At 40.8% G+C, this 57,647-nt stretch carries 50 protein-coding genes, 3 pseudogenes and 1 other annotated feature; of the genes and pseudogenes, 14 read left to right on the top strand and 39 right to left on the bottom strand.

From position 1 onward, the window contains the following. Positions 1-343 precede the first annotated feature (343 nt). The gene (locus ACFX4L_RS15045) at positions 344-1,408 is read right to left on the bottom strand and encodes an ABC transporter ATP-binding protein (protein ID WP_377405550.1); all 1,065 of its coding nucleotides are present in this window, start codon (positions 1,406-1,408) and stop codon (positions 344-346) included. A gap of 15 nt (positions 1,409-1,423) precedes the next feature. Next, positions 1,424-1,815 (bottom strand): annotated as a pseudogene (locus ACFX4L_RS15050) (ABC transporter permease); the annotation flags it as partial. Between the two features lie 55 nt (positions 1,816-1,870). On the opposite strand from ACFX4L_RS15050, the gene ACFX4L_RS15055 reads away from it, so the two are divergent. After that, a complete protein-coding gene (locus ACFX4L_RS15055; RefSeq protein ID WP_377384431.1) occupies positions 1,871-2,479 on the top strand; it encodes a MurR/RpiR family transcriptional regulator in 609 nt (202 codons plus the stop codon). A 275-nt stretch (positions 2,480-2,754) separates the two neighbouring features. On the opposite strand, the gene ACFX4L_RS15060 is transcribed toward ACFX4L_RS15055, so the two are convergent. The 10 genes from ACFX4L_RS15060 to ACFX4L_RS15105 form a co-directional block, all read right to left on the bottom strand. Next, a complete protein-coding gene (locus tag ACFX4L_RS15060; RefSeq protein ID WP_377384433.1) occupies positions 2,755-3,204 on the bottom strand; it encodes a YfmQ family protein in 450 nt (149 codons plus the stop codon). Between the two features lie 527 nt (positions 3,205-3,731). After that, the gene (locus ACFX4L_RS15065) at positions 3,732-3,926 is read right to left on the bottom strand and encodes a hypothetical protein (protein WP_061464872.1); all 195 of its coding nucleotides are present in this window, start codon (positions 3,924-3,926) and stop codon (positions 3,732-3,734) included. Positions 3,927-4,564: 638 nt separating this feature from the next. Next, positions 4,565-5,995: a MocR-like pyridoxine biosynthesis transcription factor PdxR gene (gene pdxR, locus ACFX4L_RS15070; protein WP_377384435.1), complete on the bottom strand. Its 1,431-nt coding sequence runs from the start codon at positions 5,993-5,995 to the stop codon at positions 4,565-4,567. A 246-nt stretch (positions 5,996-6,241) separates the two neighbouring features. Further along, positions 6,242-7,813, bottom strand: coding sequence for a SagB family peptide dehydrogenase (locus ACFX4L_RS15075; RefSeq protein ID WP_377384437.1), 1,572 nt, complete (start codon positions 7,811-7,813; stop codon positions 6,242-6,244). Between the two features lie 23 nt (positions 7,814-7,836). After that, positions 7,837-9,780: a TOMM precursor leader peptide-binding protein gene (locus ACFX4L_RS15080; protein ID WP_377384439.1), complete on the bottom strand. Its 1,944-nt coding sequence runs from the start codon at positions 9,778-9,780 to the stop codon at positions 7,837-7,839. Continuing rightward, positions 9,777-11,726 carry a putative thiazole-containing bacteriocin maturation protein gene (locus ACFX4L_RS15085; RefSeq protein WP_377405552.1) on the bottom strand — a complete coding sequence of 650 codons (1,950 nt, stop codon included), beginning with the start codon at positions 11,724-11,726 and terminating at the stop codon, positions 9,777-9,779. Before ACFX4L_RS15085 ends, ACFX4L_RS15080 begins: the two co-directional genes overlap by 4 nt. 148 nt (positions 11,727-11,874) lie before the next feature. Continuing rightward, complete coding sequence (locus ACFX4L_RS15090; RefSeq protein WP_377405554.1) at positions 11,875-12,216, bottom strand: heterocycloanthracin/sonorensin family bacteriocin; 342 nt, start codon at positions 12,214-12,216, stop codon at positions 11,875-11,877. Between the two features lie 284 nt (positions 12,217-12,500). Further along, positions 12,501-13,796 (bottom strand): uracil/xanthine transporter, encoded by a 1,296-nt coding sequence (locus ACFX4L_RS15095; RefSeq protein WP_377384443.1) that lies wholly within the window; start codon positions 13,794-13,796, stop codon positions 12,501-12,503. A gap of 634 nt (positions 13,797-14,430) precedes the next feature. Then, positions 14,431-14,628 (bottom strand): hypothetical protein, encoded by a 198-nt coding sequence (locus ACFX4L_RS15100; protein WP_377384445.1) that lies wholly within the window; start codon positions 14,626-14,628, stop codon positions 14,431-14,433. A 49-nt stretch (positions 14,629-14,677) separates the two neighbouring features. Then, positions 14,678-15,265, bottom strand: a complete 588-nt coding sequence (locus ACFX4L_RS15105) for an NAD(P)H-dependent oxidoreductase (RefSeq protein WP_061464905.1) — start codon at positions 15,263-15,265, stop codon at positions 14,678-14,680. A gap of 122 nt (positions 15,266-15,387) precedes the next feature. Here ACFX4L_RS15105 and ACFX4L_RS15110 point away from each other — a divergent pair, with 122 nt between their 5' ends. Next, positions 15,388-15,816 (top strand): MarR family winged helix-turn-helix transcriptional regulator, encoded by a 429-nt coding sequence (locus ACFX4L_RS15110; RefSeq protein ID WP_089364216.1) that lies wholly within the window; start codon positions 15,388-15,390, stop codon positions 15,814-15,816. An 81-nt stretch (positions 15,817-15,897) separates the two neighbouring features. Here the strand turns inward: ACFX4L_RS15110 and ACFX4L_RS15115 are convergent, their stop codons facing one another. Beyond that, positions 15,898-17,355, bottom strand: coding sequence for a protein adenylyltransferase SelO (locus tag ACFX4L_RS15115; RefSeq protein WP_377384447.1), 1,458 nt, complete (start codon positions 17,353-17,355; stop codon positions 15,898-15,900). Positions 17,356-17,524: 169 nt separating this feature from the next. On the opposite strand from ACFX4L_RS15115, the gene ACFX4L_RS15120 reads away from it, so the two are divergent. Beyond that, entirely contained in the window at positions 17,525-17,728 is a 204-nt protein-coding gene (locus ACFX4L_RS15120; RefSeq protein WP_284469710.1) for a hypothetical protein, read from the top strand. Between the two features lie 472 nt (positions 17,729-18,200). Then, positions 18,201-18,893, top strand: coding sequence for an FHA domain-containing protein (locus ACFX4L_RS15125; RefSeq protein WP_377384448.1), 693 nt, complete (start codon positions 18,201-18,203; stop codon positions 18,891-18,893). Between the two features lie 85 nt (positions 18,894-18,978). Here the strand turns inward: ACFX4L_RS15125 and ACFX4L_RS15130 are convergent, their stop codons facing one another. Continuing rightward, the gene (locus ACFX4L_RS15130; RefSeq protein WP_377384450.1) at positions 18,979-20,739 is read right to left on the bottom strand and encodes a hypothetical protein; all 1,761 of its coding nucleotides are present in this window, start codon (positions 20,737-20,739) and stop codon (positions 18,979-18,981) included. A 239-nt stretch (positions 20,740-20,978) separates the two neighbouring features. Between ACFX4L_RS15130 and ACFX4L_RS15135 the strand changes: the two genes are divergently transcribed. Beyond that, positions 20,979-22,370 carry a hypothetical protein gene (locus ACFX4L_RS15135; protein WP_377405556.1) on the top strand — a complete coding sequence of 464 codons (1,392 nt, stop codon included), beginning with the start codon at positions 20,979-20,981 and terminating at the stop codon, positions 22,368-22,370. A gap of 609 nt (positions 22,371-22,979) precedes the next feature. On the opposite strand, the gene ACFX4L_RS15140 is transcribed toward ACFX4L_RS15135, so the two are convergent. Beyond that, entirely contained in the window at positions 22,980-23,945 is a 966-nt protein-coding gene (locus ACFX4L_RS15140; RefSeq protein ID WP_377405558.1) for a quinone oxidoreductase family protein, read from the bottom strand. Positions 23,946-24,060: 115 nt separating this feature from the next. Further along, positions 24,061-24,207, bottom strand: a complete 147-nt coding sequence (locus ACFX4L_RS15145) for a hypothetical protein (protein WP_141236089.1) — start codon at positions 24,205-24,207, stop codon at positions 24,061-24,063. Positions 24,208-24,620: 413 nt separating this feature from the next. Between ACFX4L_RS15145 and ACFX4L_RS15150 the strand changes: the two genes are divergently transcribed. After that, positions 24,621-24,830 carry a hypothetical protein gene (locus ACFX4L_RS15150; protein WP_377384456.1) on the top strand — a complete coding sequence of 70 codons (210 nt, stop codon included), beginning with the start codon at positions 24,621-24,623 and terminating at the stop codon, positions 24,828-24,830. 116 nt (positions 24,831-24,946) lie between these two features. On the opposite strand, the gene ACFX4L_RS15155 is transcribed toward ACFX4L_RS15150, so the two are convergent. From ACFX4L_RS15155 to ACFX4L_RS15185, 7 genes are all read right to left on the bottom strand, one after another. Then, entirely contained in the window at positions 24,947-26,449 is a 1,503-nt protein-coding gene (locus tag ACFX4L_RS15155) for a BglG family transcription antiterminator (protein ID WP_377384458.1), read from the bottom strand. Between the two features lie 833 nt (positions 26,450-27,282). Continuing rightward, the gene (locus ACFX4L_RS15160; RefSeq protein ID WP_377405560.1) at positions 27,283-29,625 is read right to left on the bottom strand and encodes an L-type lectin-domain containing protein; all 2,343 of its coding nucleotides are present in this window, start codon (positions 29,623-29,625) and stop codon (positions 27,283-27,285) included. After that, on the bottom strand, positions 29,612-30,637 hold the full coding sequence (locus ACFX4L_RS15165; protein WP_377405562.1) for a WxLIP family cell surface protein: 1,026 nt from the start codon (positions 30,635-30,637) through the stop codon (positions 29,612-29,614). The genes ACFX4L_RS15160 and ACFX4L_RS15165 overlap by 14 nt, the downstream gene beginning before the upstream one ends. Before the next feature lie 92 nt (positions 30,638-30,729). Further along, the gene (locus ACFX4L_RS15170) at positions 30,730-31,425 is read right to left on the bottom strand and encodes a WxL domain-containing protein (RefSeq protein ID WP_284469688.1); all 696 of its coding nucleotides are present in this window, start codon (positions 31,423-31,425) and stop codon (positions 30,730-30,732) included. Between the two features lie 25 nt (positions 31,426-31,450). Then, positions 31,451-32,140 (bottom strand): WxL domain-containing protein, encoded by a 690-nt coding sequence (locus ACFX4L_RS15175; RefSeq protein WP_377384464.1) that lies wholly within the window; start codon positions 32,138-32,140, stop codon positions 31,451-31,453. Between the two features lie 805 nt (positions 32,141-32,945). Further along, positions 32,946-33,776: an STAS domain-containing protein gene (locus ACFX4L_RS15180; protein WP_317777563.1), complete on the bottom strand. Its 831-nt coding sequence runs from the start codon at positions 33,774-33,776 to the stop codon at positions 32,946-32,948. Between the two features lie 131 nt (positions 33,777-33,907). After that, a complete protein-coding gene (locus ACFX4L_RS15185; protein ID WP_377384466.1) occupies positions 33,908-34,339 on the bottom strand; it encodes an Lrp/AsnC family transcriptional regulator in 432 nt (143 codons plus the stop codon). Between the two features lie 149 nt (positions 34,340-34,488). Here ACFX4L_RS15185 and ACFX4L_RS15190 point away from each other — a divergent pair, with 149 nt between their 5' ends. Beyond that, positions 34,489-35,073 carry a DJ-1/PfpI family protein gene (locus ACFX4L_RS15190; protein ID WP_377384468.1) on the top strand — a complete coding sequence of 195 codons (585 nt, stop codon included), beginning with the start codon at positions 34,489-34,491 and terminating at the stop codon, positions 35,071-35,073. A gap of 263 nt (positions 35,074-35,336) precedes the next feature. Here the strand turns inward: ACFX4L_RS15190 and ACFX4L_RS15195 are convergent, their stop codons facing one another. The 3 genes from ACFX4L_RS15195 to ACFX4L_RS15205 form a co-directional block, all read right to left on the bottom strand. Continuing rightward, positions 35,337-37,319, bottom strand: a complete 1,983-nt coding sequence (locus ACFX4L_RS15195) for a hydantoinase B/oxoprolinase family protein (RefSeq protein ID WP_377384470.1) — start codon at positions 37,317-37,319, stop codon at positions 35,337-35,339. Positions 37,320-37,335: 16 nt separating this feature from the next. Beyond that, positions 37,336-39,375 (bottom strand): hydantoinase/oxoprolinase family protein, encoded by a 2,040-nt coding sequence (locus ACFX4L_RS15200; protein ID WP_377405564.1) that lies wholly within the window; start codon positions 39,373-39,375, stop codon positions 37,336-37,338. Positions 39,376-39,863: 488 nt separating this feature from the next. Then, on the bottom strand, positions 39,864-40,034 hold the full coding sequence (locus ACFX4L_RS15205) for a hypothetical protein (RefSeq protein WP_377384473.1): 171 nt from the start codon (positions 40,032-40,034) through the stop codon (positions 39,864-39,866). Between the two features lie 334 nt (positions 40,035-40,368). Here ACFX4L_RS15205 and ACFX4L_RS15210 point away from each other — a divergent pair, with 334 nt between their 5' ends. Beyond that, positions 40,369-40,800 carry a helical membrane plugin domain-containing protein gene (locus ACFX4L_RS15210; RefSeq protein ID WP_125160534.1) on the top strand — a complete coding sequence of 144 codons (432 nt, stop codon included), beginning with the start codon at positions 40,369-40,371 and terminating at the stop codon, positions 40,798-40,800. A gap of 39 nt (positions 40,801-40,839) precedes the next feature. Then, on the top strand, positions 40,840-42,021 hold the full coding sequence (locus ACFX4L_RS15215) for an NAD(P)/FAD-dependent oxidoreductase (RefSeq protein ID WP_061462493.1): 1,182 nt from the start codon (positions 40,840-40,842) through the stop codon (positions 42,019-42,021). A 281-nt stretch (positions 42,022-42,302) separates the two neighbouring features. Here the strand turns inward: ACFX4L_RS15215 and ACFX4L_RS15220 are convergent, their stop codons facing one another. Then, positions 42,303-42,515, bottom strand: coding sequence for a hypothetical protein (locus ACFX4L_RS15220; RefSeq protein ID WP_377384476.1), 213 nt, complete (start codon positions 42,513-42,515; stop codon positions 42,303-42,305). Between the two features lie 134 nt (positions 42,516-42,649). Between ACFX4L_RS15220 and ACFX4L_RS15225 the strand changes: the two genes are divergently transcribed. The 3 genes and pseudogenes from ACFX4L_RS15225 to ACFX4L_RS15235 all read left to right on the top strand — a co-directional run bounded on the left by ACFX4L_RS15225 (position 42,650) and on the right by ACFX4L_RS15235 (position 44,559). Then, positions 42,650-42,781, top strand: coding sequence for a hypothetical protein (locus ACFX4L_RS15225; RefSeq protein WP_377384478.1), 132 nt, complete (start codon positions 42,650-42,652; stop codon positions 42,779-42,781). A 257-nt stretch (positions 42,782-43,038) separates the two neighbouring features. Continuing rightward, positions 43,039-44,109 (top strand): annotated as a pseudogene (locus ACFX4L_RS15230) (CotH kinase family protein); the annotation flags it as partial. Positions 44,110-44,181: 72 nt separating this feature from the next. Further along, complete coding sequence (locus ACFX4L_RS15235) at positions 44,182-44,559, top strand: SET domain-containing protein (protein WP_309487235.1); 378 nt, start codon at positions 44,182-44,184, stop codon at positions 44,557-44,559. Between the two features lie 110 nt (positions 44,560-44,669). Here the strand turns inward: ACFX4L_RS15235 and argS are convergent, their stop codons facing one another. The 3 genes from argS to desA form a co-directional block, all read right to left on the bottom strand. After that, entirely contained in the window at positions 44,670-46,349 is a 1,680-nt protein-coding gene (argS, locus tag ACFX4L_RS15240) for an arginine--tRNA ligase (protein WP_377405566.1), read from the bottom strand. 35 nt (positions 46,350-46,384) lie between these two features. After that, positions 46,385-46,603, bottom strand: a binding site (T-box leader). Between the two features lie 97 nt (positions 46,604-46,700). Then, a complete protein-coding gene (locus ACFX4L_RS15245; RefSeq protein ID WP_377384482.1) occupies positions 46,701-47,246 on the bottom strand; it encodes a response regulator in 546 nt (181 codons plus the stop codon). 92 nt (positions 47,247-47,338) lie between these two features. After that, complete coding sequence (desA, locus tag ACFX4L_RS15250; protein WP_377405568.1) at positions 47,339-48,370, bottom strand: Delta(5) desaturase DesA; 1,032 nt, start codon at positions 48,368-48,370, stop codon at positions 47,339-47,341. Between the two features lie 381 nt (positions 48,371-48,751). Between desA and ACFX4L_RS15255 the strand changes: the two genes are divergently transcribed. Both ACFX4L_RS15255 and ACFX4L_RS15260 read left to right on the top strand, forming a co-directional pair. After that, a complete protein-coding gene (locus ACFX4L_RS15255) occupies positions 48,752-49,168 on the top strand; it encodes a hypothetical protein (protein WP_284469673.1) in 417 nt (138 codons plus the stop codon). A gap of 504 nt (positions 49,169-49,672) precedes the next feature. After that, entirely contained in the window at positions 49,673-51,082 is a 1,410-nt protein-coding gene (locus ACFX4L_RS15260) for a LysM peptidoglycan-binding domain-containing protein (protein WP_377405571.1), read from the top strand. A 31-nt stretch (positions 51,083-51,113) separates the two neighbouring features. Here ACFX4L_RS15260 and ACFX4L_RS15265 read toward each other — a convergent pair whose 3' ends face one another. The 9 genes and pseudogenes from ACFX4L_RS15265 to ACFX4L_RS15305 form a co-directional block, all read right to left on the bottom strand. Further along, positions 51,114-52,010 (bottom strand): DMT family transporter, encoded by an 897-nt coding sequence (locus ACFX4L_RS15265; RefSeq protein WP_318685601.1) that lies wholly within the window; start codon positions 52,008-52,010, stop codon positions 51,114-51,116. Positions 52,011-52,163: 153 nt separating this feature from the next. Then, on the bottom strand, positions 52,164-52,367 hold the full coding sequence (locus ACFX4L_RS15270) for a zinc ribbon domain-containing protein (RefSeq protein ID WP_284469669.1): 204 nt from the start codon (positions 52,365-52,367) through the stop codon (positions 52,164-52,166). Positions 52,368-52,464: 97 nt separating this feature from the next. Then, the gene (locus tag ACFX4L_RS15275; RefSeq protein WP_377384492.1) at positions 52,465-52,695 is read right to left on the bottom strand and encodes a DUF2500 domain-containing protein; all 231 of its coding nucleotides are present in this window, start codon (positions 52,693-52,695) and stop codon (positions 52,465-52,467) included. Between the two features lie 425 nt (positions 52,696-53,120). Beyond that, positions 53,121-53,663 carry a hypothetical protein gene (locus tag ACFX4L_RS15280; protein ID WP_061464945.1) on the bottom strand — a complete coding sequence of 181 codons (543 nt, stop codon included), beginning with the start codon at positions 53,661-53,663 and terminating at the stop codon, positions 53,121-53,123. Positions 53,664-53,821: 158 nt separating this feature from the next. Further along, the gene (locus ACFX4L_RS15285) at positions 53,822-53,974 is read right to left on the bottom strand and encodes a hypothetical protein (protein WP_185148005.1); all 153 of its coding nucleotides are present in this window, start codon (positions 53,972-53,974) and stop codon (positions 53,822-53,824) included. A 296-nt stretch (positions 53,975-54,270) separates the two neighbouring features. Further along, positions 54,271-55,227 carry an ABC transporter permease gene (locus ACFX4L_RS15290; RefSeq protein WP_377405573.1) on the bottom strand — a complete coding sequence of 319 codons (957 nt, stop codon included), beginning with the start codon at positions 55,225-55,227 and terminating at the stop codon, positions 54,271-54,273. Beyond that, on the bottom strand, positions 55,227-56,159 hold the full coding sequence (locus tag ACFX4L_RS15295; RefSeq protein ID WP_377405575.1) for an ABC transporter ATP-binding protein: 933 nt from the start codon (positions 56,157-56,159) through the stop codon (positions 55,227-55,229). The genes ACFX4L_RS15290 and ACFX4L_RS15295 overlap by 1 nt, the downstream gene beginning before the upstream one ends. Before the next feature lie 439 nt (positions 56,160-56,598). Further along, positions 56,599-56,838, bottom strand: a complete 240-nt coding sequence (locus ACFX4L_RS15300; RefSeq protein ID WP_125162990.1) for a hypothetical protein — start codon at positions 56,836-56,838, stop codon at positions 56,599-56,601. Between the two features lie 39 nt (positions 56,839-56,877). Continuing rightward, positions 56,878-57,127: pseudogene (locus tag ACFX4L_RS15305) on the bottom strand (GNAT family N-acetyltransferase); the annotation flags it as partial. Positions 57,128-57,647: the final 520 nt, after the last annotated feature.

The following is a 57,647-nucleotide window of genomic DNA, read 5'->3' on the forward strand; positions in this document are numbered from 1 at the left end:
TGCTTTGGTACTCATCATTGCGTCCCATCATAGAAATCCCTCCAATAAAAAACCTGCATAGAATAAATTCTATACAGTTTTCAAAAATCCTTTTAGATTGTCAACAGCCCCTATTCTCCCCTTCTACCCTAGTTAAAAGTGCAGCTGACATTTGACGAAAAGGCTTCCTGCAATAAACCATTTTAATTAGCTCAAATTTCTATTGAATAGCATTCGTTAGAATACGGGATTAAGCGTCATCACTCATTATGAGAGGGACCATTTTCCTTTCATTCACGTTGATCAGTCCATGACTTAAGAAGTGATCGAATACTTGAACATTCGCATAACCTACCCTCCTAAGCTAGTCAATAAGCACCATCTGGTTTTTCGGAATTTCTAGGATGATTTCCTGACCCGTCCGGTAGGATTCCGTCATTTCCTTGTTCACAGTGAAATCCCCTATCACGGTTTCAATGACATATTGATAGCTTTTTCCCAGATACGTACTCACCTTGACTCGGCCAGTTAAACTATTTTCCAGAACCGCTCCAGCATTATCTTTTTCCCTGATCATCAGATCGTCCGGCCTGATAGCACCTATTTTTCCAGTTGAATTGGTCATCTGTGCATCCTTGTGCAGCACAAATGAGTAGCCTTGCTTGTTCAGTTCAATTTTATCTATATGATTCGTACGCTTATCGAATTCAATGAAGTTCTTGAAGCCGATGAAGTCTGCGACAAATTTGGTTTCAGGATATTTGTAAATGGTCGCAGGATCACTAAGCTGCTCGATGATCCCATTATTCATGATCGCTACCTGGTCGGATATCGAAAAGCATTCTTCCTGGTCATGGGAAACATATACCGTTGTAATCCCCAGCTCTTGTTGGATGCGGCGAATCTTGACTCTCATTTTCACCCTTAAGTTCGCATCAAGATTACTCAATGGCTCGTCAAATAATAGGATGTCCGGTTCAATCACCAGCGCCCTGGCAATCGCAACCCGCTGCTTTTGCCCTCCTGAAAGCTCTTTGGGATATCTCTTTTCAAATCCTTTTAAATTGACGATTTCGAGCACATTCATTACTTTATTTTCAATTTCACTTATGGAATTCTTTCTCAGGCGAAGTCCGAATGCAATATTTTCGAATATCGACAAATGCGGAAATAATGCATAGTTTTGGAACACAAAGCCAAAATTCCGCTTGTTAACAGGCACTTTCGTATAGTCCTTTTCCTTAAATAAAAACCTCCCTTCGTTCGCTTTTAAAAGCCCCGCAATTAAACGCAGGGTCGTCGTTTTCCCACAGCCGCTCGGGCCAAGAAGGGATACTAATTTCCCTTTTTCAATCTCAAGATTGAAATCCTTTAATATATTCTGTTTGTTATATGCTACAGATATATCTTGTAAAGTGAACAAAGCCATCCATCATTACCTCCTTTATCGTTTTGTGAAATAAGACAAGCCCATGAGCCGTTCTGGTAGGATCAAAGTTGTTTTCTACATACATCAGCATCTGAATCGGAAACGTACTCACCCCAGCCCCTGTCATATAAACGGAAATGTCTACATTATTGAATTCTAAGAAGGCGGTCATTGCTGCCCAGAATTCCTGATTTTATATTCGGTAGGACGACTTTAAAGAAAGTGCGCTCCAAGGCTTTCAGCTGCTTCTTCAATGAAAAAGTCAAAATTTGATCCGCTTGGAATCACACGGATGATGAACAGCGGCATGATAATAGTATGTCCTACAAACAGAGCCCATAAATCGGAAGCTGATAAGCCCCCACAATATAACGTGAAAACGCAAAGCCCAGCACAATTCCCGGTACCCAGAAATTAGCCTTTTCTGGGTTCAATGAGTTCAGGCATGAGTTAAAAAGGTTCGTGGATCTCCGAAATACACCGAAAAATATGAAGAACATCAAGCAGGTGGATTATTTCGCTAAACTGTATCAAGATCACTTAGGCATCATTGATAATACCTTTCACATAACCACATATGACAACATCCAAAAAGCTGTTTCTTTCCTTACACAGGCAAATAAGATCCATGTATATGGAATAGGGAGTTCAGGTATAGCGGCCCAGGAGTTCAAGTCAAAGTTTTTCCGAATCGGCTTAACTGTTGAAGCTATTTCAGATCCCCATCAGTCAATGATGGATGCAGCTTTAAGTAACGAGAATAGTGTTGTCATCGGCATTTCCATTTCCGGAACAACGAAAGAAGTGATTTCTGCAGTTAAAATCGCAAAGAAGCAAGGTTCACGCATCTTGGTCTTTACTGGGGATAAGAATTCCGAGCTCTCACAGCTTGGCGATATATCGCTATTGGTCACAAGCAAGAAAAGCATGCATATGGGACAAAACATCTCTCCATTGCTACCGCTGCTATTACTTTTTGATTTAATATACACAGAGTTGGTTGCTAAAGATTATAAAAACAGGATAAGCATCAGGGAAAAAACTTTAAAGGTATTAACCGAGAGGGACTGACTTTTGGCCGCGTTAAAAAGTACATTGACTTACCAATACACTAATTATACAAAATCCATTTTTCGACTACATACAATTATAATTACCTAAAATATGGATTAACCCTTATTATATTCTTATAAAAGCGACTCCCCCACAGCGCCCGTACAACCACAGCCTGACCGAAAGTCATTTTCGTTATTCATCATATAAAAAAACTGCACCTCCAATTGTTAGACCGTGTCTAACAATTGGGGTGCAGTTCATTTAGAAACAGTCTTTTTTTTATGTTCCTTTTAAACTAATTTCCTTATTACCGGCATGGAACGTTCTTGGAGGCTCTCGGAAAGCAGACTATACGAAACTATTTTCTTTTTGTACTGTTTGACTACATCTACGTGGTCGTTGTAAATGTACACAAATAACCTAACATCCTTTTTGCCTCTTTTAGTATCAATGACTAATGGAGTCCCACTGTTTTCTGGATTTAAAAACAAATGCTCGTTCCCTGGGAATATATGATTCTTTTTCAAAAATATCGCTTTGTTGAAATAATTAATAACTTGAATTTTGTCTTCACCTTCCAAGCGTTTTCCGCCAATGGTTATGATGGCATTCGCGTCACTAAGTTCTGAATGAAGTTTAAATTTGCTGATAATCCAATTCACTGTATCGGTTGGAAGACAGGTAACTAATAGTTTTAGCAAGCCTAAGATAATTGTCAAAATCAAAACAGGCAATGTCATATTTCATCATCTCCGCTACGTTATAATTTAAGGCTGTTTTCGCATACTTTGCTGCTATTTACCAAGTAATGTGGTGTGGTTGATTTCCCCTTCAGATGCTCGCTTTCCGCGGGGCGGGCGGTGAGCCTCCTCGGCGTAAACGCCTGTGGGATCTCACCTGTCCCGCTGCTCCCGCAGGAGTCTCGCACTTCCACTCCAATCAACCTTAAATAGTCTCGGTTTAAAAACAACAATCTGAACGAAAAGAGCCTAATTTAAAGTTTAATTGAAAGAGGCGGTCAGTTTTTCTTTGAAGTGACCGTTCTATTACCGTGTTTCTTGTTCACCCAGCTTGCAAAGGTGATTTTTTCACGTATTAATCAGATTCTTTCGTTCACATTTCCGCCACATATGTGAACAAATTCACAATTTCCCACAAATAGAGATATGTTTAGTAAATCACTCGTACACAACATGACCTTTATACAATTAAGCCAATATTTCCATGCATTTTGATATACTATTATAATAATCATTCACGTGGTATCTTAGGCTAATTTTATTACGAAGTAGATGATGCCTACAGTTAATACTAGGGCAAGACCAATATAAATATAACTAAGGTTCAACAAATTCCCTCTCGTTGCTGCAGAATAATCACTATCACTCTTCCCCGTTAACGAAAGGGTACCAACCAGAGCAACTAAACTAATGGCTACTACTAATATTACACTTATCGTCATGATTCAACGCCTCCCAATATTATTATCTATTTCCTTGAACCATTTCAAATTATTCCGATTCTTATCGTATATCGTAGTGTAACTGCATAAAAAACCGTTCCTAATTTAAACATATCAAAATTAAATGGTCAGGTAGATCGCTCTTCTTGTTTACTGAGTAAATATATTAGAAAAAGCCTACTTCTCTATAATAAAAGAACAACCAATTTTAGGACCATCCAATCAAGGGAAATTTCCACCATCCACTTGTTGAATTCTTTCGTTAATATAGAAAGAAAAGTGCTGAACGCCTCTGAAGGAAGGGCTAAGATACCACGTCTTGTGGAACTCCGACCTAACTTGCAGACAAAAAAGAATCATGACTTTGGTCATGATTCCAGTTTGTAGCCAAAAGGAGTTCGGAAAACGTACTTTCATCAAAGAATGTTCCTGAACCACCTCGGGTATGGTTTCTATCTAAAGTTTATAAATGGTTGATTGGAGCGGGTGTACGAGACTCCCGCAGGGAAAGCGCGTCTAGGGGAGACCCCGCAGGCGGACCGTCCACGGAAAGCGAGTTCCTGGAGCGGAAATCAACATCTATAGTCTGGAAGCAGGGATACATCATGATTCTCTTTCCTGAATATCAAAGCATATGATTATAAACTTTTTACAGCCTCTGCAAACCTTTTGATGCCTTCGTGAATGGACTCCTCATTTTCCCTTGCAAAAGTAAAGCGTACATATTCCTTATTAGTACCTAATGTTGAACCAGGAACGTATATGACTCCTCTTTTGATAGATTCCTCCAATAACTTTATTTCGTTCAATGGCACCTTCAGCTTACACCACAAATGAATACCACCATTTGGCGAATAGTACTCAACTTTGTTATTCAGAAAGTGTTGAAGACTTGATACCATTGCATCCCTTCTTTTTTCTAGCTGCCCTCTTAAATAGGTAATATGGGTAGGGAAATGCTCTGATTCAAGAAAATCGTTTGCTATCCATTGAGTGAATGAGCCATGACCGAAGTCAACCTGTTGCTTTGCATCAGACAGTCGCTCTATAACTGGTTTCGGTCCGATTATCCAGCCAATTCTTAAGCCAGAAGCAACTATTTTTGACAAAGAGCTTATATATAACACATTTCCGTTGTTGTCCATCGATTTAAGAGTAGAGATTTTTTCCCCAGAAAAGGAAGTTAAACTATAAGGATCGTCTTCTACAATCGGTATTCCATATTCGGATGAAAGCTCTAGTATCCTTTTACGACGGTTGATATGAAGTACAGTTCCTGTTGGGTTTTGAAAAACAGGGTTCAAGAATATCATCCTGATTCGATGTTTTTTATGTAGTGCTAGTAACTCCTCTGGGTTGATGCCATCCTTATCGACCGGTAAAAGAAAAGTCCTTAGTCCTGCTGATTGAAAAATGGGAAGGTTGTAACTGTATGATGGATCTTCCAATACAACGGCATCGCCCGGCTTTAACAAGCATTGGACAACGAGATGTATGGCTTGTTGTGCACCAGAGGTAATTAGTATGGATGATGGATGGGTATCAATTTTTCTATATTGTTTAACATGATTAGTAATTGTGCCCCTTAAAACTGCATTGCCCTGGGGGTGATCATAACCTAAACTACCAATAAAGGACCTATTCGAAGTGATTTCACGTAAGGATTGGACCGGAAATAAGTCTTCCGATAACTCCCCGCTTGCTAAGTTTATAAGATTATTTCCTTCCGTTTCTTTACGTATTCTTTGGGTTACCGGCAAATTGGGTAAAAATGAACCAGCTTCGATATATCTATTCCAACTAGGCATACGTTTCCTGTTGATTCCCCATATATCCTTGCTGATCATCGTTCCGCTTCCTTTTTTTCGTTCAACTAACCCATTTGCTTCCAATTCATCATAAGCTGCTACAACTGTACTTCTGTTAACCCCCAGTTCATGTGCCAAGAAGCGCTCAGAAGGTAACGGCTTATCTAGTAAAAATGTTCCATCAGCAATACCACTCTCAATATAACCAGCAATTTGTTTATATAAAGGCTCCTTGGATTTTCTATCCGTTCTCCATTCCATAAGCTACATCCTTTAAATTGGTTTTGTTAAAAGCGTTCCAAATTATTAACTTTATTATCTATTTATTCATTCCCTTAAATGGTAAAACCTTTTATATCAGTATAATCCTCGGCCGGGATTATTGCACACTTAGGATGGAAGCTGTAACGTTTTTAAAGTTCCAGTTTTTTGTTAATAATTATTTTTTCCTCATTAAATAAAAACGGCCTTCATTCTTTAAAAGGAATGAAGGCTATCGTTACATTTTTAACTATGCAAACTTCCCTTCAGCCAGGGACGATTCCGATAATGGCCGATAGGGATTTGGATCAGGCTCGTTTTTCCTTGAGGACCACCACCGAAATTGTAAAGATCATCACACATTTTCACATCAAAGCCGAGCAGCGGGTGCCCGTTCATTCCGAGGGCTGACGAAGCTAGCAGTAATTTCTGAACGAGCATCCCCGCCTCCATTTGCTGGATGCGGTATCCTCTATATCCAAGTTGCGTTTTGGAATGGTCCCGCTCGCCAACTACATGTATGCAGATTGGCACTTGCTGAAAATTCATGATATCGAGGGACATTCCGTATTGCAATCGGAGCCGCTGATCTCCCGATTGTATCTGTTGCAATGTATGTGTCGTGCTGTCGTAATGGTATGCACCATCTTGTATGTCTTCCACATTATACAAACAAGCATATAATGAAACGCGATGTTCATCGTTCCCGTTTTTTCCATCCAAGTCATTTCGATAGGAGAACGAGGCGGTTGCCTCCTGCAGGAGAGAAGCCAGCTGCCATTGACTGACTTTCCCGAGTGCGAAGTCCATTTCAGGTGAAAACCGCTTCCGGCAAACTGATGCCAAGTCATAGGACAGCCGCTTCACGATAGGAAGGGCTACAATATGTCCTTCGGATTTAGTCCCATTCTTCGGACTGATCCGCCGGAATGATTGGGTGGATTCGATCATGGATGCTGCATTCAGTTTAGTCAGCATCGGAAATTCCCTGATTCTTTGCGACCGAACATAGTGTTCAGGCTGAATGCCCGTCAATTCCGGCAATAATTCTGTCGAAGTGACAGGTCCGTTACCATTACTTTCATCAGCACACCAAAATTTGGTGTCTGCCGATAAGGGGATCACCGCATATGTGCTCTCTTCCTCATCCGAAAGCCCAAGAAGGTGATTGATAGCCCGATCAAGGAATTGGAAGCACACCCCAGCGGCGATTCCAAACCGTTTCGCCACTTCGAGCAACTGTCCAAGAAGCACGCCTGCATCCAGCCCTTGCAGACGATATGAAAAGTTATTATATTTGTAGAAGTTTTTCCAAAACATCGTCGATACAAAAACCGTGCCAAAGCATGCGGACATATCAAAGTTTTCACCAAGAGCTTTTGTTATATATGAATCAAAATTCCCTTCCCGCAGCAATACCAGCCGGTGGTGTGCCGCATCATAATGGTATACACCAGCAGGTAATCCCTCCATCTTCAAGTACACGTACAATTCGCTTGGATACAAAGCTCCCCCTGATGGCGGAAAACGCCGGAATGACTGCATGAGGTCCTCAGATTCCGAGGAGCTCGATACCTGACTAACTTGGGTCAGGCCATATGCATACCAGAGGAAATGACCGATTCCTTTAAGGTCCTGTTTTGAAGGCCCGCTGCAACCCTCCAGCGTCAGCGGCACCTCCAGTGATAGCGGAAAAACAGGCAAGTCACGGTAAAGCTTATACGTCAGCGGTGCATCATCCCAATCCACTTCCCAATCCGGCGGACTTGCCTTTTCGATATCAAAATGCAAATTGTGCAAAAATGCTTCTAGACTCATCCTCCAACCTCCTAAATCACCGCTTATGGAAAAGGATGCGGATGCGGATTGAGCTGTTCGAATTCAAGCCGCCGTTCAGCATATCCAAGTTCCATCGGAACCCTCAGTATTCTCTCAAGCCCCGTTATGCGGGTAAGATGATGGCCGAATGTCATCGGCAGCATCCCCGGTATCAGCACTTTCACGCAATGTAATCCATTTCGTGCAATTTCAGGTGTCGTCTGATCCACCACAATCACCTCGAGTTGCAATCGGCGAAACTCCTGAAGAATGTCCTGCAGATCATCGGTCAAGTCCGCATGCTTTGGCATTTGCTTGAATTCTTCATCAAACGTCCGCATTGGACGGTCATCATCCAGCAGAAACTGCAGTCGCTCTTCCGCTTCCGGCAAACCGTACAGCATGCCATGATCATCCATTTTCCGTACCAGTGAAGAATCATGCAGCATTTTCTCAACCTCATCCAGATTCTCTTCCAAATTAACGTCAAGTGTCAGCATCATGCCAGCCAACTCAAAGACCGCGCTTTTCACGGCCCGGATCGGGTCCAGATGGGCCCCTGCCGCACATATGATATTCAATCCTTTTTGTTTCCTGTTTTTAGCCAACGCCCATACGCTCGGGATACCATGTTCCATGGTCGAATTAAACAAATGGATATCATACCCTGCTGCCGCCCTCGCCCTGTCAATCATCAATTCCAGTTCTTTATCATTTGCAGAATAAGGGTCAAGACGTGTGAGCGGCAGCTGCGCATACCAGGTCAGAAGAAACGAATCACGTTCGACCACTTCCATGATGCCGTAGAAAATGGCCTCCTCCAAACTCCCCCCTAAAGCACAGCCATTGGAAGTTTCATAGACAAACCCATGACCGCAGCCCAAGCTGTAATAGGAAAGCAATTCCGGGACCAAGATCGGCCGCTCTTGCAAAAATGAGTGGCCCCATACCCAATCTATCGAGCGGTCAGGATTAAACGGTTGAAACGGGAAATCCCGCTGTGCATAATTTTCCTTCGAGTGTACCCCTATCCTGATCGGATCGAGCGCAAATTCCTTAAGGTTGTTGTAACTGTCATGTATGACTGTCCGTTTGCCGCGGGGCTCCATACCGCAATACCTTTCCAATCCCTCCAATATCGCCGTCATCTCACTGGCCGCATATGAGAGAGTACGGCCTGCCGCCCCCTCATCTCCTATGAATAAAGGCAAATTAACACTTACATCGGCAAATGGTGGCACAAGGTCGATCATTTTATTATTCAAGAAACCTGTGCGATGGTCCAAGTAATCCTTGGCCAGAACTTCATTCAGTTCTTCCATTGAACGGGTACGGTAACTGTCGGGACTGATTTTCGGGCTTGGCTGTAACGTAATCCTGGCACGCTCCTTCGAGTCATCAGGTAATGTTGAGCAAACCAGACACAATGGGTCTGGTAAAAATGAGTGCCACGAGCCATTCAGCGTTTTCAAGTTGATGATTGATACACGCCCTTCCGAACAGGCGCGTTCTCCTTTCATCGCCTTCCTTACCTCTGCACAAATCAAGTGGGCCATCTGTAAAAGGCCTGTGCGTGATGCAGCCGCATCACGATCCATCCCCCCATTTTTCTCCAGCTGTTTGCGGATTTCCCACATTTCTTTTCGATCACGCCCAGCCATGAGATGCCTTTGGTCCGCACATTGTGAGCAGCCAGGAACATCCGGGTGCACCAACGGACCTATCACTCCCTCTCCAAATGAAACGAACCCCCGCAGCCATGGAATGCCCGCTTGCCTTATCACCTCTTCCGCCTTTAAATGGACAGCTGGATTCCAGGCATCTTGCAGCAGAAGGACCATAGCCGTCGTTTGCGGTATTCCTGCCTCGAAATCGGTTTGGCGATTCACCTGATATTGGCCGGACAGGTCCCCATGAACATGGTCGGCCAGCACTCCTTCCCCGACAACCAATACGTCAGTTTTCACCCTGATTCCTCCTCTCGCAAAAGCACCCCAAACACTCCTGCCATTTCTTCCTTCAAGAAAGTTTCCAGTTCTAATTCGAAAACGAAGATTCGCTTCTTATTCTTCTTCAAGACTTGAATGGCGGACTTTAATATCTCGGAATCCCCCGTCACCCCGCACGAAGGAATCACAAGATTCAAGGGTATTTCTTCCTTAAGAACAGGCGATGCCACTAAATCTGGAGCTGTGAGGCAAACGGTCTGATTTTGGACTTTCATAACCGCCTTTTGCAACGCGTTCCGTAATGCGATCGTTACATTCAAACCGACAGCTCCGGACCAGCCGTCGCTCGTTCCTGCCCAAACTACCGGGAAACCAGACACTTCCTCACCCAACGCGATGATCGGATCTCCTTGCAGCCGGGTCAGCGCTTGTAAATAATACCGGCAGCGTTCATCATCCACCTCTGCCAACTGCACTGCCACAAGATTCTCCTGGTTGAGCTCCTTATTTCCAAACTCTGTATCCAAACTGCTTTGCAACCCACGGCATACACATTCAGCAAATGTTTCCCCTGCTCCGATACCGACGACCGACTCCTTTATATCTTCTGCCCCCTGAAGCGGTGTAAGAGTCGGTACGAGCTGGCTGAGTGTTCGGGATACATATGCTTCAACTCCTGAAAGACCGGATTCCCTTCTCGCTTCCTCATGCGTCAGATCTGAACGGATGATTTCGGGCAGCAGTTCGGCCGGACCGGACGACAGCGGATCAACAACCTGAACTCGGCATTGGGCCAACGGCAGCTGTTTTAAATCTCCCTCATCCCAACGATGAAAGATCCCGGATTCCGAGGATGTCAATCGGCTGAAATACATAAACACCTTCCCCGGCTTACTCGGTTCCGATTTCTGTTCGAGCCGCTGATCAAAATCTTCAATCCATGCAGCAGTCCCCTTTCCCGTCACTCCCGGGTGGGGAATGAATGGATGCCACTTTCCCTCCATTGTATCCATATCCAACAGATAAAAATGATTGGCTTGTTCTGCTGTCGTAACGCCTGTAGCCTCTTTAAACCATTCGAATACCATTATATTGGCCAACATCGCTCCGGCTGTCGCGGAAAAGGAAGATGGTGCCTGATTCTTTTCCAGCACAGCTTGATGTAAACGATGCCAAGCAGACTCCCAACACCCCTTGGAATCCGGATGGACAAGCGGACCAGCCATGCCTACTCGATTGATGATCAATGCAGGAAACAGGATCTTTTTCCCTTGCCTGCAAACCGAATGAAGTTCTCTTAACTCCTCTATATCACCCTCTTGTGACACATATAAAATCGTGTCAAAAGGCTGCACGATTTCCTGCCATTCAATCTCTTCTCCCTTTTCAAGCACGACCTCCCCTATGGAAACCTCGTCGTCCGTCTTACGCGCATGCGCCACGATTTCATTCAATCTTTTTCTATTGGTCGGTACTGTGTCCGTAATGAAGATTTGGAATGCGGGCAATCCGGATTCCAACAGCGAGGACACCAATGAAAGGAACAATGGGCCAGAGCCTATGGCCAACGCCTTTTTCTTTCGATAAGTTTCAAAACGGTAAGCCCCGGAATCGCCGCAGCTTTCCAGGAACTCGATTTGTGAAGCATACCTTTCAAGTACTTGATTCCTCAATTGATAGGGACTGTCCTGACTTACATCCCGTACAAACCCATTGCCGTACAAAACCTCGGCAATTTCCATCACCCTGTTCCGGTATGGGCCAGGCAATCCATCCGTCAACTCGCTCAATGTATGGTTTCCGTTGAACATCGGTAATAGCTTTTCAATCCACTGGACGATCGAGCCGCCCTCCATACGGAACGAACTTATGTTATTCCTGAAATACACACCTCTATTCGGTTCCGGAAGAAAAAACGTATCTCTCTTCACTTTCAAACGCATAGAAGGGGTCAAATTCACCATTCCGCTCCTCCTAACCCGATGCATTTTAAGTGCTGCTATTAGCACAGCACTTCACTTTAATCCTATGTACAACAATTTGTCCCTTATGTCTAATGCTATAAAGAAAAGTCCCTGCACATGCAGGGACTTCCTTTAGAAACCTGGATATTTAACCGCCGCAACGTCCGCAACGACCGCCGCAACCTCCGCAACGGAACCCACAACCTCCGCAACCTCCGCAACGACCGAACCCACAGCCCCCAATAAAGCAACCAAGGCAACCAAAACAACCAAAACCGAAACCTATGAGTCGGGAATCGTCAGAATACCCTTGCTGGAACTGGCTTTGATCCCAAGGAACTGGCTGAGTCACCTGGAAATCATCGACATACAGGTTTTGCAATTGATTTTGAAATTCATACATATTATATAACCTCCGTTTATTATTTATAAGGTAGTGCTTAGAACAGGAAATCTGAACGAAATGGTCAGGGAATTGATACCACGTCAAATACTTCCTCCAACAAAATATGTAAGGGGAGTGGGTATTGCTACTGAAGAAAAAGCCTATTTTCACCAAATACCCATTCACGACGAATACCTGATTACCATTAAAATACAAATAAAAAAAAACAGAAAACCAGAAGGTTACATCCTTCTGGCTTTCATGCACACCTCTTTAAATTAAGGTTCTTACAAGTCACTTGCCTTTTCCTTTTCGTTATTTCAATGGAGGATCATTTATGTATAGCCATATCGATCGGTCGTCAGGATATGCTTAAATGGAAAGTCACCTTAATTCTGCAGTTGTTCATAACGCTTCCAGTTTACTGATTTCTCCAGCACGATAGATATCAATACACCCATTATGAGCCCATTAGTCAAAAAGGGCTGTAAAAGCGTGGGAACGCCCGAAAATGCATTAGGCAAGATATTCATCAAACTCACTCCGATCAATACTGGTACGGCAAGCCTGAATATCGTGTCTGAAGTAAAATGCTGACCCTTGACGCTGTTGAAAGCCGTGCCAAACAGTTGAAGGTAAGCGACGAACAATACAGCATTCCCGACTGTTATGGGCATGGTGGCCAGGAAAGAGATAAAAGGAGGAATGAGTCCGATTATGGTCAACAGCATGCCTCCAAATAAGAACGGCCTCCTCTCATAGATTTGAGTACTTTGCAAAAATCCAATGGATGAAGTAAAAGGTGTATACGGAACAAGGCCAAGCACAGGGGCGAAAATGGTAAAACCGCCAGTCATGAATAAAGAATTTCGATACTGCTTGTGGTCAGCTTCATCCCCCATTAACTCGGATGCAGCTTGAATGGAAGCGAACGTATTACACAAATTCAGTAATCCTGCAAAAAAAGAAATCGCTATTATCCCGAATTCCAGGTTTGGAACACCTAATGGGAAAAATGAAAAAGAGGCACTCGCCGACCCCATTTCTCCCCCAGTCTCTGGAAATAGCAGCGAGTAAAAAATCCAACCCACTATTATCCCGATCAAAATGGAGAAATTGCTAATGGTCCTTGGTCCTTTTATCTTTAATATACTTACTAAAAAGACAATCCCCAATGACAGGATACTGACCGGGATGTTAATTTCCCCATCCTCCGTGATCCCGAGCATCCCCTTAAAAAAGACAAAAATGAGCTGGAACGTCAGAAGGAATAAGTAAACGGTCATGACCATGGGAGTGAAAATCTTCTGGACATAAGAAATCAGGTTGAAGGCAGAAATAATGATGGTCACTACACCAGCTGCAATGAGGCCAGTCGCTATTCCCCCTCCTATTTCAGCATAACCGAGCCCTATGGATGGTGCAGATAACCCTAAATTCAACATCACTCCCCACAGTAGTCCGGAGTGCCCTTCCATAATTGGATACTTATGTCCCTTCCACCCCTGAATCACGCAAGCGATCCCGGTGAAAATGAGCGAGCTTCTCATGGTCATTTCTGTAACATTTGGAGGAAGATCAAAAGCTGCGCCAATCGATATTGGCACTACTACCGTATTTGCAAAAATAAAAAACAACCATTGAAAAGAAGAAAATAGAGTCACAGAAGATCTCCACCTTTTCATAGATTCCATCTCCTTTGAACATGATACTTTTTAAAGATCATGGTGAATACTTGGTTCGATTGCCTTTCCCTTGAACAAAGGCGAAAGGACAACACCCATGTTAATGACTGCCGTCCATCATGCCGGAATATAGGTGCAGATCCCACGCAAAATAACAGAGCTTACCATTAATATAACAAACGCTGTAGCTCCCTGCTAATTTGTTGGCTGGACTCGATTACGGACAAGCGGAAGCCAAACCCTTTATAAAAGGAGCATTGTTAACCAGTCCTTTTTTGAATCGAATTGTCCATTTAGTATATTGGGCAATAACGATAATGACATGGGATGGAAATCCTTAACAAAGGATAGCGAAAAATTACTTCCTCAGCAAATAACGCCAGTAAGTAAAAGCACACGGGAGCAGACACGGCAGACAGCCTGTTTTGCTAGACTTTCAAAACCCAAAGAAAAAGGAAATCCGGAAGTATCCAGAGATCCTTAGGTTAGTCTTACAACTCTATTGACTGCTTTTGTTTATACAGTGAACCGGAAACTAAATTCCCCTTGTTATCGTATTCAGCAAAGGGAAAGTCGCTGATTTCATACCGATAAGCGCGGTCCTGGCCATCGTTGCCTCATACATCATCAAGCCTTATGTAAGTGAATTCCAAAGCATCTGGTTAAGTGGATTAGCTTCATTGACGATCATAGTGATTTGTATGATCCTTACCTTCATCAAGAACAAATGGAGATTCGCAAAAGCAAAACTGCACTGATTAAGAAGGCGGATCATTGGAACAGGTGCAATAACCAAGTGAATACCATAGCCCCATTCAGTATGAGGATCCATACATGAATGGGGCTCCTCTACTAATCCCGAAATAGCGAAAACGGTATTCTTAGCTTGCCACCTTTCTGAAATACCGATAAACCTTTTCTAGCTTTTGGGTTTGTTTCCCCTTTGGGCTTTCCATATTACCGAATTCGAAAAACTTCACTTTTTTGATTCCGACAAAATTGAATAACGCTCTTTTCATCAATATTTTATGCGCATCATTCAACCAGAGAAGCGGATACTTTGCAGGTCCCTTCATCGTTGATACACATACGACCGACTTTCCTTTAAGAAGGCCTTCTGGGAACAATCCCTTTTTATCCCTGTAGGCGAAATTCGAAGAAAATAATTGATCAATGTATCCCATCAGCATTGCGGGAGGCCTCCCCCACCAGATTGGATAAACAAAGACAATCTTATCGGCCCAAGTAATTTGATTTCTATATTTTTCAAGCTGAGGATCACGATGCATATCACGCCTTCGTTTATGCTCATTGAACTCCAAGAGCGGATTAAAGCCCTCTTCATATAAATCCAAGACCTGCAGCCCCTTTATGTGGGTGTTCTCCTTACTTCCCTTGATGACTTTTTGTAAAAAGGCATAGCTTAAACTTTCATGATTTGGATATGTGTAAATGACCAGCATGTTCATGACGTACCCCCCTATTTACTTATCATTTGATAACAATAATATAACAACACCTTTTTTTGTTGTCAAATGATAATTGTATTTTGATAACACTTTTGATATCTTCTCAGTAAGAGGTGAAAGCTATGGACAAAAAAGCTCTTTTTGAAAAAATGGTCACATTTACAACTTCCGTACATCAAGTGACACACGAATTGACCCAAAACGCCAAATCCGATTCCATCACGCCGGTACAATATCACATTCTTGAATATATAACAGTCAGTCAGCCTGTCACTCCAAGTGAAATCAGTGACTGTCAGCACATCTCCATGCCTAACACGAGCCGTGAACTGAAAAAATTAAGCGAAAAGAATTTAATTGAAAAAATAAGTGATCCGGAAGATAGACGGAAACAATACATCCGCCTCTCCAAAGAGGGGGAAACGATGATGAACGAGGCTTTTGCAATTGTGGAATCCCGTTTCCAAAGCCGGCTGCAACATGCTTCGAAGGAAGATTTAGCGGATATTGAGCGCGCAATGGATATTCTTCAAACTAAACTTTTTTACTAAATAAACAAAAAGGCTCCCGAGACTGAAGTTGACAAAGAATCAACTTCAGTCTCGGGAGCTCCTTCATAATCTCCATTATAATCAGGTACCGCAAAAGGTTCGGTAAGGTGTTGTTGACGCAGGCAGTGTGGAGTATTCGGCTTGTTCATCAGAGTGTGCATAAGGGTTTGAGAGAACATCCAAAAGCCGTTCCATCACGCTGTAGTCCCCTTGTTCCACTGCCGCTTCCAATGCCTCTTCAACCCGGTGATTCCGTGGAATCACTGCAGGATTGCTTTTCTCCATCAACTGATTCGAAGATTCCTTCGATTCCTTCTGCCTGCCTAGTCTAGCCAACCAGAGCTCTTGCCACTGGGCGAATTCAGGTGTCCCGAAAAGGACCGTATCCGCCATCTTATCTAAGGTCAAAGCACGGAAGGTATTGGTATAGTCGGCACCATGCTTTTTCATCATACTGAGGATGCCATTAATAAGGGCTTCATCCTGTGTCTCTTCGTTGAATAACCCCAGTTTTGCTCTCATTCCCGCTAACCAATTAGTGTGATACAGATCATTAAAAACAGAAATCTTATCTTGGGCAAGTGTAACGGCCTGATCCTGGTCATCATGTAACAGCGGCAATAGGGATTCAGCGAATCGCGCAAGATTCCACCCCCCAATTATCGGCTGGTTACCATAGGCATAGCGGCCTTGAGTATCAATTGAACTGAATACTGTTGCAGGGTCATAGGCATCCATGAAGGCGCAAGGTCCATAATCGATGGTTTCTCCGCTAATCGTCATGTTGTCGGTGTTCATCACCCCATGAATGAAGCCAACCAGCTGCCATTGGGCAATGAGCTCAGCCTGACGCTTGACCACTTCCTGTAGCAGCGAGAGATAACGACTTTCATCGGCTTCAATGTCTGGAAAATGACGCTTTATTGCATAGTCGGCAAGGGTCCGGAGTTCCTCGACCGTGCCCCATTTTGCAGCGAATTGAAAGGTTCCGACACGAAGATGACTCGAAGCCACACGGGTCATGATGGCACCAGGCAGCCCGGTTTCACGGATTACCGTTTCACCGGTCGTCACCACGGCAAGACTTCGGGTGGTAGGAATGCCGAGCCCGTGCATCGCTTCGCTGATGATGTATTCGCGCAGCATCGGCCCAAGTGCAGCCCGGCCATCGCCCCCGCGGGAATATGGCGTTCTTCCCGGACCCTTCAGCTGGATATCAACCCTCTCGCCTTGAGGCAAGACCTGCTCGCCAAGCAATATCGCCCGGCCGTCACCTAACATATTAAAATGCCCGAATTGATGCCCCGCGTAAGCTTGGGCAAGAGGCGAAGCACCCTCTGGAAGCTCGTTTCCGGCAAACACCGCCACGCCATCATCACTTTGAAGCTTTTGAACGTCCAAACCAAGGAATTCAGCCACCCGTTCATTGAGAATGATCAACTCCGGTGAACGTACAGGAGTCGGGTTCGTGCCCGTGTGAAATTTTTCCGGAAGACGGGCATAACTATTGTCTAAATTCCATCCAGTTTCATTTGTCATGGTTTCTCCTTTTCTTGTTTTGACTTTATTGTATAAAGGTTCTTTCTCTCGAGATTCAGTTAATACACGCGATAAAACTCAGTGGCAATCCATATTAATGTCTACTTCTGCCAATTTATTATACCGTTTCCAATTAAAAATGGCTCTTTTTAAGTATGGGTGAATGATAATGATCATTAAATCTTTGGATAGCGTACCTCTTGCTAGTATTTTAGAGCTTGAAAAAAGCCTGCCGTTGATCCGGCAGGCACTGAATTTTTATATTAACTTCACTGGAAGAGTCATGTATTCAGTCATGCCTCCTCCACCTTTTTCTGTCTTCTTCCTTCCCGTTTCGTCTCCCACATCCCTCCCCAATCCAGGATATGCTTAATTCAGTAAAGTCAGGCTAATAAAGGCAATGCCAAATATACAGTACAGACTGAGGGTAAAGGGCTGGGGAAAAATAATATATACTATCATACTAATGATCATCAGCAGGATGCTGAAGGCATTTATCCTATCTCTCCACATACTCACCTTTGGTCAACTCCTTTTCCACAAGCGTAAGGTACATTTTCATCGCATACTTCTTCCGGTGCTGCCTGGCCGGCTTTGAGGAAACGCCTTAAAAGCACCCCTCTGACAGTCAAGGCAAGCAAAAATAGAGTTACTTTCTTCATCCGTCATTACTTTAAGTTATAATGGCTGTGTGCCTAATTTGTATTTTTTTCATTTTTCGTTAGTAAGTAAGCGTATGATAATTTATAATTATAAAATTGAACCCACTAAACAGCCATGTAGCCAAAATGATAAATCTATAAAAATAATCTAAATATTCAGACTCTTAAGGGGATATGAAGTGAATGATCTATAAAACTTTCAAGGTTGTATCGAGAACCTTGCACAAAGGCCAAACCGAGGAATTCGCCTATGTTTTTGAAGGGAAAAGCCTGCTGATTGGCCGTGCAAGCCAGCACTCCAAAGCTGATTTCATGCTTTACAATGACTTCGTTTCCAGGGAACATTGCCGGATTTATATGGAGGAAGGACAGCTTCTCATTGAGGATTTGGCAAGCAAACACGGTACCTCGGTGAACCAGATGCCGCTCGTTCCGGGCCATCCCTGCCCCATCGAACCGGGGGATTCCATTACTTTGATTAATGGATTGATTGAATTCATGATTTCCATCGACAACGATTTAACACGGGATTTCACTCCGGTGAACCCGGAGATACAGCAAATCGTGGCTATCAATGAGCACCTTCAGACCGTAATCATCAATGATGAAGCACCCATTAAAATGCCTACTAAGGAATTCGATTGCTTTAAGTTGCTTTATGAGAATTTGGACAACCTAATCTCAAAAGAAGAGATTGTCCAGCATGTATGGCCCGAGAGAATCGGTGATCCCGAGCAAATTGTGACGGCAGAAGAAATCGCTTCACTGCTGTACCGGGTGCGGAAACGGATAAATGGGCACTTCGTAATAAAAGCCGTCATTCAAAAGGGATATTATATGAAATCCATCCTTTCATTCAAACTATCGGACCTGTAATGTTAATCAATCGAACTCTAAATGCAGGCATGAAAAAAAGCATTGCTTGATACCCAATGCTTTTTTTCATGCTTCAATCATGCTTTTATTTCTTAGGTAAGTCCAGATTAGTGAATTGATCGACTGGAACGACGTCTTCTTCCATATCCATCACCTTCAGCACAACCCGGTCTCCTACATTCGTCAATACAACATCAGATAGCTCATTGACTCCAGGGTCCACTGAGAATCTCTTGGCATTACCTTCTACGATTAAATAGAATACGTATCCATTGGAAAGATTGGCATCGTTGATCCTTGTAACTTTCCCCTTTATTTCTTTCATCTCAAATCCTTTTTGAGGCGTTACACCGCTGACTTTCCCTAAAGATGCAATCAGCTTTTTATAATTCCGGAAAGCTTCGTCTTTCGTTTTCCCAAAGACCACTTGGGGGTTATCGCTATTGGCATACACGATCGCCACACCTTGAAACTTGCTGCCCTTTGTAACCGGAATGACATAAGTGGGCGCACCGTATATCGTATAGAAAATTCCATTAGTGGCTTTCCAGCCTGGATATTTAGACAAAAACTCACTCGCATTGGCGTTGGATTTTGCTTCCTTTCCAGTTAGAACGGACGTGACGCCTTTGTAGTACGTCATTTCACCAGTTTTGGCATTGAAAACACCGTAACCAACCAGGGTTTTTGAGTTTCCTTTCGATTTAGCCCTGGTGAAGTCCACTACATAAATCAATTCGCCTTTTTCGTTGAACGTGACTTGCATATTTTCCTCATTAGGAATCAAGACATCTTTCTTCGGCCCAAATAAGGACTGGTTTTTCCACCCGTGAACGTATTTCCCCCAGTAGGTCCAATATTCCAGGGCCGTTTCCAATGTGAATGTTCGATCTACCCATTCAGGTTCTTTTCCTAACGGATAGTATTTCATGTCCCCCGTTTCCGGATTCACTACTACCACCCCGTCCACTGCGGGCCCGCTGCGGTATTTCAAATAATGTCCCACTGAAGCTACAAAGAAGGGCTTTCCGTCTTCGTTCGGTTCCAAATATGAATCATGGATGATTTTATTCGGGTATGCTTTGCGGATGGTCCTTTCCAAATCATGATCGAGGTACTGTGAGGGAGCATACAGCATCTTCCCTTTTACCGTACTTGCCCCTTTATCCGTCGATACGGCAGAAATCAAATTATAACCTGGCGTGTATACCGCTTTCCCAGCTTTCAAAAATCCGTCCATTTCAATTGGTGAAGTATAAGTCAATTCATCATTAATATTGGTTAGGCGGTATTCGCCTTCAGTGAAATATGATGCATTTTCTATTTTATTAATCGCTGCATCACCTTTTGCATCTGCCATTTTCACTGTAACAAGCGGCATGGTTTTTATATCTTGAACTTCTTCCAGCTCATTTTTCTTATCGACCTTTGTCCAGCCATGCAGATCTGCGGCAAAAGTGATGGGGTAAAACAGCATGATGACCCATGCTAATATCAAAACGAATCCTATCAAACTGTTGAAATATACATTCCAAGGTGTTTTTGGTTGCTTCTCAGCTTCATTTCCCCTCCGATTTCGTCGGGTTATTGAAGATTCCCTGGCACTGTACACATACATTCTGGAATCAATGATGAGAATGAGCCCAAGAATGATGGCAAAACTCGAAAAGAATGCAGTGGCAGTAAGATCCAATAGCATAATATCGATAACGAAAAACAATATGGCAGCAGAAACTAAAAGTCTCAGCACCTGTTCAATGAAAAAGGATATATCCTTTTTGGTGATTGCGTTTGTCCATCTCTGCGGAATCAAGGAAAGTCCCAATATGGCAAATGGTATTTTCATAAAAATCCCTTTTAAGATGAAAACGAGTAGTGAAAGTATCATGGTTTTAAATATCTCTCCTTGTCATGTATGTTCCCATTTAACCATTTTATCACTTTTGTGCAACTAATTTACTATTTTCAAAATATATCGAAATAATATTTCATCCATATCATAAAACTTCCAAAACTATTTACTCCAACGATGCTACTTTTATCGATTCATTGTTTATATAGATTCTAGAAAAGGATGGATGCCTTATGATATATGAAGAAACTTACCAATACCTATTAAGAAATGTATCTTCCACTGAATTCGATACGTGTTTGCACGCTTTGCTCCACAGTGATTGGGACGGGGTCATCCAGAGCCCGCTTCATATGATGGCCCGAGGAGTCGGAACGACAGAAAAGTACTTAAGGCAGATTATCAATAAATTCACCGCACCACAAGGATCTCTAAAGAAAGTGTTTGTGCCTGTTCCTCAAGGTGAAGATATCTTTTATAAGTTTAACCTTGGTCCCGCAAGTAATCTTGGCTATAACAGGAAGACTGACCGTTATTGCAAGAAATACCGTTTCTTTTATAGCGATGCTTTCAAATCCTTAACGATTCATGGAAAACGGCTGCTGCTTATGGGTGCTTTCCGAATGTCTGTTTTGAAGTCTGAGTCAGTACTATTTGATTATAGTGAAATCGTCCCTGATTCCAGCTCGCTATTCACAAGGCAGCGCTTATTGGATGCAATCGATGCAATCCATGACGCTTTAGGCCATTTAGTGACGATTTCTTTTGCAAGCAGGGCTTTTTCAAAGAAAGAAGTTCTCGTGTTCACCTTTACCGAGGGTGTCTTGGAGCAGTATAAAGAAAATAGGGCGGAACGGACATTGTTGCGGAGAACGATTTTTAACTCTGGCTACCTTGGGCATATCAATGATTCTGTATGCAGGGAATTGGAAAGGGTCGGCAAATATATTTTCCGTTCATTTCTACAAGAAGCGACAACCATCTCCAATGATATCCAAAAGGAACTGCAGAAGTTAGCCCGTTTCGTCTATTCTCATTCTCTTAAGAAGTTTGGCCAGGCGCTTCCTGCCAATAAGCAGTTACTTCTTGCCCCAAAACAGGCCTCTGCTTATTTAAGCAAGATCATTTACAACGAAACATTGGAACAGATGGTCAAGTATGCCCACCAGGCAGAATCCATCAAAAGCCTGCTTGAACGCGCTCATTTTCATAGAAATATTTCCGAGAAGGCTCTCTGCCGGGAAGTGAATGATTTGGAAATGGCTGAACATATCAAGCCCATTCTCCATAAGCACCATCAAGCAGAATTCATCCGCCATGTGCTGAACGACTGGTGCGAAACATGGCTCATTTCCCGTGTAAAGACTGTGACCGAAGAATTTCGGGCAGAAGGAAAAAAGAAAAGTACCGATGATGATAAGCAGGTCGCTGCCGAGTATATGGCGCGCATTAGAAACGATACATATGGCCAGTTGGACAGGCTGTTGACCTTGACCCTTAAATTCGGCAATCATGCAGTGGCCCCGGCTATCCGGAACTTTTCTCTTACAAAGAAAAAGGAAACCCTCCAATCCTATTTCGCGATCCAAAAGAAGCGTCTGGATGTTCTCTCCATTTCCTCTTAAAATCACATATGTCATATGTTTTCCAAGAGAACGGATCCGTTCTCTTTTTTTTGCCTTCTTTGGGGACGAAGGCCGACTGTGAATTGCAGAATGACGATTGTGGTTTTGGGATGGCCCTCTGTGGATTTCTCCTCTGTATTCGTGTGTTGCATAATGGTCTTGTGGATAAGGGAACTTGGTCAGCAGATTGTTTTGACAACAGGCCTTAGCCCCTCTAATGGCAAGGGCTTAAATATATAAGTTATCAAAGGGTCTAAGAATGGGCCTATATAAAGGAACTGAAAAAGTTTCTGATCATCAGTATGAATAAGGTGTTGAGTGCAGCAGGCTATTTTAAAATAAGGCTCTTTTCGTAAAGATTGTTGTTTTTAAAACGAAACTATTTAAGGTTGATTGGAGCGGAAGTGCGAGACTCCTGCGGGAGCAGCGGGACAGGTGAGACCCCACAGGCGTTTACGCCGAGGAGGCTCACCACCCGCCCCGCGGAAAGCGAGCATCTGGAGGGGTAATCAACCACAACTCACTACCTGGTAAATAGCAACATAGTATGTGAAAACAGGCTAAAATAAAAAGGCCCCACCATTTAGAATGGAAAGCCCTTATACCTTTTTATGGTATTAATAATATTTTCCCCGTACTTTTCCTGCTTTCAAGAAGTCTATGTGCATCAGCCCCATTTTCCAGCGAAAAAAGAGTCGGTTCTTCAACGAAGATTTTTCCTGCCATGATCCATTCAAACAACTCTGCTGTTCTTCTTTTCCTTTCTTCATGGGAAGTCAAGACGTTCCAGAGGTCTCCACCTATTAATGCTTTGGATGTATCCATTAACATCCTTGGATCGATTTTCTCCGGATCGCCGCCTGCCATACCAAAGAAAACGACAGTCCCTCCAGTCCTTGTCGCCTCGAAACTATTCAGCAAGGTTTGGCCTACTGATTCGTAAACGACATCAACGCCCTTACCTCCGGTTACTTCCTTAATGGAATTCATCCAGTCCGATCCGTAAAGGAAAACATGATCGGCACCCGTTTGTTTGGCAACAGCCGCTTTATCCTTTGTTGATGTCAAGCCAATGACCTGACCGCCCTTCATCCTGATCATCTGTGTCAGTAATTGGCCGACTCCGCCTGCAGCGGCGTGGACCAGAATGGTTTCTCCGTCTTTAACTGGATAGCTGTCATGAGTTAGATATTGGGCAGTCAATCCTTGCAGTAAAACGGAAGCGGCCGTTTCAAAGGAAATGCCCTCAGGCAACGGCAGCAGTTTATCGGCTGGAACTGAAACCAGCTCCGCATTGGCATGGGGAACATCGGCGAACCCGACACGATCACCGACTTTCACATGATGAACATCTTCCCCGACATATTCGATGACCCCCGCCCCTTCATAACCCAAAATAAATGGGGGATCCCCCACCAAATGATAATTCCCTTTCCTTCTATATACATCAGCAAAATTCAAGCCGATCGCTTTCATTCGAACGATCACGGCTGATCTTGAATGTTCAGGTTCTGCAATTTCCCTTACAGACAGAACTTCTGGCCCGCCGAAATCATCAAAGACAAGTGCTTTCATCATCCTAACTCCCTTCAATGGTTCTTCATTCTTTAAGATATAGGATGAACCGTTCGATGGCAAGAAACACAAATGACCGCTCTCCCTTAAAGGCTAGAGCGGTCAATAAGTTTACTCAATCTATATTGGAACCAGGGCCGTTCTTTCGTTTATTCGCAGAATATTCCTTACCATGTGCTTCATGTTCTGCAATGATGTCCGCTTTCGGAATATGGTTATTCTTTTTCGGTGAAGCGATACGGTTGCGATGTTTTTTTCCCATGATCTATCTCCCCTTCATCCAATGCTATTTAACTTGAGCTGTTTAATACGTGCTAATGTTAGCTTGTCCGATTATTACCGAAAATACCGGCAAAATAGGCACTTCATAATAAAGGAAAAACCATCAAAGAAACAGAATCATTAAAATGGATATATGGGGAGGGAATCATATGTTTCCTGTATTGTACACGAAAAGATTACGGGAAATTCGTGAAAGTGATGCGGAAACTATCTTCCAATGTTTATCAAATGATGAAGTCACCCGCTTTTAGGGTCAGGATTCATTGAAAAATATCGACAGGCGAAGGATATTGTAGCTTCTTTTGCGAAAAACTATCTTGAAAAACGGGTGATTCGATAGTCCATTCGGTTTTCATGCAAACAGTCCCTAATACAGACGGGCGGAAATAGGGTATGAAGTCAGTCCAGCACTTTGGCGCAAAGGATATGCGGATCGCTTACGGTTTCAACGACATTGATTTAACCCGCATTGGCGCGGTTGTAAACCAGCCATCAAGTGATCTTTTGGGTAAGCTTTGGCTTCATCCAGGAAGGAATATTAAGAAGTTATATGTATCAAAAAGGCTCCCTCATGATACATATGTCCATTCCTTGCTGAAGTGAAACCACTAGGTAAAGAGAGAGTACCCCAGAAACGGATATACTTAGGTTCTTCACCTTTACCAACAGTTTCCTGCCGTTGGTAGTTAAAGTAAAATTGTTTTTTTTTGCACAGTAAATCATTTAACAACGGCATTCATTTTTTCATATGGATAAATCATTCCCGGGTCCATACTGAATTGGTCAAAAAAATGATCTTCAAAAAATTGTTTAATTTGCATTAATTCCGATGGAGTAGGAAAAGAGGATACCATAATTACTGGAATTTTCTGAAATCCGATAATGTCTTCTTCCGTCGAAATGATTAAATCAATCTCTTCATACTTGTAAATCAATTCTTTGCTGGAGGGATCGAATGTTGAAATCCTCACCTGATTTCCGTAGTGATACTTTAACACTTCCCTTATATAATCTTTTTCGGTATATGTACGACAAACTAATGCAACTATTATTGTGTGTTGATTCTTATTTCGCAGAATGGCTGCCTGAAGGAGTGAGAATACTTCCAAAACATCCAGTTTCTTAAATTTAAGCGGCACTGTCAAGAAAGATTTGGTAGCCAGCTTCTCTATGGTCTGAAAAATTGGATTATATTCATAATAGGGAAGATATTGTAACATAGAATTCCTTACAGTCTCCATTTCAAATTCTGTTTCAAGTGATATTCTCTTTAATGTTTGGTATAAATGGAACAAGAAGATATCATCTTGTGATAGATTAAAACAAACATATTCAGAAAGGGAATCCAAAAATTGAGTCAACGGAAACCCTCGTTTACTTTTCATTCTGTTTCGAAGGTATCGAAGATGTTGTGATCTATTAACTGGTTTTTCCTCACTCATGAGATAAATCGATAAGTAAAATATTTCCTGAAGTTGGATATCTCGTGAGGGGCATCTTTCCATATAATGTCCTAGTTCTTTAGAGAAATCAAAATACTTACTGCCTTCGTAATTCATTAAGACTGATTTTGGATAGGAAACGAAATACCCCATAGTAACACGAAGATTAGATATATATAAAATCATTGTAAGTCGGTGTAAAGCACCAGTCCGAAATGACATCGAATATTTCGAAAACAAATGAAGTAACGTTGTTTGAAATTCCTTTTCATCGAGAGAATCTTTATCTGTATAGGTTTCCAATGTCGCAAAATCCAAATTTTGCATGATAAAGCGCCGGATTTTCTTTTCTTCCCCTACTAATTTGAATGGGCTAGCAGTTAAGTTTACACCTGCTTCCCGTACTACCTCCTGTAATTTTTCAAGGTGACGATATGCGGTGGAACGACTAATATGCACCTCTTGAGAAATCTGTGAAATATCGACACCATCATTCAAAAGAATTAACTTTAATATGTGAAAATAGGAATTCTTTTCTCTTATTTGCACCAATAAATTTTCTAAAGTACCATTTTCAGGTTTAATAAGACATATTCCAAGACTTTCACTTTTCTCAAAACCCCATCCCTCGGGAATTAAAGTCTCCAGGAATTTTAAATCACGCCGGATTGTACTTTTTGAATACCCTGTTTTATCGGATAATTCAGCCAAGTTACTCCACTTATTATCTTTAAATAAATGAAAAATCACGTCTGAATAACGTTTATAAAATCGATTCATACTATCACCTCTTTACCTGTCCACTTAATAAGACATTAGCCCTAAATGCATTTACCCTTTACCCATTAAATACTTTAGTAAACCCCCTAAATAGTCCCATTTTTATCTAAACCTTTTCTTTTTTGGAACACTAGTTCAAATATGAATTGGTATATACCGCTTTTGAACTCTCCCCGATAAGGTCATTATTATGATTTTCTGCTGTTAAATTTGTAGTGCGAAGAAAAAGAATCCTCTATTCCAAACCCAAATCTAAATAATTGGATTAAATGTTTAAAGATCATAAAGAAAGAGACTTTTAAAACCTTTCTCCGGAACTAAGTGCTATGAACGTTTTAGAGAAGCGCCAGCAATGATCTATATGTAAGAAAAAGGAAACCAATATTGACCTATTTTGAAGGGTCTACGGCTTCCACAACGATCATAAGGGCTATACAGTTTGCCTGTACTCACTTCGTTAGAAAAGGAATATACAAAAAAAAGGCCTCATTCACGTTTAGAGGAAGCCAGTATACATCGAATGGCTTACCAACTTGTTAAAACGAAAATGAGGTGTCTATTAAGAGCCAGTGTACAAGAAAAAGCGAAACCGGGCATTTTACATTTTTTGTTTTAAATAATTCAGGTACACTTGCCCGATTTTAACTAGGACACCAATCATATGCACGGATGGGTTAATGGATAGGCTGTTTTGCTAGCTACGTAATAGGCATGCCTGACACAAAAACATGCCCATTAGGACACCCTTGAGCCTTGTAAAGTCATCCAGAAGAACAGGGATTGATCGGGTTTTATTCGATCATCTAAAAAAATTATTAGCCATAGGCTTTTTTTCATGGCGCATCCACTAAATCCCATTTAATCTTCCCCTGATAATCACCTATATAGACAAAAGGTTCCATTTTTAATAATATTCCCTGATTTTCTCGCCAATGTATGGATATCTCATCTATACTTTTGGTTGTATGTTCAAAAACATTCATGGCAACTCCTAGTACCATTTTTTCTTCTTTTCCAAATTCATCAACAAAAGTTAAGGCATCTAATAAATAATGTCCGGCTCCATCAGAAAAATCTTCACTTAAAGTAGCCGTCAGCCGCCACGAACTGCCGGTACCACGAGTATCCTTCACGCGAATATCCCAATCGGCATTTCGTTTTGCAAATGTCGGTTGATTTGGAATTTCCATGTCTACAAAACTAACATCCGTAGCGACATTGGTGAAACTAACTTGTCCAATGACGTTCAAGGTGAGTTTTTCCACATTTGATTGTCTACCAGTATCATCCACACTATAAACATATACAGTATGTGTCCCTACTGATAATTGATCTGCTGGAATGGTATACTCGTAGCTGACTTCTTCCCCTTTATCAGCAACATTTGCTGCACCAGATGCAAATTTAATTGGCTCACCTTTATCCAACACATAGTATAGGTCCACTTTGTCACTATCTGCATCACTCCATGTCCCTTTTATTGTGTAGCCACTTCCTAAATCAATAGGTAATTCCGTATCAGCATCAACAAGTGTAAGAGATGGCGGTTCTACAACAATGATTTGTAGAGTTGCTACATTGGACTTTGCTCCATTTTCATCCGTTACATACACTTCAAAAGTGTTTTCCCCCATATTTAATTGGTCTTTTGAAAGGAGAAAACTCCAGTCGGCACTATCGGAAGACACATCTTTCTCTTTTTCTTCAGATTGGATTTCCTCTGAATTCAATTCATAGTAAAAAGTGCCTTTAGAATTATCACTGTCATTCCAAGTTCCTGTCACTTCATAATCTTCACCTTCGGATACGTAAACAGGGCCAGCATCATTTATTGCTACTTCTGGTGCTTGATTAGGCTGGATGACATAATCAATTGAATTGGTATCAATCACCATGTTATCTCCATTAAACCTAGCTGTTTCAGTAACTGAGGCAGCTTCCGTTGTTGCATTGACTTTGACTTGAAAAGAGACCGTCGCTGCATTTTGAGTGGAATTCATATTTGGAATACTAAGTGCCAGCGATTGCCCTGACCACGAATTATCATCTAATGATGCAGCAGTCTCACCAGGGGTTGTCAATGTCATGGAGCCTGGGATAAACGTAACATGATCATTCAAGACCGTGTTCAATATGATATTTTTCCAACTTTGAAAACCATCGATATATTTCGCATAAAGCGTATAGGTTAATACATCACCTTTAAAAACTGAAGAGCCCTCCCCAACAACAGAATCATCCTGTCTCGTTATCGTTTGCTCAACTTCTGCATTTACTAAATCCGGTATTTTATCAAAAGCGACACGATTGGTTTGCTTGTAAGTAGGGCCTGTTGAACCAGTGAATCCCCAATAAACTTTTGTAGAGCCAAAAACATCTTGTGCATTTACAGCAACAGTAACCGCATTTACTCCTTCTAATTGATACGTAAGTGCTTGGCTTGCAGCATCCCATCTCACTTCGAATTTACGCCATGTACCATTTGATAACAGACCGGGATACTGAACGCCAGTATTACCATCTACGTTATTATGTTTCATGGTTCTCCTATTACTTTGTACCGGCCAAACACCAATGGAATAATCTATATAAGTATCGGCTTTCCCTGGATATCCCCATGCAACATGGTCATCGTTAACATTAGTATCAAAATAGCTGCTTTCACCATCATTTTTATAGGTATCAAACTCAACAGCAAAACTTTTTTGAATGCCAGATGTTTTCGATCCATTATAGCCTTCGTCTGCCCAAACCCCCAAGCTTGCCCCAGATTTTGCTATAGCATTTACACCTCTTGAATCATTATGCATCACAAATGCCATACCATCTGCCGCATTAGCCCCATTATTCCCAAAATACAAATACATAGAGGCTGTAAAATCTTTGGTTAAATCCATTTTAAGATCGTCGATCGACCAAATTGCCCCCTTTTGGTTTGTGGTTCCAGGGGTTACTGAAACCAGATGACTGTTAATGATGGAGCTATTTGATCCTGTTGATGGAGTGGTAAACAGGCCATCCAATATAATACTGGATGGAGGATTATCTTCTACTGGACCGGCTGCCTCCACTTTAATGGATTCCACTGGCCCCAGCCATTGAAGACTTGAGAAAAACAAGCCCATAATAATGAGAAATGAGAAAGTGATTCTAGTGAATATTTTACTCTTCTTCATGCTTTTCCCCGCTTTTTTTCCTTCTTAGTAGAATAATGACCAGTATGATTAATACCGCAATTAGCACGCCGATTCCTGCAAAAATAAGTGTATAGTCTTTATCCAATTCAACTGCTTCTTTATTTAATTTCTTTGAATCATCACCTTTAATCTCAAACATTTTGTCAAATTTCCAGGTTTGATCTCCGTCTTTTGCCGTTATATATATATGATATTTGCCAGGCTCTAACGCTTGATTATCCCAGCTAATAGGGAAATCGAAATTAGAATTCGGTGCCATGGAAACGTCATTCTTCTCTGAAGAGTGAAGCATCTCCTTGTTTCCTTCTTTCGTGATTCGGGCATTCACATCCAAGTTATTGACAATCACAGCTTCCGTGTTTTGTAGATTCGCAGTTACCACTGTGCGATAGTTCATCAATCCTGCTTGAACTTTATTTAACTTTAGATTGGGTTTTACTCTTTTATCCGTTTCGGTCAATTTGACGCCAATCACATACGAAAATTCATTGTTGATTTGAACATTATCATCTTCTTGTTTTTTGTCGCCTTGATTTATTTCATATACATAGAAACCACCCAAAATCACTCCATCAAATGGTTCATCTGGCATTTGAATTGTAAAAGACACTTTTTTCGTTTGATTTCCTTTTAACGTTACTTTTTGTTTTGGGGAAATGAGATCAGAAAATGCATACTTTAATGAATGATCTTTTTTTTGATTATTTTTACTGTAATCAATCACTCCATTTTGATTGGTTACGGCTGTATTCGGTTCAATCATTAAGTCGATTTTTTCACTCGAGTTATTCTTCACTGTTAAAGATATCGTTTGTTCGGCCCCCGGTTTCATATACAAGTCAAAGTAAGTCAACTTCTTATTGATTTGATTTTTTGGAATATTGGCTTTGATTGAATATTCCATGGTCCCAGCAAAGGCTGTTTCATTTTGGGAAATGATTCCTAACCCAATCAATAAGGACACCATCAAAATAAGTAGCCCTTTTTTCATCTATATCCCCCTCTAGTTTCAACATGATGTGATATATATTAATGGAACTTGGCTTACATAATTTCTTATAAAGCCAAGCTCTATTTGAGTATTTAGCTAGGTGCGTTGGTTAATTCCCATGTTACAGTACCACTGTAACTTTCGGCTTCAGCTGAGCCAGCCAAAACTTTTAGTTGCACATTACTATTATCGCCGTCAGAACCTGAAAATACGTCCAGCCATGTTCCGCGGCCAGTTTCTAAAGGTGCCTCCATGAATTTTTTTGAATCACTGTTATCAAATGTAACGTCATAAGCCGTTGGCGGTTCAGAAACATTTGATGATTGTGATTTTACTTGTCCATTTTTGAATGTTAACTCAGCCCCCTGTAAAGACTCCCCAGTGCTATTTTTTAATTCAGAAGCCTTTGCTGTCAAAACCCATCCTTCGCCCGTTCCGCGTTTATCTGAAACTTGTACATATGGATCTTTATTATTTGCGTTATATGTAGTGTTCCCACTCATAATTTTCTGGGTTCCAAATTGGATGTTGGAGACATAGTCCAAAGTTAAAGATCCACTATTTCCCGTTCCGCCATTGTCTGGATCTATAGGATCAATCGGACTCGGTGGAGCCGGTTCATCTGGATTAACCGGATCTACCGGCTTGGTAATACCCTCATCCGGAATAAAATCAATATAATTTTTGGAAATAGCGCTATTTACGACAGCTGCTTCGGCTGAATTTGTCGAAAAGATCAATCCAGCCAGAATCATACTTCCTGCCATTGACAGGGTGATTGCTTTCATCTTCCTCACCTCATGGTTTTTTATATTATTGTGGTGCATCCAATAGACTCCAAGTTAATGTTGAGACATACTCTCCAGCTAAGTTTCCTGCAGGAACATTTATTTTCAAGTTGCTAGGATCAAATTGATCTACCCACGTTCCCATTCCTTTTGAATTTTGAGCAGACATAAGGATTTGCGGTGCAGTTACTTCAGAATCAGTACCTAATTGTACTTCCCTTAATTCTGGTGCAGGTGAAACATTTCCTGGAGTTGTAACTGCAGTCCCGATTGGAAGTGTAACAGTGGCACCTTTTAGAATCATCGTTTCATCAGTTAGATCCTTGAATGGTGAAGTTGAGACTTGTAATGTCCAGCCAGCACCAGTACCACGAATATCCGTTATTTGAACGTTTGGTTTTTTTGTAGTTGTTGAATATTCCACAGCTCCACCGGATAATTGGTGGGTATTAAATTCTAAAGGCGAGACATTATCAATTGTCAGTGCCCCTGTATTTCCTGTTTCCCCATCCGGTTCACTAGGAACGATCGGGTCAGTTGGACCTGTTGTTTCATCTGCTGGCATTATTGTGATATGGCCATGAGAAGTGGCTCCTTTACCGTTTTCACTTCCTAATACTTCAGTTGGATCAAACGCGCTTGCAAATGCAGGCGTCACGAATACCAGCAAGGCTGTCGCTGCCAGTCCTTTAAATAGAACCTTTTTTACATTCATTTTTTCAATTCCTCCTTAATTTTTATGAAGATTTAAATGCCTACTAAATGAAGTTGCAACAATCCCTTTCTTGAATCCCTCTAGAAACCCCTTAAAACGATGAACATGCCTCTTATATTTTCACCATCTCCATTCCTCCTGTTGTAGGTTGATAGGCTGCCGCATCAATATCTGAGACTACCCAATACCTTTAATACATACAAAATGCCAATCACTAGAATATTTGCGACTTTCACTAAAAATGAGTTTCCTAAGTTATCAAGTTATCGAGATAGGGAAAGGAACACGAAAGGTTGCATGTATTTGGTTCAACTTCATGAAAATCATTATATAAGTAAATAGTTCAAACATTGTTTCAATAATGATTTTTGCGTTTCCATTTAAGAAACTCCATTTAAGAAACTCATGATTTTGCTTTCTAAGTGACTTACAAGTTGTTTTTTTATGCATCAAGTGCGAAAGAAAGGTCGCTATAATTATAGAAGGATGTTTGCGGATAGGCTGCCGCTACTTAACGAATTAATAAAAAAAGTTAACCTGCTTCAGGCTAACCTTCATTGGAAATTCACTTATATCTGCAAACGATCCGTTGCATCTTGATCTACCGTGATCTCCCTAGTTTTCTACACCCTTCATTTCGAGAATCAATAAAAGTTGTTCACGTAATGAATAAATGTATCGTTGTACGTCAATTTCTATACATATCTACTTATCCGAGTCAAAAAAACAGCACATAAATTCCCTTTATACCCCAAATTACCCACAAAAAAAAGCCGCCACAACATGGCGACTTCCACTTCACGATTTAGGTGACTACAAGATAGTCCATCAAGGCCTGCTGCAGTGTACCCTTTGTTTCTGCTTTACCATCGAACTGAACCCCTGAACGGATCATCTTGATAACAACTTCAGGGCGTAATCCAGTCACCACGGCTTTACAACCCATCATTGCCGTTCCATCGAGGATATTCATTAAATCATTAATCATTTCAATTTCCATCTCGATGATACCGGATAAATCCAAGATCAAGGTCTGTATCCTTAGTTTACCAATCTCCATCAATACTTTTTCCTCGATTATCCGTATACGTGTATCATCGATTGTCCCAATTAACGGAAGGACACAAGTAGTGGATGTTATTGGAATGATCGGGACGGATAGATTTTCAACCAAGTTTTGCTGGGCCAGAATCAATTTGTCTTTGTAATCGGAGTAACTGACGAAAAAGGATTTAAGAAATACATCAACCTTTTCATTCACTTTTTTCTCTAAATCAAAAAAGATCTTGGAATCCTCACTGAACAAATCTTTTGCATCTTCGAACTTATAAAGAAAGATCCAAAGCGTCCTGCGGATGGCCTGAATCCATTCCAACTTGAATGAAAGCGTCAAAGAGTGGGTTGCCCACGTAACTCCCTCTTGTTCGGCAAATGCAATCATATCCGTTTCATTCTGCTCCACTATATAACGGATGAGCTTATGTGCATTATTCAAAAGGTCGACATTTCCAATCAGCAGGATTTCTTCGATTTTCCCCCTGACATTGACCGCTTCTGATAAAAGATATTCTTCAAATTCACTTTTATTCTGCAAAAGGAATTCCATTATTTTATCTTCCTCATAAACAAAACTCACTCTTCTCCACTCCCTTTTTGTAACTTTCAACTGTGATTTTTGTTACTAATTACTTTCTATATGGGTGGAGTTTTTTCCTGCTAATTGCTGCTCATATATTAAAGAGATGGCAAGCAAATGATTAAAGCCGGTTACATTTCCTCGCCTGAAAAAACATTTTTCGATGCGGAAGAAAATATCAGATGGGTGGACGATTTCCCATATTTAATGGCTTCATCGACGAAGTCTTCCAGCGTTTCCATGGAAAATGTACTTATTTTAATTAAATAACTGTATTGACCGGCTAACCGGTGGCATTCCAGTACTTCAGGATGGTTCAAGCTAAATTGATAAAAGTCTTTACATCTATCCGTTTCGAATAAAATGAATGCTGTTATTCTCCTATCAAGTTTTTCTAGGGATATTTCCGTTTTATATCCTTTTATCACTCCGCTTTCCTCTAATTTATTAACACGTTCTTTAGTTGCTGGGGCTGTTAAGGAAACTTCATGTGCCAGTTCTTTCATGGACATCCGCCCATTATTCTCCAGTAAGGAAAGTATCTTTTTATCCGTTTGATCCAATTCAATCACCCTCACTTTTTTTTATTAATAAAATTCACCTAAATACATTATAAAATAAATAGAAATGAAATGATTACATAATTTATCGTATGTATTAAGGAATTAGCTTTTTATATAATAAATACAAATATAAATAAGGGGGATACACTATGAAAAAAGTATTGATGCTGCTATCCAATGGATTCGAAGCGGTTGAAGCAAGTGTGTTTACAGATGTATTAGGCTGGAATAAATTAGAGGGTGATGGTACGACTGACCTGGTTACAGTAGGGCTTCATGAACAATTGAAATGCACATGGAATTTCATCGTGCAGCCGGAATTGACCCTCGATCAAGTGAACCTTGATGACTTCGATGCTTTGGCCATTCCAGGAGGTTTTGAAGAAGCCGGTTTCTATGATGATGCATATGATCAGAGGTTTCTTGATGTTATTAAGTATTTTCATAATAAGAACAAGATCATAGCAACCATTTGTGTCGGTTCTCTCCCACTAGGAAAAAGCGGAATATTGAATGGAAAAAAAGCCACTACATACAATCATCCAACCAGTAAAAGACAGGGTCAGCTAAAAGAATTTGGTGCGATAGTCGTTAATGAACCGATTGTCGTCACGGACAATATCATTACATCCTACAATCCTTCCACAGCATTCGATGTTGCCTTTACGCTCTTGGAAATGCTCACTTCCAAAGAAAATTGTAAACATGTGAAGGAATTGATGGGTTTCCATTAAGTATGCCTTCGAAACCTACATAATTTGGATATTATTTGGATGTTGATTTCCGCTCAAGAAACTCGCTTTCCGCGGGCGGTCGGGGAGCCTCCTCGGCTTGCGCCTGCGTGGTCTCCCCTAGACGCGCTGTTCTAAGCAGGAGTCTCGAACACCCGCTCCAATCAACTGAAACTTTTTTCAAAGAAAAAAACTGCAGGCAAACTCGTTTTTTTCGAGTTCATCTACAGTCAGGGGTTCCGAATGAATTCGGAACCTTTTTCAGGTTACTTCCAATAAGCCAATGAACGGGTTTTCATGGATTCACGGAACTGTTTTGTTGATTCTGGCAAGACTTTATTCGTTGCATAATCGATGATGACACCATGCTGGCGAATGACATCCAAACTATCCAGCTCCCCATTGGCGAATTTATTTTCAACGATTTGAACGTTTTCCTCAAGCCATTGTTTACGGTTTTTTCTGATATAAGACCTTGCTTGTTCCGTTGCTTCATCATCTATCTCGAATAAATCGAGATCTTTATCGATTTCCTTGATAACCACGCCATAATCCTTTTTAGCTCTCTTAATTGAAACATACTCATCGATAACATCTTCCAAAACATCTTCGGGACTTCTTTCAAGCGGATCTCCCAGACCCCCGCCCCCAGCGGATGGCCGAACAAAGGAATCCCCTTGCTTCACTTTTACATTTGAGAAAATCGCACCTAAATATCGTTCGTCTTCCTTGCCTGGATTCAGCCATGCTCCATGCGGGGAAGACGGCAGCCCTCCAAAAATCCCCCATGTTATTGAACGGGAACGATCACAGCAATATGACATGACCGTGTTTTTGACGTTCGTGAGTGTACCACCCTTTTCTACACCGCACCCGCCGCGGTATTTACCCGGACCAGCAGAGTCCATAATGATTTCATGCTTCATCGTCACGACAGGTGACAATCTTTCTTGTCCTTCACAAGGCTGTACGCTGAGTCCCAAACCGAATGTCGGAGAAGTGGCGTTCACACCATCCCGATCTGAGCGGCCTCCATGACCGCCGGCCATCCAGTCATACCACATGAAGTATTTATCTTGCTCCTGGCGTTGATCCCACCCGCCGATAAGTAAATACTCCAGGTTAAAAGAGCATGCGATCGCTCTTTCCGGCATGATGTTGGACCAGAGTTCGAAACAAGCACTCATGATCTTTTCATAGGCACCTGAACAAAAACCCGTTACGGCTATCGGTGCTGGAGCATTGACGACGGAGTTTTCCGGCAGTTCAATCTTCACCACTCTGTAAAAACCGGAGTTCAGTGGAATTTCGGGGAAGAATGTCTTGGTTCCTGAGTATGCTGCTGATAAAGAAGCCCCAAAACCGGCATTCAAAAAGCAGCCGATATAAGAATGCGAACCAGAAAGATCATAAAGGATCTCGTCATCCGTGATGGTCATCTTAACCCGGATCGGGATTAGACCGTCTCCGACTTCCGGATCCATATCAATATAATCAACGGTCTCCCAGGTGCCATTCGGTAAAGCCGCAACCTTGGCTCTTGCCAAACGCTCCACATAATTCTGCACTTCCGCAAAGGCAGATAAAGTCGTATCGATTCCATACTTCCCTATAATGGCAAACAACTGACGCTCGCCTACCTTGGCCGCTTCCACTTGAGCACGCAGATCGCCTACACGTTCTTCAGGCACGCGCATATTCGTAACGAGCACATTGACCACATCTTTTAAAAACGTTCCTTTACTATATATCCTAAGGGGAGGAATCCTTACCCCCTCGCCGAAATGTTCCTTGGCATTGATATCAAAGGATCCAGGTGTCGATCCCCCCATGTCGGCCCAGTGGCCATTTGTTTGCATGAACGCAATGAGCTTGTTTTCATGAAAGACAGGCAGCAGGACCCGTGTGTCATTGAAATGAGTACCGCCCCGATACGGGTCATTGACTAAGAATATGTCCCCAGGATGGATGTCACCTTCGAAGTCTTCCAGTACAGCCTTTGCCGTTAGATGCAGTGTACCTACATGGACGGAAATATCCTGTGTTCCTTGCATGACTGTATTTCCTTCTGCATCACATAGCGCACAGCTGAAATCCCGATTATAAATGACGAAGGAATAGCATGTCCGAAGGATTTGTTCAGCCATTTGATCTACAAGGTTAACGAAGCCATTTTTTATCACTTCAAATGTCACCGGATCTAAACCTGTTCCAACTCCAGATTGGTCAATTAACTGTTTATTAGACAATGGAATCCACCTCTTTTTATTTATTTTGGGAAAGAATCAAGTTCCTGTATTTATCAACTTTTGCCGTGAAATTTGGTGGAATGACAGTCGTTGTATCAAGCTGATCCACTATGGCAGGTCCCGTAATTTCAGAGAATGCCGGAATGAGTTCCCGGTTATACACGTTCGTATTCACATAACCTTCCTCTTCGAAATAAACATCCCGCGTTTCCTTCAAGGCATCAGCAAGTGTGCCCCCAGGTTCATAGGTCGGAAATTCAGGTTTTGGCACAGTTCCGATAGCCGTAACGAGCAGCCCGTAAATTTCCACGGTCTGTTCTTTATCAGAGAAAGAAAACTCCCGTTCGTGCTCTTGATGGAAACGGTTAAGGGTCTCTTCCAATGAAGAAATTGGACAATCGACTTCTATCGCCAATGAACGCCACTGTCCCATATACCTCATGTCAATATAACGCATCAATGTGGAAGCTTCTTTAGCTACCCCCTCTTCTTGCAATAATTCCTCGGCCTCTTTTTCCATCCCGATGAATTCTTTCTCTAAATCCTCTAACGAGACATCCTTGACATTCTTGACATAGGTTTTGGATATATCATGACGAACATCGACCAGCAGGCATCCCATTGCCGCGGCAACACCCGGATGCGGCGGGATGATGACAGTCGGTATTTCCATTTCCTTGGCCAAGTACGCGCCATGCAAAGGCCCAGCCCCTCCGAAAGCCACAAGGGCAAAGTCGCGGGGATCGTATCCCCGTCTGACTGAAATCAGCCTTAGCGCATCACACATGTTGGCATTGGCCACCCTTGTAATGGCATTCGCGGCTTCTTCAATCGTATATTTGAATTTCTTGGCGATCTTATCCACGACTTCAATCGCTTTTTGTTTATCCAGTTCCATTTGTCCATCCAATAGTTTTGTGCCAAGCCGTCCCAATACAATATTGGCATCGGAATTGGTCGGTTCCGCTCCACCCCTGCTATAGCAGGCAGGTCCAGGAACCGCCCCTGCACTTTGAGGGCCATTGCGTAAAGAACCGCCTTCATCCACCCAAGCTAAGCTTCCGCCTCCTGCTCCTATCGTCAAGATTTCGATACTTGGGAACCCTATCGGATATCCATACTCGATATACCAATCTTTCGTAATCCGCAAATCACCTTCATGCATCAAGGAAATATCGGTGCTCGTCCCTCCCATATCCAGCCCAATAGCATTATTAAAGCCGCAAAGCTGGGCGATATGTTTACTGGCAATCGCACCTGCAGCGATGCCGGAGCTTGCAAGCCTTGCCGCATAACGGGGAACGGTTTGGGATGTCATGACCCCTCCGCCGGAATGAAGCACTAATATGTCATCTTCATATCCCCGTTTATTCATTTCCCTTTCAAGGGTTTTAATGTAGTTGCTGACAGTCGGTCCTAAAACCGCATTGACGATCGTCGTACTCATGCGCTCATGCTCAAAAATTTCAGGAAGGACTTCACTTGAAATGCATATATAGACATCCGGGAGTTCCTCCTGGATGATACGTTTCACTTTCGCCTCATTGCTTCCGTTTACATACGAGTTCATGAAGCAAACCGCAATGGATTCGGTACCGCGTCTTTTTAATTTCCTTGCCAGTGACCGTACTTCCTCTTCATTGATTTCCTTCAGGACATTCCCTGCAAAATCGATGCGTTCTTCCACTTCAAAACGGTCTCTTCTTTGAATATACGGTTTGGCTACATCATCATATGTATCCCATAACTCAAGCTTGGTTCCGCGGCGGATTTCCGATACATCCCGAAATCCACTGGATGTGATCAATGCTGTCTTTGGCAATTTCCTTTCAATCAAGGCATTGGTGCCTACCGTTGTACCATGGGAAAACACTTTAATATTTTCACAATCTATTTCCGCTTTAGCAATTCCATCCAAAATACCGATCTCTGGATTCATAGGAGTCGACGACGTTTTCGTAATTGAAATTTCCTTCGTGCTTTCATCAAAAACGAATACATCCGTAAATGTTCCGCCTACATCAATTGCGAGCCTAGTTTGCTTCGTACCTATCATATAATTCCCACCCCTGCTACAAGATTTAAACTGCTTATACCTTTGTGAACATTACTTTCCGCTAATCCTTAAGTGCCTTAATGATACCGCTGAAAAGAACGATGTGTGAATGAAGGTCAGCCAGCCGTCGGATTCTTTGCCAAAAACGAAATAAGATGAATGATGAAATAAAAAAAACCAGTCATATCAATAAAAAATAATTGATATAACTGGTTTTGATCTAGGTTTAGCTCCGCTGGATGGCGAAGTCTATTAGATTCGACAGTTATTTATAGATTCATCTTTCAAATCAGGCGATGCATGGCAGAGTAGGAAATTTTCTTAAACTACCCTTATACGGCTATGTATTTATCTTACGTGAATTCACAATAAAGTCAAGTTAGTTTTTAGAATATTTAAATAACTATTTTTAAGGATCTATAGAGGACTTTTTACCAAAAAGGAGGAAAATTAAGTAAGCATAACAATTTCGCTATGCTTACAGCATGTTATTTATCAGGTGTTTCCAATGTGCCCTCCTCACTGTTTTTGAGGTAAACTTCAGAAATTCCATTCATGCCTTCCAATAGTTGTTCTTTAGTATAGTCCATACTGCCAACCAGTTTATTTTGCCTCTTATCATTATTCTCTTCTAAAAATTTTGATTCTGAATCCGCCACATTTTTCACCTCCATCATTTAGGATGGCGTATAAAGATTGAAATATGTATGATGATAATGATAGACACCTTGCTCTAGGATAAAATAACCGTTTTAGTAAAAGCTTTCAGATCAAACATAGACCATTCATTAAAATTGTTCTATCATATAACAGGAAAAGCGCATTTTTTGAATATTTTTAAAAAATCAGCTGTTTTCATGAAGCTAAAGGGATATACTATAGGATAGCTTTCACTACATTTTTAAAAGTATTTTTTGTGTCATACTTTGTGTAATTTTTTACAAGTTTTTCTATTTACATCAACAAAATGCTTATTGCAAAGGAGAATTGGATATGTCAGAAACGATTACCCAATCACAGACTGAACAAATTAATGCCCGCCAAAAACAATTAGATGTACTGGACCAATTATTAAAGCCCGAGGTTCAGGAATCCTTGAACACTTTAGTTGAGCAGTTACCAAAACTGACTGAATTAGTGAATATTTTAACAAAGTCTTATGATTTCGCTCAATCGGTTGCGACTGATGATGTTTTGAAAAGTGATACGGTCAGTGCCATTTCGGAGATCGCGACTCCTGTAGTCCATTCAGTGAAAGGGCTAGCGGCTAATGCCATCGAAGCTAAGGATCGTGCTGAAGTGAATAATGATGTGATCGGTCTTTTTGGACTGTTAAGGATGATGAAAGATCCGCAAGCACAAAAACTTTTCCGTTTCGCCCAAGCTTTTCTTGAAGTCTCTTCAGAACGTAAAAACCAAAAATAATTTGATAAACTTTCAATCAGTAAGGACGGGGGATTAACTATGTCAAAACAAATCGTCATCTTAGGTGCGGGTTATGCGGGATTACTATCAGCCTTATCCGTACGTGAATATTACAATAAGGATGAAGTGCAGGTTACAGTGGTGAATCAATTTCCAACGCACCAAATCATCACCGAATTGCACCGTCTTGCAGGCGGATCCATTTCTGAACAAGCCGTTTCGATTCCTTTGGAAAAACTTTTCAAAGGAAAAGATATCGACCTTACCATTTCAAAAGTGGAGTCTTTCTCAGTCGATAAAAAAGAAGTGAAACTTGCGAATGGTTCCACTTTATCTTATGATGCCCTAGTTGTTGCTTTGGGAAGCCAAACAGGATTCTTCGGCATTCCGGGACTTGAGGAAAACAGCATGGTCTTGAAATCCGTAAATGATGCTAACAAAATTTACAAACATATCGAAGATCGCATCCGTGAATATGCACAAACGAATAACGAAGCGGACGCTACAATCGTAATCGGCGGCGGCGGATTGACTGGCGTCGAGTTAATCGGTGAAATCGTGGATCATTTCCCTAAAATCGCCAAAAAGTTCGGAGTGGACTTCAAGGACTTGAAAATCAAGCTTGTGGAAGCTGGTCCAAAAATCCTTCCTGTCCTGCCTGACCACTTAATTGAACGTGCCATGTCCAGCTTGGAAGCACGCGGCGTTGAATTCTTGACAGGTCTGCCTGTAACGGGTGTTAAAGGAAATCAAATCGAATTGAAAGATGGACAAACGATCGAAGCCAATACGCTTGTTTGGACAGGCGGAGTCGCAGCACTTCCTATCGTAGGCGAATCAGGCCTTGAAGTGGATCGCGGCAAAGCAACCGTTAATGAGTATTTGCAATCAAAATCCCATAATGACGTATTCGTTGTCGGAGACAGTGCCGTTGCTTTCCCTCCAGAAGGCGGCCGTCCATACGCTCCTACTGCACAAAATGCTTGGCAAATGGGTGAGCTTGTTGGATACAACCTATATGCAGCCTTTGAAGGCAAGAAACTTGAAGAATTTTCACCGGTCAACTCAGGTACACTTGCGAGCCTTGGCCGTAAGGATGCAGTGGCAACCGTTGGGGCCAATAACACTTCCCTTAAAGGTCTGCCGGCTACATTGATGAAAGAAGCAAGTAATATTCGCTATCTATCACACATCAAAGCCCTATTCAGCCTCGCTTATTAATTTATTATAGCCGTGACGTGACATCCTTCATTGTATGTCCGCGGTAAATGCCCTTTCTTCCCGGTCATCGGGATTAAAGGGCATTTTTTTCATGAATGTATTATACTGCCTGATCATGATGCAATGATTGACGAAAGATGTTAACAATGGACGGTACTCCATTTTGTTGCTTATCCATCTATAAATCTCCTGGGATTAGGCAACTCTCCTAAATCCTCTCCGTTAATTTTTATTAGCCCGTTTATCGTTAACTAACGCTCAAGTATGTACCATTGCGCATATTATAAAATTAACCTTATTAAAGGAGGGGTCTGTATGCCGAAAGGGAAAAAAGGAAAAGCAGCTTCATCTGGCAGTTCATCTACCGGTAGCACTTCTACTGGCAGCAAGTCCACTGGAAGCAAGTCTACTGGCAGCACAACTACTGGCAACACAACTACTGATTGACGAAAGATGTTAACAATGGACGGTACTCCATTTCGTTGCTTATCCATTCTATAATTCTCCTGATTAGGCAACTCTCCTAAATCCTCTCCATAATTTTTATTAGCCCGTTTGTCGTTAACTAACGCTCAAGTATGTACCATTTCGCATATCATAAAATTAACCTTATTAAGGAGGCGTCTGTATGAAAGGGAAAAAAGGAAAAGCAGCTTCATCTGGCAGTTCATCTACCGGTAGCACTTCTACTGGTGGCACTTCTACTGGCAACAAGTCCACTGGTAACAAGTCCACTGGCAATAAATCTACTGGAAAATAATCTACTGGCAACACAGCTACTGGTATCATAACTACTGGTATCACATCTACAACAACAACAACATCTACTTCATAAAGTTCAAGCTCAAGCTCGTCCACTGAACGTGGCAAAAAAAGAAGAAGATAGATAGTTAAATATAAAATGCTTCAGCTTGATTAATCCCTGATTGATCAAGTGGAAGTATTTTATGATATTACGGCTTCATTAAGGTCAAGACTGTCCATAAAACATCTTATACAAGGAAGGAAGGTGAGTGTATGTCTTATCATATTCCATCTTATTTCTTAATGATAGAAGAAAAAGATCTAGAAGATTTACGTGCGGATATTTGGAGCGATGACCCTATTCCCGCCAATTTGAAAGTAGAAAACGACACTTATGTTATCGATATTGGCTATCGGGGCTCTTATACCCGCAAATTCCGGAAAAGATCCTATTGGATTGATTTCATCGAGCCAGAACGATTCTTTGGCGCCCACAAAATCCATCTCAATGCCGAATACAGAGATCCTTCCCTCATTCGCAATAAACTCTCACTCGATTTCTTTCAAGACCTTGGTGTCCTTTCCCCTCATAGCCAACACATCAACCTATTCCGAAATGGCACGTTTAAAGGTGTGTATTTACAATTGGATTCCGTCGATGGGGTTTTTTTAGAAAAAAGAGGACTTCCTGCCGGCCCGATTTATTATGCTGTCAACAATAATGCCAACTTTTCATTGAAAAGGGATGGGAAAGAGAAAGACTCCCTTACGTCAGGCTATAAACAAGCGTTTGGCAAACCCGCCGATGATGAATATCTCATCGAATTCATCAAAAAAATCAACACCACCCCACTTGCAAAGTTTCCTGAAGTAGTCTCTCAACATCTTGATATCCATAAATACTTACGCTGGCTGGTTGGAGCAGTTTGCACCATGAATAACGACGGTTTCACTCATAACTATGCACTATACCGCAATAGTAAAACGAAGTTATTTGAAATCATTCCTTGGGATTACGATGCCACTTGGGGACGCAAAGTCAGTGGAGGGATCATGGAGCACACATATGTCCCTATCGAAGGGAAAAAGTCAAACCACCTTATTCATCTGCTCTTGCAGGTTCCGGAATACAGTAAGTTCTACAAAGACCTCTTGGTTGAAACATTAGAAACCACATTTACTGTGAAGTATATGGAAAATAAAGTATTACCACTACACCAGGGCATACGCCCCCATATCCTTCTTGATCCATATAAAAAGAATAAGATTGATCTATTCGACAAGGAACCGGAATTCATCTTCGAATTCATTCGCAAACGCAGTGATTACTTAAATAAGCACCTTGGTGGCCTAGATGAAAAAAATGCCACGACACAACTGATAGCCAAACAGGACCGAAAAAGGGGAGTTGCTTCCGTGTCACCAATCTGCATTAAAAATACGGGGAAGTATGGCAGGGGAGTATATGCTACAAGGGATATTAAAAAAGATGAACTCATTGAGGTATCACCTGTCATCATTTCACCCAAACATGAATGGAAATATCTAAAGAAAACCGCACTCTTTCATCACTGTTTCTATTGGGGAGATGATGATGAAACTGTCATTGCCTTAGGAAATGGTTCACTATTCAATCATTCATACACTCCAAATGCGACATTCGATAATAATTTAGAAGATTTAACGATAGACTTTTATGCACATAAAGATATAAAGGCTGGCGAGGAAATCACGATCAATTACAATGGTGAACCTGATGATAAATCCCCGTTATGGTTCGATGTCATCGAGTAGGCGTTTTTTGCTTCCATTTTATTTTGAAAGAATCCATTTTGAAGGAAAATTGATCAAAATGGATTCTTTTTTTATTCAGTTTTCTTCGCTAATGCAAGGACTCTTTAACTTTACATTTTATTCGGCGCTGAAATTCCCAATAAACTTAGCGCATCCTTTAATGCAACTGCCACGGAAAAAGCGAATGAGAGCTTCATTTGTTTCCATTCATCTTCAACTAAGATTTTCGTATGTGCATAATACTTATTGAATGCACGCGATAAATGCAAGCTGAATTTCGCGATTTGTGATGGATCGGCTTGTTCAAATGATTTTTGGACAATGATCGGGTACTGCTCAAGCAGTTGGATGACTGACCAAGCATATTCTCCTAAAGCGTCAAAATGGATAACCTGTTCTTTAAATTCACCTTTTTCCAGCAATGATGAAATACGCGCAAATGTGTACTGTACATATGGACCCGTTTCTCCCTCAAAATTCATCATTTGCTCTAATGAAAAGTCAATATCATTCATCCGATTATTTTTTAAATCATTAAAGATTACCGCTCCGACACCGACCTGTCTTGCAACCAGTTCTTTCTGTTCAAGCGCTTGATTTTTTTCTTCAATATTGCGCTTCGCCGTTTCGATTGCCTCTGCCAAAACATCCGCAAGCAGCACGACTTTCCCTTTACGTGTCGACATTTTCTTACCGTCTTTTAACATCATGCCAAATGCTACGTGCTGTAAGTCATTTGACCAATCGTACCCCATTTTTCCAATGACGTTAAAGAGTTGTTTAAAGTGCAGGGATTGTTCATTTCCTACAACATAAAATGTTTTCTTCGCCTCATACTTTTCTTTACGATACAATGCCGCGGCTAAATCACGCGTGGCATAAAGTGTCGCACCATCCGTTTTCGTAATCAAACAAGGCGGCATATCTTCCAATTGCACGACATAGGCACCTTCGGATAGGGTAAGCAGGCCTTTTTCTTTTAGTTCCTCGACAACAACATCCATTTTGTCATTGTAAAACGCTTCGCCAGCATAGGAATCAAAACGGATGCCCAATAAATCATAAATCGTATCGAATTCTTTTAGAGAGGCATCCCTGAACCATTTCCATAGTGCCAGTGCCTCCTCGTCCCCATCTTCAAGCGACTTGAAGCTAGCGCGTGCTTGTTCATTCAACGATTCATCCGTTTCAGCCATTTCATGGAACTTCACATAGATTTTCAATAATTCCTGAATCGGGGAAGCTTCGATTGCCTCCTTGTCTCCCCACAGCTTATACGCGACAATCAATTTGCCGAATTGCGTGCCCCAATCCCCTAGATGATTAATACGCACGGCATTGTAGCCATTTTTTTCAGCAATGTTAGCCAGTGCATTTCCTATGACCGTTGAGCGTAAGTGCCCCATGGAAAAAGGCTTGGCAATATTCGGGGATGAATAATCAATCACGACATTTCCCTGTACAGGCTGCTTTCCGCCATACTTATCCTTTTCACTTAATATGGTTTGCAACACATTTTCCGTCACAATCTGTTGATTGACGAAGATGTTCAGATAACCACCCACTACGTTCACTTCTTGGATCAACTTACTGTTTAATTGTTCAGCTATTTCAGACGCAATCACTTGAGGTGACTTTTTCAACTTTTTTGCAAGAGTAAAGCATGGAAAGGCGACATCACCTAACTCCATCAATTTAGGCTTTTCCATTAATTTTTCTATTTCACTTGTTGGCATTTCATTGTTCAAAGCAGTTGAAATTAAGGCTGCAATTGGTTTATTCATCGTCATTTTTCCCTCCTAAACAAAAAAGCCCCCGTCTCTAAATAAGAGACGAGAGCATAGTTTCCCGTGGTACCACTCTAGTTGCCACAATTTGTGACCACTTTCCATTGTTAACGAGGTGACTCCCCGATGTTCTCTACTGGACGTTTCAAGAAATTTCTCCAAAGTGCGTTTCATTCATCCGTCCTGCATTAGGCTCACACCATCCCTAACTCGCTTTCCATTTCAAAATGAACTACTCTCTTTATCACAGAATTTTCAATATTATGATTTAATCCATCGTACACAATTTTAAAAAACGTGTCAACACAGGATTTCTGATCTAACCCTGTCATAAAGTCTCTATCCCAAATCCATCTAGCCAGCCGGTAACTTCATTTTATCCTTGATAGTCGAAAAGTATTTCCTTACGGTCCCAATTGTGTTGCTTTGCTGATTTGAGGGGTCAAGTGTGGTTTGACCATCGGCTAACAGGCCTAACACACCCATTTCCTGGTCATTATTGTTGGAAGACTCATCCATAAGTTCAGGGGAGTATATTCGCTTGCCATCCATTACGCTGCGAATCGAGGAGGCTAACTCTTCACTCGGGTTATCCTTCAATAAATAACCACTTACATTAGCTTTTAAAGCAAGTTGAAAATAACCAGTCCTTCGAAATGTCGTTAAAATAATCACTTTGCATTCAAATGACTTTAAAGCTTCAGCTGCCTCAAGCCCGCTCTTTACAGGCATCTCCATATCCATGATACAAACATCCGGCTTTAATTGGTGCACAAGAGTAATCGCTTCTTCTCCATTACTGGCTTGCCCGGCAATTTCTATATCTTCTTCAAGATTGAGTAGAGAACTAATTGCCTCTAACAGCATTTGCTGATTCTCTGCAATGACAATTCGGATCATTTTAAGTTCTCTCCTTTATTGAGTCGTTATATGAAGAAAAGACTCCCCAAAATCCAAGGATTATTAAGGGAGTCTGGAATGATTCATGAACGTTACAATTCAGATTTCACTTGAGCGGAAACACTTTTTTTCGTTAAATATTTTATGTCTTTAAAGCCAACAAAATTCTTGTTTTTCTCATCCCACAAGCGGAAACGGAGCGACTGTAAGCTTGTAGCAAGAGTAATCGTTGGTACGTTCTTTAAAGGCTCTGTATTATTATGTGCATTTTCCAGTTTATAGTTAGGTACCCTAGGACTTAAATGGTGAACATGATGGTAACCGATATTACCAGTAAGGAACTGCATCAGTTTTGGTAGCTTATAAAAAGAACTTCCTTCCACTGCTGCCAATACATATTCCCACTCCTCATTTTCTTCAAAATAAGAGTCCTCAAATGTGTGCTGGACGTAAAACAGCCAAATGCCCACTGAACCTGATATTAAGAAAATGGAACCTTGTACTAAAAGAAATGACTGCCAGCCTACTGCAAGGCAAAGCAATGCCACTAAACCAACGATTAATACATTCGTCAAATAGGTGTTCATTTTTTCCTTCTTTCTAGCACCTTTTCGGTTAAATCTATTTTTAAGAAGGAAAACATAAATCGGACCTATCCCAAACATTACCAATGGATTACGATAAAAACGATAGGCAAAACGAAGTCTAAGCGGCGCAGCCAAATATTCATCCACCGTAAGGGTCCAAATATCCCCTGTACCCCGCTTATCTAAATTGCCACTTGTTGCGTGATGCACAGAATGCTCATGCCCCCATTGATCAAAAGGGAATACAGTCAAAACACCCATGACTGTCCCGACTATTCTATTCGCACGGCGGCTTTTGAAAAATGAATGATGCGTACAATCATGAAAAATGATGAAAATTCTTGTCAAGAAGCCAGCAGCCAACACAGCTGGAATTAACGTTAACCAGTAAGAAACCGAAAGACTTATATATGCCAGGTACCATAAAATAATGAACGGCCCTAACGTATTGATGATCTGCCATATACTTTCTTTTGTTGTTGATTGTTCAAAAGGAGCAATTTGTTTTCTCAAGTTTTTAGTATTTTGTATGGTCATTAATCAATTGCACTTCCCTTTATTTTTTCGTTATTTCTTATTATAAAGAAATCAACCTGATTTTATTAGTACCAGGTGTCATGACTAGAAGATGACAAATGTCATGTACAAGATATTTTCGAAGGAAAACCCTACCAAAAAAAAAAAAAAAAATGGAGAAAGGCCAAAACCGGCTAACCTTGTTCATACGAATAGGATGGTATAGTTCCAACAAATTAATCTCCATTTGGAAGAATTTTTTTCTTATCATAGAAAGCTTAAAAACGACAAACGTATAATAAACTGTCGTAAATCTCGAGGGATTTTAGAGAGATGTTAATTATCAAAGCCACTTATGATAGGCTTAGACTACCAGTTGAAAAACTGTAAAGGGGAATTAGTTTGGATAAGGAAATGGAGAAAACGATTGTAAAATCATTTTTCACCAAAAGGCTCCAAGATAGAATTCTGTTCGAATTGTCTTCAGCCAAGAAACGCAAGGATGCCTTAAGTCGCCTTTGTCATTCTTACAGAACAACTCTTCGCGAAGAATACATCATTGAGATTCCGAAACCGAATTCAGATCCAGTAGATATAGCTAAGTTACTAAAACAGAATGGTGCTGAAGATTCTTGTTATGTAATATCCTGGGATGAAGATATTGATGGTAAGGAGCTCCCCTTATTAACCGCCTTAGAAAAAGCTGTTGGAATGGGGATGCCCTCAATCATATCCTGCATACCAAATAAACTCGCTTATTTTGAAGCTGAACAAGAAGCCCTTCCATCTCCAAGATTTTTACTAAAAAGAAAACAATGAACACAAATAGGACTACCAATTTTATAGTCCTATTTCTAGATGAACTATCAGCATTAAACCTAACCATTAGTCGTAGCAGATTGCGCAGTGGAGATTAATTCCAGTTACTCTCCCTTTAAAAATAAATAAAGATCATAATTTGTCGAAATGGAGGAATATTCCGTCCCACACGCAAATAAGTCATTCAACATGCAAATATTCCGACCTTCATCAAAATTATTCGTCCTACAACAGAATAATTCGACCTACCATAGTGTGGGGCCACAACAGCAGAATCGTATTCCTGTTTAGATGATTCCCTATTTTCTAGACTTTTCCACAATGTACCTCTATTTTATTGCTATTCTCCATAGTAAACTAGTAAAGTTAAATTTTACAAAGGGGAATAAAATAATCGTGAAAAAATTCTTTGGATGTTTTATTATGTTAAACCTTCTTTGTATGTGTCTCTTTCCTACCAGTGGTAGTTCATCAAGTAAAACCCAATACATAGGTTCTGTTAAAGTGGACAATACAAAAGTTTTTAGTTCTCCTAAATTAGGTTCTACTCTATTAAAGACCTTAAAAAAGGGCGAGGAGTTTCCCGTCATTTCCTCTGCCGTTGGGGATTCCGCGGGCCCTATTATTCATAAAGTAAAGACTGGAAACACATTATGGAAAGTAGCAAATCAATATGGAGTTTCAGTAAGTGAGCTACAAAAAGAAAACAAATTAACTTCTTCCGAAATTACTGTTGGCCAAAGCCTGAAGATTCCCCAGAAATATAAGATCCATAAGGTAGTATCAGGAGATACATTGTGGAAGATTTCTTCTAAATATAAGGTAACCACCAGTGATTTGACGAAATTAAATAACTTACATGCAGATACAATTAATGTTGGCCAAAAATTGAAGATTCCTGATTATTACTACCAGGTTCAATTGCTTGATGGTAAAAAGGGATGGATAAAGACATCCCAGCTTCAAAAAAAGGCGCAAAAACCTGTCGTCATGGGCTGGACGCATAATGAATCGAAAGAAAACTACACCCAACAAATTAAACAACCTAATTTAAATGTAGTTTCTCCTCGTTCCTATACGCTGACGAATTCCGGTAATTTCGTTTCCGTTTCTGCGGATGCAAAGTTCGTCCAAAACGCCCATAAGCAAGGAAAGCAAGTTTGGCAGCTTATCGGAAATCAATTTGACCCTGTTTTAACCGGTTCTGTACTAGGCAATACAAAAAAACGCCAGAAATTGGTTTCAGCTTTATGTGATTCACTTGTTAAAACTAAAAGTGATGGAATAAATGTAGATTTTGAAAACATCGATCAAAAAAACAAGAAGGACTTTGTACTTTTCATAGGCGAACTGAAAAAGGTACTAAAACCGCATGGAATTAAAGTATCTGTGGATGTCACCCGAGAAAATGAAGACCCTTTTTGGTCAAAAAGTCTGGATAGGAAAGCTCTTGGCAAAATAGCAGACTACATAATCATAATGGGTTATGACGAGCATTGGGGAGGGAGCCCAGTAGCCGGGTCCGTTTCCTCGTTACCTTGGATAAAAGAAGGAACTAAGCTTTTAATGAAAGAAGTACCTGCCCATAAGATCATATTGGCTGTACCATTTTATACGAGAGAATGGGTAACCGATTTATCGACCAAAAAAGTGAAAAGCCATGACCTTACCATGGCTGAAGTCAACAAAATCATTTCATCTCATAAACTTAAAAAGGTATGGGATAAAAAGACTCAACAAAATTACGTGGAGTATACTTCCAAAGGGGAAAAGCATCAAATATGGATAGAAGATAAAAAATCGATGAAGCTCCGTATTGACCTGGTAAAACAAAATCACCTAGGCGGTGTATCTGCTTGGTACCTTGGATCAGAAACCCCTGACATTTGGGATGTATATCATTTTAATCAATAGATTGATAGAAAAACCATAAAGGAAAAAGGCCTCACATTGTGTGCGGCCTTTTCTGCATGACATCCTTTTCAGTCGGTCTTGTCGTCTTAAGTGAATAGAGCACCCCAATAAATATCAATGAAATACCCAAGATTTGAATCCTGTCCGGTTGAAATCCTGAAAACAGAATATCCAAAAGGATGGCCACTGCCGGATCGACAAAAATCATGAAAGATACTACATTTGTAGGCAAATGGCGGATACTATTAAAAAACAGAAGATACACGACGCCTGTATGGATGATGCCGGTAAGTACAGTATAAAACCATTCGGAAGATTTTAGCGTTGTGTAGACTGAAAAATCGACAAAAGGAATCAGTAATAGAAATCCAATGAACATTTGCAGAAAAGTGGTCGCGTATACACTTGTCTTTGAAATGCTCTTTCCTAAAAGCATGGTTGCCGCATAGAAAAATGCAGCAATGACCCCATAAATAATCCCTTCCCATTCAGGGGTTGATGATCGAAATCCATCTGTTCCCATAATGAATAATGTGCCAATGAAGCAAAGTGAAATGGCCAGGATGGAAAATAAACTCATTTTCTCCCTGAAGATGAAGCTCCCGATAATGAGTACAATGATCGGCGCTAAATGATAAAGCGAAATGGCAATTGTCACCGATATCAGTTCGAAAGATTTAAAGAGGAATATCCAGTTTAACAAGTTGGCCACCGCGCAGAAAATGATGAGCATTATCTCTCTACCATTCCATATTTCGTTCTTGAAATGTCCTGTAATCATCCATGCTGCACATAAGAATATGGCAGCACAAATGCAGCGAACAAAAACCAGTTCCAATGCAGGAAGTCCTGATAGTCCTGAAAAGAAACCGACAGATCCAAAGATCGTCATGGCTAAAGACAGTTGAAGAAGTGCTATTTTATTCATTTAATTTCTCCTTATGAAATCACACATTATTTTACATATAGCTTATACTAAAAAGTAATCCAACCGGTAATGGGCTGAAAGAACTTCATGCATAAATGAAGAAAAAACAAGAATCCCCTTTTCATGAAAAAGGGGATTCTTTTGTGCAGCTTATCACCCCAGGAATAGATCCAGCAGATTACTGCCTACAGATGATTGCTTATTATAAAACTCCGAATAACCGCAATTCTTGCAATACACAACCGTAAATTGATTATTCTGGACATCGAACATTTTTGACAATCCTGTTCCAGTCATTGCTACGTCCTTCTTGGCAGCATCATTGCTTCCGCATTTCATACATCCCTTTTCATTCATGATCCTTCATCCCCTAATCTATCCTAGATTCATTTTAAGTAACTAATCCATTAACAATTCTTCCCAGTAAAATCAATATATCTTGTTCCTTGAAAGGTTAAAGTGCCGACATCCCCTTCTGCAAGAATACCAAATTCTTTCCTGAAATATGGAATTCTGATCGATCGCCACTCTCAAATTCAAATGTAACATAATAAGTCGTAGAGGAGCTTTGCGAGTGGAGATTGTTATTGTGACCGTATGAATGACCATTCCTAATAGTATTTGTTCGTTTGTCTTTCACCATTGCAGGAACAGATAAACGAGGAGATTTCTCGTTCTTCTCCATTGACTAAGACCAGAGAATATATTAACTATGATCATTATAAAAATGATAACAAAAATAATTCCTATAAATACCGGAGCACCTGTGAAAATCCAAACCCCGCTTCCACCAACATCGTACCTTTGATATTCCTCTCCGCCCCGATGACATAATATACGGATAAAATGGAAAAAAGTTTCAGTTCGCATTCAAAAAAATGGTGAATTAATTTAAATTTTCTTCCCCTTTACTCCCCTCTGATCAATCTATATTTCCACCATCTAAAAAATTGGAGGTGCAGTTCAATAAAATGGGACCTTTTTATAACTCTCTCTTTTGGATTGGCTCCCTTTTTTATTTTCAATAGATTTTAAAGTAGGAAAAGTATTTGAAAATAATAGATTAGATAACGATAAGATTCTAATCATTCCTTCCCGGTAAAAAAAGCATTAAATAACATCTGAATCATCTAATCGTATTTCTGCAACCCTTCCACCTTGAACACACCAAAATTCTAAAGTAATATTCCGTTTATGGTCAATGTAGCCGATAATATCCGCTCCCTGTTCATAACTTTTATAATAATGATCCCCATACTTCGAAAGAACGTCCGCTTTCTTACTTCCTAATTTAATACCTTTGCCTGTTTGAAGGGAACTTTCAAATAGATCGTCATCCGCACTTGAAATGATTAACCGCATAATTTTCCCTTTATCCTCGTCTGAATTGATAGTGGCCGTTTTTAACCCGCCTTTCCAATAATAATAATCATATGCATTGTTATTGTCTTGATCGATGGGTTCTCCATAATCTCTAATAAATTCTGGACTCGATATGTTATCCCAGACTTTATATCCCCCGATAGATTCATCAGACAAGTCCGTTGATTTTGTCAATTTCTCAGAGAATGCCGAGTACACATAGAAACCTAATGTTGTTCCAATAATAATAAGTACAATTACTAAATTACGTTTATACTGCATTTTTCCCATCTCTAAAATCTACTCCATCCATATCGGAAATGAAAATATTGGCTATACCGATTTCCTTATCAAACTTTAACCTGACTTGAATAGGACGAATTGTTGGCGCGCAGGACGAATTGTTCATTTTTAATGATCGTCCCTGCCGTAATACTCAAATGGAGCTACTAACTAGCAAACAGGACGGAACTGATTCCCATTATGTATCCTCCGCCTATCCCGATCGCTACGCCAAAAACCGTCCATTGTGATATGTAAATACCTATTAGAAATAAAATGAATCCTATAAGTCCAATTAACAGAACCTTTTTTTTATTCATTTTGCACCCCTTGGCCAAAATATCCTTATACTATCTTATACGGATAAAATTGGATAAAAGTTTCATTCTATTACTAAATTGATGATTCATTGAAAGAAAGTCGAGTAAATAAAGTAGTTTCAAAAATTACCTGCGTTTTTTTGCCCATGATAAAAAGGCTGCCGCAGCAACCTTTATCTTGAAGGGGATTTTATCCCATTATTACAAATAGAAAAATTTAATTTATTGTATTTTTCTCTCGGCGGCTTCAATAAGAAAAACCGAAATCAGCCACTGATTTCGGTCGTTCCCTCTATTTAATTAGTGATATCTTTTTTCTGGAAGAAGAAGAAAGTTAGCGCTAAAAAGATAAGATAATAGATGCCAAGTACACTCATTGAAAATCCAAGTGTAGCTCCATCAAACATTTCCATGGTTCCGGAAATATAGCCCCTTAAATCAAGGTGGGGGAATAAGACGAATTTTAACCACTCGTATTTACCGATGAATGATTGAATGACCATATTTAATGTCGAAGAGGCAAATAGGATGAAAATGGATATACCTACTGCAAGTGCTTGGTTTTTAAATACTGTGCTTAACATGAAAGCGATGGTCGTGATGACCAAGAATCCTGGTATCCAGTAAACGATCATGTCCACGAAATATTCTCCGACTACCACCGTACTGAATTCACCGAAAGATGCAGGATCCATTATTTTGTCTGAATACGAACCATTGCCAAAGAATATGATTCCGATTAGATAACTGAATATAAGCAGGCTCGCAAGTAATAACGCTGCAAATAACAGGGAAGTAATATATTTGGAAAGTAGAATCTTCCAACGTTTATAAGGCCTGATCAACAGTTGTTTAATGGTACCATCCGAAAACTCCGAGGAAACTAGCGAGCTGCAAACAATAACGACGAATAAAGTGACAAATGACGTTAATGTTGTAGTCCATTCCGCCATATATGTCCAATTCGTGTTTAAGTCAGGGTTTATATTATCAGCTAAAAGTTGCTTATTTAGATCAATGTCAGCCATGATTTCGGCTTTTTCATCGTCACTGATATCAGTAGCTTTCAATGCCTTTTGCTGTTCTTGGATATCTGCCTTTAACTCTTGCTTCCAATCTTTACCCGATTCGCCGGCACTTAATTTATAATCGATGACTGCCGCCCCTAATGCTGCCAATAAAAGAAAAGCGATGAATATATAGGTTGATACTTTTGAAAAGATTTTCATCCATTCATTTTTTACTAAGGACATCATACAGACTCCCTCATTTCCTGCTCAGTGATTTCAAAGAATTTATCTTCCAGTGATTTTCTAGTAATGCCAATTTCATAGACATCCAGTTGATTTCCATTAAAACTCCTGTTTATATCAGCCGTTTGTTCACGAGTAGCCGATACGGAGATTGTCTTCGCATCATATTTTAGAATCGTAATATCCACAAACTGTTCTTGAAGGATTTTTTTAGCTAGCTCCCCATCACTGACAGTGAATGAAACTTCATTTACCGTTTCGATTTTTTCATCTACAATATGTTCTTTCATATGTATCAGCTTTCCCTTTTCGATAACGGCAAAACTATCACACATCAATTGCATCTCCGATAGTAAATGTGATGAAATCAATATCCCGACGCCTTCACTTGCCAGTACTTTCAAATAATCACGAAACTCACGAATCCCTTGTGGATCCAAGCCATTCGTCGGTTCATCAAAAATCAATAACGACGGTTTATGTAAAATGGCCTGTGCCACGCCAAGGCGCTGACGCATTCCTAATGAATAGGTTTTAACCTTCTTATCGATGGCATGATCCAGTTTGACAAGCTTTATGACCTCTTCTATTCGGTCATTGGATATGTCATTGGCTGACATTCGGGCATAATGCAGGATATTCTTCCTGCCCGTCATGTACTTATAAAACTCCGGGTTTTCAACAATGGCCCCCAATTGATTCATCGCACCTTCGAAATCTTTATCGAGGTCACTGCCATTGATCATGACAGTACCGCCCGTACGGTTGATAAGACCAGTGATCATCCGGATGATAGTGGTCTTACCAGCCCCATTCGGACCAAGCAAACCAAAAATTTCATTACTTTTTATTTCAAAGCTGACATTGTCTACAATGGTCGCTTTTCCAATTTTTTTAGTTAAGGATTGAACCTTAAGAACCGTTTCAGACATATAATACCTTCCTTTTTTTATATTTTCCAAAATCACACAAATTCAATATTACCATATTATGCATATTGTTACTATACTGATATTCTTCCATTTGGATAGAAGCATCCCTTGACTCAGCTGCAATCAATAGATTTGAATTTCACCGTTCTTACCGATGGACTACAAGGTGATGGCAGCCTCTCCGACATACCCATTTTCAAAATACCCAATGTTGGTTTCCGTATGCCTCTTCTCTTCCCTTCCCTATCCTTATAGCGCAATAACATCGAACTCACATTAAAGTCTTCAGTCGGCGTCAGCTACCCGCCCTCATAATTCCCAATATCAATATCACTGCAATGATCTTTCATCGAAATAGCTATGTATCGTTTCTTTTTATTACGTTTCCGAATGAATTAAGTTACAGGTTTTTTTTATATTAAAGGAAAATTTATGTTAATTATAAATAAAGCAACGTATAGGTAAAGCCGATAGAAATGGCCAGACCCAATGCAAAAAGGAAGATTCTTCTAATAAAAGAAGGGAAAAGTCTATAAACCATCATTAAAATAAAATCGATGAAATTCGTTGGTATTCCTGAGCCGAACTCTTTGACTACTTTCTTGTCACCAAAAACGGCGAACCACATTACAAAAAGACCACATAAAATGAAAATGAAGGAAAAAATCTTAAACCACATTCGATGTCACCCGTTCCTCATAACGATATTGTTTTAGTCTTATCTTAACTGGGTTTTAGGATTCAAGTTTTTCAAAATGAATTCTTCACCCCAAACCTCTTGCATGGGAATCCCCTTTGTCCTCACCGAATCTTTCTAATCCGCATTTTTCCAGCACCCGGATAGATCATAGATTCTCCTTGACTGCCCGGGCATAAAGAGGACGAACATTTATTTTCGTCAAAAAATTGAGCTCTGTAGCAATTCCTTTACCCCAATATTGCTTCCCAATCCAGTAACTCACTCCTGGGTTAACTTTTTTACAGAATATGGTCATTTTTTTGAATAACCCGATTTGTTGTGATATCCTTCCATTTGGTCAAAAAAAAGCCACTTTGTCTAAACTTTCTAACCCTTCTATTAACAAAAAACAGACGGTTATTTTTCGTCCTCATATATCAAGTAACCGCTGAAAGCTTATCCATGAAAAACTCCATCATTGCCTTTCCTCTAAATTCCAACTACATTCTTCCAGGATACCCTACTAGTATCTGACTGCGCTTCCCTCAAGATAACACTAATTGCCATAAAAGAAAGGACTAACAACAAATTACATGAACAAAACTCCCAAATTAAACTTTACTTAAAATATAACGTTTTTTCATTAAAGCTGTCTTCATTTGGAAGCGGAAACCCTCAACTCCTCGTGATTTCTTGAGTACATATCTTTTTTTTGGAAGAAACCTTTAATATTTTTTGTATGAAAACATATTCGTGAAAGGCCATACTAAAATAAGCCCACCATATTCTAATTTTTTTGAAGGGCGTAA

Origin of the sequence: Peribacillus sp. YIM B13482 (genome assembly GCF_042787975.1) — a bacterium.
Classification (GTDB): Bacteria; Bacillota; Bacilli; order Bacillales; family DSM-1321; genus Peribacillus; species Peribacillus simplex_A.

Excerpts from the sequence above, each read along its gene's own strand:
- ACFX4L_RS15225 (WP_377384478.1), top strand. The coding sequence starts at position 42,650 with ATGAAAGGGAAAAAAGGAAAAGCAGCTTCATCTGGCAGTTCATCTACC.
- argS (WP_377405566.1), bottom strand. The coding sequence starts at position 46,349 with ATGACGATGAATAAACCAATTGCAGCCTTAATTTCAACTGCTTTGAAC.
- ACFX4L_RS15130 (WP_377384450.1), bottom strand. The coding sequence starts at position 20,739 with ATGAAAATACCATTTGCCATATTGGGACTTTCCTTGATTCCGCAGAGA.
- ACFX4L_RS15095 (WP_377384443.1), bottom strand. The coding sequence starts at position 13,796 with ATGAAAAGGTGGAGATCTTCTGTGACTCTATTTTCTTCTTTTCAATGG.
- ACFX4L_RS15085 (WP_377405552.1), bottom strand. The coding sequence starts at position 11,726 with ATGGTGAATTTGACCCCTTCTATGCGTTTGAAAGTGAAGAGAGATACG.
- ACFX4L_RS15170 (WP_284469688.1), bottom strand. The coding sequence starts at position 31,425 with ATGAAAGCAATCACCCTGTCAATGGCAGGAAGTATGATTCTGGCTGGA.
- ACFX4L_RS15285 (WP_185148005.1), bottom strand. The coding sequence starts at position 53,974 with ATGAATAAAAAAAAGGTTCTGTTAATTGGACTTATAGGATTCATTTTA.
- ACFX4L_RS15190 (WP_377384468.1), top strand. The coding sequence starts at position 34,489 with ATGAAAAAAGTATTGATGCTGCTATCCAATGGATTCGAAGCGGTTGAA.
- ACFX4L_RS15295 (WP_377405575.1), bottom strand. The coding sequence starts at position 56,159 with ATGTCTGAAACGGTTCTTAAGGTTCAATCCTTAACTAAAAAAATTGGA.
- ACFX4L_RS15105 (WP_061464905.1), bottom strand. The coding sequence starts at position 15,265 with ATGAACATGCTGGTCATTTACACATATCCAAATCATGAAAGTTTAAGC.
- ACFX4L_RS15115 (WP_377384447.1), bottom strand. The coding sequence starts at position 17,355 with ATGACAAATGAAACTGGATGGAATTTAGACAATAGTTATGCCCGTCTT.
- pdxR (WP_377384435.1), bottom strand. The coding sequence starts at position 5,995 with ATGGAATGGAGAACGGATAGAAAATCCAAGGAGCCTTTATATAAACAA.
- ACFX4L_RS15175 (WP_377384464.1), bottom strand. The coding sequence starts at position 32,140 with ATGAATGTAAAAAAGGTTCTATTTAAAGGACTGGCAGCGACAGCCTTG.
- ACFX4L_RS15245 (WP_377384482.1), bottom strand. The coding sequence starts at position 47,246 with ATGATCCGAATTGTCATTGCAGAGAATCAGCAAATGCTGTTAGAGGCA.
- ACFX4L_RS15145 (WP_141236089.1), bottom strand. The coding sequence starts at position 24,207 with ATGGGAAAAAAACATCGCAACCGTATCGCTTCACCGAAAAAGAATAAC.
- ACFX4L_RS15270 (WP_284469669.1), bottom strand. The coding sequence starts at position 52,367 with ATGAATGAAAAGGGATGTATGAAATGCGGAAGCAATGATGCTGCCAAG.
- ACFX4L_RS15300 (WP_125162990.1), bottom strand. The coding sequence starts at position 56,838 with ATGTGGTTTAAGATTTTTTCCTTCATTTTCATTTTATGTGGTCTTTTT.
- ACFX4L_RS15290 (WP_377405573.1), bottom strand. The coding sequence starts at position 55,227 with ATGTCCTTAGTAAAAAATGAATGGATGAAAATCTTTTCAAAAGTATCA.
- ACFX4L_RS15165 (WP_377405562.1), bottom strand. The coding sequence starts at position 30,637 with ATGAAAAAAGGGCTACTTATTTTGATGGTGTCCTTATTGATTGGGTTA.
- ACFX4L_RS15220 (WP_377384476.1), bottom strand. The coding sequence starts at position 42,515 with ATGGATAAGCAACGAAATGGAGTACCGTCCATTGTTAACATCTTTCGT.
- desA (WP_377405568.1), bottom strand. The coding sequence starts at position 48,370 with ATGACCATACAAAATACTAAAAACTTGAGAAAACAAATTGCTCCTTTT.
- ACFX4L_RS15135 (WP_377405556.1), top strand. The coding sequence starts at position 20,979 with ATGATATATGAAGAAACTTACCAATACCTATTAAGAAATGTATCTTCC.
- ACFX4L_RS15045 (WP_377405550.1), bottom strand. The coding sequence starts at position 1,408 with ATGGCTTTGTTCACTTTACAAGATATATCTGTAGCATATAACAAACAG.
- ACFX4L_RS15100 (WP_377384445.1), bottom strand. The coding sequence starts at position 14,628 with ATGGATCCTCATACTGAATGGGGCTATGGTATTCACTTGGTTATTGCA.
- ACFX4L_RS15210 (WP_125160534.1), top strand. The coding sequence starts at position 40,369 with ATGTCAGAAACGATTACCCAATCACAGACTGAACAAATTAATGCCCGC.
- ACFX4L_RS15065 (WP_061464872.1), bottom strand. The coding sequence starts at position 3,926 with ATGACGATAAGTGTAATATTAGTAGTAGCCATTAGTTTAGTTGCTCTG.
- ACFX4L_RS15110 (WP_089364216.1), top strand. The coding sequence starts at position 15,388 with ATGGACAAAAAAGCTCTTTTTGAAAAAATGGTCACATTTACAACTTCC.
- ACFX4L_RS15150 (WP_377384456.1), top strand. The coding sequence starts at position 24,621 with ATGAAGTCAGTCCAGCACTTTGGCGCAAAGGATATGCGGATCGCTTAC.
- ACFX4L_RS15160 (WP_377405560.1), bottom strand. The coding sequence starts at position 29,625 with ATGAAGAAGAGTAAAATATTCACTAGAATCACTTTCTCATTTCTCATT.
- ACFX4L_RS15200 (WP_377405564.1), bottom strand. The coding sequence starts at position 39,375 with ATGATAGGTACGAAGCAAACTAGGCTCGCAATTGATGTAGGCGGAACA.
- ACFX4L_RS15120 (WP_284469710.1), top strand. The coding sequence starts at position 17,525 with ATGATCATTAAATCTTTGGATAGCGTACCTCTTGCTAGTATTTTAGAG.
- ACFX4L_RS15215 (WP_061462493.1), top strand. The coding sequence starts at position 40,840 with ATGTCAAAACAAATCGTCATCTTAGGTGCGGGTTATGCGGGATTACTA.
- ACFX4L_RS15140 (WP_377405558.1), bottom strand. The coding sequence starts at position 23,945 with ATGAAAGCACTTGTCTTTGATGATTTCGGCGGGCCAGAAGTTCTGTCT.
- ACFX4L_RS15060 (WP_377384433.1), bottom strand. The coding sequence starts at position 3,204 with ATGACATTGCCTGTTTTGATTTTGACAATTATCTTAGGCTTGCTAAAA.
- ACFX4L_RS15280 (WP_061464945.1), bottom strand. The coding sequence starts at position 53,663 with ATGGGAAAAATGCAGTATAAACGTAATTTAGTAATTGTACTTATTATT.
- ACFX4L_RS15075 (WP_377384437.1), bottom strand. The coding sequence starts at position 7,813 with ATGAGTCTAGAAGCATTTTTGCACAATTTGCATTTTGATATCGAAAAG.
- ACFX4L_RS15125 (WP_377384448.1), top strand. The coding sequence starts at position 18,201 with ATGATCTATAAAACTTTCAAGGTTGTATCGAGAACCTTGCACAAAGGC.
- ACFX4L_RS15275 (WP_377384492.1), bottom strand. The coding sequence starts at position 52,695 with ATGGAGAAGAACGAGAAATCTCCTCGTTTATCTGTTCCTGCAATGGTG.
- ACFX4L_RS15265 (WP_318685601.1), bottom strand. The coding sequence starts at position 52,010 with ATGAATAAAATAGCACTTCTTCAACTGTCTTTAGCCATGACGATCTTT.
- ACFX4L_RS15155 (WP_377384458.1), bottom strand. The coding sequence starts at position 26,449 with ATGAATCGATTTTATAAACGTTATTCAGACGTGATTTTTCATTTATTT.